This is a genomic window from Endozoicomonas sp. Z74 (assembly GCF_057680865.1).
Genome location: NZ_JBLYZI010000018.1, coordinates 1 through 57,671 on the forward strand (window position 1 = coordinate 1; position 57,671 = coordinate 57,671).

General features: G+C 52.1%; 47 protein-coding genes, 4 tRNA genes and 1 riboswitch (1 of these 52 running past the window's edge). Of the genes, 11 read left to right on the top strand and 40 right to left on the bottom strand.

Annotated elements, in window-relative coordinates:
- Positions 1–156 precede the first annotated feature (156 nt).
- The 7 genes from ACNRUY_RS07355 to rpsL form a co-directional block, all read right to left on the bottom strand.
- The gene (locus ACNRUY_RS07355) at positions 157–1,662 is read right to left on the bottom strand and encodes a hypothetical protein (protein WP_488111005.1); all 1,506 of its coding nucleotides are present in this window, start codon (positions 1,660–1,662) and stop codon (positions 157–159) included.
- Between the two features lie 330 nt (positions 1,663–1,992).
- A complete protein-coding gene (locus ACNRUY_RS07360; protein ID WP_488111006.1) occupies positions 1,993–2,847 on the bottom strand; it encodes a dienelactone hydrolase family protein in 855 nt (284 codons plus the stop codon).
- Between the two features lie 244 nt (positions 2,848–3,091).
- On the bottom strand, positions 3,092–3,796 hold the full coding sequence (locus ACNRUY_RS07365; protein ID WP_488111007.1) for a SapC family protein: 705 nt from the start codon (positions 3,794–3,796) through the stop codon (positions 3,092–3,094).
- 797 nt (positions 3,797–4,593) lie between these two features.
- Entirely contained in the window at positions 4,594–5,787 is a 1,194-nt protein-coding gene (gene tuf / locus ACNRUY_RS07370) for an elongation factor Tu (RefSeq protein WP_488111008.1), read from the bottom strand.
- A gap of 95 nt (positions 5,788–5,882) precedes the next feature.
- A complete protein-coding gene (gene fusA / locus ACNRUY_RS07375) occupies positions 5,883–7,985 on the bottom strand; it encodes an elongation factor G (RefSeq protein WP_488111009.1) in 2,103 nt (700 codons plus the stop codon).
- A 15-nt stretch (positions 7,986–8,000) separates the two neighbouring features.
- Positions 8,001–8,471 (bottom strand): 30S ribosomal protein S7, encoded by a 471-nt coding sequence (gene rpsG, locus ACNRUY_RS07380; protein ID WP_488111010.1) that lies wholly within the window; start codon positions 8,469–8,471, stop codon positions 8,001–8,003.
- 186 nt (positions 8,472–8,657) lie between these two features.
- A complete protein-coding gene (gene rpsL / locus ACNRUY_RS07385; protein WP_034841716.1) occupies positions 8,658–9,032 on the bottom strand; it encodes a 30S ribosomal protein S12 in 375 nt (124 codons plus the stop codon).
- A 387-nt stretch (positions 9,033–9,419) separates the two neighbouring features.
- On the opposite strand from rpsL, the gene fusA (ACNRUY_RS07390) reads away from it, so the two are divergent.
- Positions 9,420–11,510: an elongation factor G gene (fusA, locus tag ACNRUY_RS07390; protein ID WP_488111011.1), complete on the top strand. Its 2,091-nt coding sequence runs from the start codon at positions 9,420–9,422 to the stop codon at positions 11,508–11,510.
- Positions 11,511–11,690: 180 nt separating this feature from the next.
- On the opposite strand, the gene ACNRUY_RS07395 is transcribed toward fusA (ACNRUY_RS07390), so the two are convergent.
- Positions 11,691–14,066 carry a hypothetical protein gene (locus ACNRUY_RS07395; protein WP_488111012.1) on the bottom strand — a complete coding sequence of 792 codons (2,376 nt, stop codon included), beginning with the start codon at positions 14,064–14,066 and terminating at the stop codon, positions 11,691–11,693.
- A 314-nt stretch (positions 14,067–14,380) separates the two neighbouring features.
- Between ACNRUY_RS07395 and glpX the strand changes: the two genes are divergently transcribed.
- The 3 genes from glpX (at position 14,381) to ACNRUY_RS07410 (ending at position 16,194) form a co-directional block, all read left to right on the top strand.
- On the top strand, positions 14,381–15,391 hold the full coding sequence (gene glpX / locus ACNRUY_RS07400) for a class II fructose-bisphosphatase (protein WP_488111013.1): 1,011 nt from the start codon (positions 14,381–14,383) through the stop codon (positions 15,389–15,391).
- Between the two features lie 77 nt (positions 15,392–15,468).
- The gene (locus ACNRUY_RS07405) at positions 15,469–15,732 is read left to right on the top strand and encodes a YihD family protein (protein ID WP_488111014.1); all 264 of its coding nucleotides are present in this window, start codon (positions 15,469–15,471) and stop codon (positions 15,730–15,732) included.
- Positions 15,733–15,933: 201 nt separating this feature from the next.
- Complete coding sequence (locus ACNRUY_RS07410; protein ID WP_488111015.1) at positions 15,934–16,194, top strand: hypothetical protein; 261 nt, start codon at positions 15,934–15,936, stop codon at positions 16,192–16,194.
- A 9-nt stretch (positions 16,195–16,203) separates the two neighbouring features.
- Here ACNRUY_RS07410 and ACNRUY_RS07415 read toward each other — a convergent pair whose 3' ends face one another.
- The 17 genes from ACNRUY_RS07415 to ACNRUY_RS07495 all read right to left on the bottom strand — a co-directional run bounded on the left by ACNRUY_RS07415 (position 16,204) and on the right by ACNRUY_RS07495 (position 33,992).
- The gene (locus ACNRUY_RS07415; RefSeq protein ID WP_488111016.1) at positions 16,204–16,962 is read right to left on the bottom strand and encodes a TlyA family RNA methyltransferase; all 759 of its coding nucleotides are present in this window, start codon (positions 16,960–16,962) and stop codon (positions 16,204–16,206) included.
- A 193-nt stretch (positions 16,963–17,155) separates the two neighbouring features.
- Positions 17,156–21,367 (bottom strand): DNA-directed RNA polymerase subunit beta', encoded by a 4,212-nt coding sequence (rpoC, locus tag ACNRUY_RS07420; RefSeq protein ID WP_488111017.1) that lies wholly within the window; start codon positions 21,365–21,367, stop codon positions 17,156–17,158.
- Positions 21,368–21,450: 83 nt separating this feature from the next.
- Positions 21,451–25,527 (bottom strand): DNA-directed RNA polymerase subunit beta, encoded by a 4,077-nt coding sequence (gene rpoB / locus ACNRUY_RS07425; protein ID WP_488111018.1) that lies wholly within the window; start codon positions 25,525–25,527, stop codon positions 21,451–21,453.
- A gap of 964 nt (positions 25,528–26,491) precedes the next feature.
- The gene (rplL, locus tag ACNRUY_RS07430) at positions 26,492–26,866 is read right to left on the bottom strand and encodes a 50S ribosomal protein L7/L12 (protein ID WP_488111019.1); all 375 of its coding nucleotides are present in this window, start codon (positions 26,864–26,866) and stop codon (positions 26,492–26,494) included.
- A 70-nt stretch (positions 26,867–26,936) separates the two neighbouring features.
- A complete protein-coding gene (gene rplJ, locus ACNRUY_RS07435; protein ID WP_488111020.1) occupies positions 26,937–27,467 on the bottom strand; it encodes a 50S ribosomal protein L10 in 531 nt (176 codons plus the stop codon).
- 380 nt (positions 27,468–27,847) lie between these two features.
- Positions 27,848–28,543 (bottom strand): 50S ribosomal protein L1, encoded by a 696-nt coding sequence (gene rplA / locus ACNRUY_RS07440; protein WP_488111021.1) that lies wholly within the window; start codon positions 28,541–28,543, stop codon positions 27,848–27,850.
- Positions 28,543–28,977 (bottom strand): 50S ribosomal protein L11, encoded by a 435-nt coding sequence (gene rplK, locus ACNRUY_RS07445; protein WP_488111022.1) that lies wholly within the window; start codon positions 28,975–28,977, stop codon positions 28,543–28,545. Before rplK ends, rplA begins: the two co-directional genes overlap by 1 nt.
- Before the next feature lie 212 nt (positions 28,978–29,189).
- Positions 29,190–29,723 carry a transcription termination/antitermination protein NusG gene (nusG, locus tag ACNRUY_RS07450; RefSeq protein ID WP_488111023.1) on the bottom strand — a complete coding sequence of 178 codons (534 nt, stop codon included), beginning with the start codon at positions 29,721–29,723 and terminating at the stop codon, positions 29,190–29,192.
- Between the two features lie 12 nt (positions 29,724–29,735).
- Positions 29,736–30,104, bottom strand: a complete 369-nt coding sequence (gene secE / locus ACNRUY_RS07455; protein ID WP_488111024.1) for a preprotein translocase subunit SecE — start codon at positions 30,102–30,104, stop codon at positions 29,736–29,738.
- A gap of 87 nt (positions 30,105–30,191) precedes the next feature.
- Positions 30,192–30,267, bottom strand: a tRNA-Trp gene (locus ACNRUY_RS07460).
- A gap of 140 nt (positions 30,268–30,407) precedes the next feature.
- A tRNA-Thr gene (locus ACNRUY_RS07465) sits at positions 30,408–30,483 on the bottom strand.
- A gap of 13 nt (positions 30,484–30,496) precedes the next feature.
- Positions 30,497–30,570, bottom strand: a tRNA-Gly gene (locus tag ACNRUY_RS07470).
- Between the two features lie 98 nt (positions 30,571–30,668).
- Positions 30,669–30,752, bottom strand: a tRNA-Tyr gene (locus ACNRUY_RS07475).
- Between the two features lie 176 nt (positions 30,753–30,928).
- Positions 30,929–31,642 (bottom strand): SPOR domain-containing protein, encoded by a 714-nt coding sequence (locus ACNRUY_RS07480; RefSeq protein ID WP_488111025.1) that lies wholly within the window; start codon positions 31,640–31,642, stop codon positions 30,929–30,931.
- Entirely contained in the window at positions 31,623–32,396 is a 774-nt protein-coding gene (locus tag ACNRUY_RS07485; protein ID WP_488111026.1) for a type III pantothenate kinase, read from the bottom strand. Before ACNRUY_RS07485 ends, ACNRUY_RS07480 begins: the two co-directional genes overlap by 20 nt.
- The gene (locus ACNRUY_RS07490) at positions 32,377–33,444 is read right to left on the bottom strand and encodes a biotin--[acetyl-CoA-carboxylase] ligase (RefSeq protein ID WP_488111027.1); all 1,068 of its coding nucleotides are present in this window, start codon (positions 33,442–33,444) and stop codon (positions 32,377–32,379) included. Before ACNRUY_RS07490 ends, ACNRUY_RS07485 begins: the two co-directional genes overlap by 20 nt.
- Positions 33,445–33,497: 53 nt before the next feature.
- Positions 33,498–33,992 carry a hypothetical protein gene (locus ACNRUY_RS07495; RefSeq protein ID WP_488111028.1) on the bottom strand — a complete coding sequence of 165 codons (495 nt, stop codon included), beginning with the start codon at positions 33,990–33,992 and terminating at the stop codon, positions 33,498–33,500.
- Positions 33,993–34,175: 183 nt separating this feature from the next.
- On the opposite strand from ACNRUY_RS07495, the gene ACNRUY_RS07500 reads away from it, so the two are divergent.
- From ACNRUY_RS07500 to sigZ, 3 genes are all read left to right on the top strand, one after another.
- A complete protein-coding gene (locus ACNRUY_RS07500) occupies positions 34,176–35,228 on the top strand; it encodes a pyridoxal phosphate-dependent aminotransferase (protein WP_488111029.1) in 1,053 nt (350 codons plus the stop codon).
- A 278-nt stretch (positions 35,229–35,506) separates the two neighbouring features.
- The gene (locus ACNRUY_RS07505; protein ID WP_488111030.1) at positions 35,507–39,016 is read left to right on the top strand and encodes an autotransporter outer membrane beta-barrel domain-containing protein; all 3,510 of its coding nucleotides are present in this window, start codon (positions 35,507–35,509) and stop codon (positions 39,014–39,016) included.
- A 147-nt stretch (positions 39,017–39,163) separates the two neighbouring features.
- Positions 39,164–39,700: an RNA polymerase sigma factor SigZ gene (gene sigZ / locus ACNRUY_RS07510; RefSeq protein ID WP_488111031.1), complete on the top strand. Its 537-nt coding sequence runs from the start codon at positions 39,164–39,166 to the stop codon at positions 39,698–39,700.
- 16 nt (positions 39,701–39,716) lie between these two features.
- On the opposite strand, the gene thiC is transcribed toward sigZ, so the two are convergent.
- From thiC to ACNRUY_RS07535, 5 genes are all read right to left on the bottom strand, one after another.
- Positions 39,717–41,513 carry a phosphomethylpyrimidine synthase ThiC gene (gene thiC / locus ACNRUY_RS07515; RefSeq protein WP_488111032.1) on the bottom strand — a complete coding sequence of 599 codons (1,797 nt, stop codon included), beginning with the start codon at positions 41,511–41,513 and terminating at the stop codon, positions 39,717–39,719.
- Positions 41,514–41,632: 119 nt separating this feature from the next.
- Positions 41,633–41,760, bottom strand: a riboswitch (TPP riboswitch).
- Positions 41,761–41,853: 93 nt separating this feature from the next.
- On the bottom strand, positions 41,854–42,531 hold the full coding sequence (locus ACNRUY_RS07520) for a phosphohydrolase (protein ID WP_488111033.1): 678 nt from the start codon (positions 42,529–42,531) through the stop codon (positions 41,854–41,856).
- The gene (locus tag ACNRUY_RS07525) at positions 42,528–43,193 is read right to left on the bottom strand and encodes a glutathione S-transferase family protein (RefSeq protein ID WP_488111034.1); all 666 of its coding nucleotides are present in this window, start codon (positions 43,191–43,193) and stop codon (positions 42,528–42,530) included. The genes ACNRUY_RS07520 and ACNRUY_RS07525 overlap by 4 nt, the downstream gene beginning before the upstream one ends.
- A gap of 30 nt (positions 43,194–43,223) precedes the next feature.
- Positions 43,224–44,093, bottom strand: coding sequence for a phosphodiesterase (locus tag ACNRUY_RS07530; protein ID WP_488111035.1), 870 nt, complete (start codon positions 44,091–44,093; stop codon positions 43,224–43,226).
- Positions 44,094–44,126: 33 nt separating this feature from the next.
- Entirely contained in the window at positions 44,127–44,663 is a 537-nt protein-coding gene (locus tag ACNRUY_RS07535) for a GNAT family N-acetyltransferase (protein WP_488111036.1), read from the bottom strand.
- Between the two features lie 283 nt (positions 44,664–44,946).
- Here ACNRUY_RS07535 and ACNRUY_RS07540 point away from each other — a divergent pair, with 283 nt between their 5' ends.
- The 4 genes from ACNRUY_RS07540 (at position 44,947) to ACNRUY_RS07555 (ending at position 48,816) form a co-directional block, all read left to right on the top strand.
- Complete coding sequence (locus ACNRUY_RS07540; RefSeq protein ID WP_488111037.1) at positions 44,947–46,326, top strand: PhoPQ-activated protein PqaA family protein; 1,380 nt, start codon at positions 44,947–44,949, stop codon at positions 46,324–46,326.
- 102 nt (positions 46,327–46,428) lie between these two features.
- The gene (locus tag ACNRUY_RS07545; RefSeq protein WP_488111038.1) at positions 46,429–47,460 is read left to right on the top strand and encodes a YbgA family protein; all 1,032 of its coding nucleotides are present in this window, start codon (positions 46,429–46,431) and stop codon (positions 47,458–47,460) included.
- Positions 47,461–47,548: 88 nt separating this feature from the next.
- A complete protein-coding gene (locus ACNRUY_RS07550) occupies positions 47,549–47,965 on the top strand; it encodes a hotdog fold thioesterase (protein WP_488111039.1) in 417 nt (138 codons plus the stop codon).
- Positions 47,966–48,159: 194 nt separating this feature from the next.
- Entirely contained in the window at positions 48,160–48,816 is a 657-nt protein-coding gene (locus tag ACNRUY_RS07555; RefSeq protein ID WP_488111040.1) for a hypothetical protein, read from the top strand.
- A gap of 90 nt (positions 48,817–48,906) precedes the next feature.
- On the opposite strand, the gene tal is transcribed toward ACNRUY_RS07555, so the two are convergent.
- From tal to ACNRUY_RS07605, 10 genes are all read right to left on the bottom strand, one after another.
- Positions 48,907–49,869, bottom strand: coding sequence for a transaldolase (gene tal, locus ACNRUY_RS07560; protein WP_488111041.1), 963 nt, complete (start codon positions 49,867–49,869; stop codon positions 48,907–48,909).
- Positions 49,845–50,936, bottom strand: coding sequence for a LacI family DNA-binding transcriptional regulator (locus ACNRUY_RS07565; RefSeq protein WP_488111042.1), 1,092 nt, complete (start codon positions 50,934–50,936; stop codon positions 49,845–49,847). The genes tal and ACNRUY_RS07565 overlap by 25 nt, the downstream gene beginning before the upstream one ends.
- A 5-nt stretch (positions 50,937–50,941) precedes the next feature.
- On the bottom strand, positions 50,942–51,928 hold the full coding sequence (gene rbsK, locus ACNRUY_RS07570) for a ribokinase (RefSeq protein ID WP_488111043.1): 987 nt from the start codon (positions 51,926–51,928) through the stop codon (positions 50,942–50,944).
- A 156-nt stretch (positions 51,929–52,084) separates the two neighbouring features.
- Complete coding sequence (gene rbsB / locus ACNRUY_RS07575; protein WP_488111044.1) at positions 52,085–53,059, bottom strand: ribose ABC transporter substrate-binding protein RbsB; 975 nt, start codon at positions 53,057–53,059, stop codon at positions 52,085–52,087.
- A 58-nt stretch (positions 53,060–53,117) separates the two neighbouring features.
- Entirely contained in the window at positions 53,118–54,164 is a 1,047-nt protein-coding gene (gene rbsC / locus ACNRUY_RS07580; RefSeq protein ID WP_488111045.1) for a ribose ABC transporter permease, read from the bottom strand.
- An 18-nt stretch (positions 54,165–54,182) separates the two neighbouring features.
- Positions 54,183–55,682 (bottom strand): ribose ABC transporter ATP-binding protein RbsA, encoded by a 1,500-nt coding sequence (gene rbsA / locus ACNRUY_RS07585; protein ID WP_488111046.1) that lies wholly within the window; start codon positions 55,680–55,682, stop codon positions 54,183–54,185.
- Between the two features lie 34 nt (positions 55,683–55,716).
- On the bottom strand, positions 55,717–56,136 hold the full coding sequence (rbsD, locus tag ACNRUY_RS07590) for a D-ribose pyranase (protein ID WP_488111047.1): 420 nt from the start codon (positions 56,134–56,136) through the stop codon (positions 55,717–55,719).
- Positions 56,137–56,433: 297 nt separating this feature from the next.
- Positions 56,434–57,018, bottom strand: a complete 585-nt coding sequence (locus ACNRUY_RS07595) for a hypothetical protein (RefSeq protein WP_488111048.1) — start codon at positions 57,016–57,018, stop codon at positions 56,434–56,436.
- Positions 57,019–57,221: 203 nt separating this feature from the next.
- Entirely contained in the window at positions 57,222–57,425 is a 204-nt protein-coding gene (locus tag ACNRUY_RS07600) for a 2-hydroxymuconate tautomerase family protein (protein WP_488111049.1), read from the bottom strand.
- On the bottom strand, positions 57,394–57,671 hold the 3' portion of the coding sequence (locus ACNRUY_RS07605) for a YbaN family protein (protein ID WP_488111050.1). The gene runs 202 nt beyond the window's last position; only the last 278 of its 480 coding nucleotides appear in the window; its start codon lies beyond the right edge, outside the window — the gene reads right to left on this strand; its stop codon occupies positions 57,394–57,396. Before ACNRUY_RS07605 ends, ACNRUY_RS07600 begins: the two co-directional genes overlap by 32 nt.

Below are 57,671 nucleotides of genomic sequence, written 5' to 3' on the forward strand. Positions count from 1 at the left end.
AAGAACGCCAATGGAAACTCTGATAGATGGCAAAGAGATCTGGAAGGAAAAATTTGTAGCCTGAATTTGACCTGACAGACACCCTCTGAAAAATCGGTGACTGTCAGATCAGGTCTGAACTACTACACCTGACACTTTCAGCTATTGGAAGCCAGCTCATGGCTGGACAGTGTCTTCCGTTGAGTCATTTTTACTTTCAGCACCCTTCTGTATATGCTCCGGCGGCACCTGTAGAGTTTGTATCTGTACATAACGACGAACCAACACCCTCAGAGTATTGGCCATCTGACCGTTGAGCATCACACATCTATCGGTTTCTGAACTCTGCTGTCCAGTCTGGCAGTACGTCGACTGTACCCCACAAGCAACGACAATTGGACAAGCAACTGGCTCACCCCATTGAGCCGGTTGCTCACAGTCACCATCTCTGCTTTCAGCCAAGCTATAGTTCGAAGGCTTAACATCGTCACTCTTTTCTAGAAGTGCTCGGAGAAGGCGATACCTGTCCTTTGGTGGTTTCTCCTCTTCCACTGGAACTTCTGCTTTTTCTACATCCTTAGCTTGGCCTGTTGCTTCCGGTTCATCCTCCTCTTGAGCCAAATTGCCTGAATCAGATACATTGACCATCCCCCCAAAAGCAGTCAGGCCAAGACATGTTTCAGATACCGTTAAAGGCCGATCAGGATCTCCACCTTCATTATTTGTCAAAACAATTCCAGCTTGAACTTCCTTTTGCATCAAGCTGGATAAATCAGAACAGTCCATATCTTCCCCCCAAACTAATTCATCTTGCTCAGGTAACAAAGACAACTCATCTCCATTTTCAAATATCGAAAAATCGGCCTGAACATTATTTTCATTGAATGAGGGCTCTATATTGTTTGTAACCACTTGATCTTCACCCAGACTATCTAATATTTGTGTCATCCGAATATTTCTGACAGCCACATAATTGTGGTTGTAACTCCATAGCCCTGCATTTGAATGCAGCTCAGTTTTTTGGTGGAAAACCTCTCCTCGGTTTCTCGCACGAACTAAATTACGCCTTACAATATCCTTGTCCTTACCAACAAGAATATCTGAACTAAGCTCCCTCAGCTTCGCATAAATTGTACCTAAAGAAGCTGGACCAACTTCTTTTAACGCTGCCAGAACCCGGTTCATTGACACAGGCCCTTCACCTTTCTTGCGTCTTTTGGGAGGAGGTTCGCCAACATAATCATCCGGAATCTTTCCTTTGTTATTTTGGTTTGAATCATCACCACCTCCACCGTCATCCCCACCCCCAGAGCCACCGAGTAACAAACTACTGCCAGGTAGTCCTGAAATACCACTCACACCATCATCCTCTCTGACTTGACTACAGCTTGCCAAAACAGGGTCTGACGCCAATCCTGACAATGGAAAACAAACCAATATTAATTTTCTATCACGCTGGTGACCCACCGTATTTTCAGAAAGTGAAAAATCATGCAAATACTGTTCACCCTGAGCAGAATAGAAGCTATCAAAGGATTCCTCGCTCAATCGATCATTTTTTATTCCATAGAAAAACAAAAAAGCCATAGAAAAATAAGGACAGTTAGCCTCTGTTGACCACAAATCACCTGCTAAAGCACTATGAACAAGAAAGATAGAAATAAAAAAATGCAAAAATCTCATAAAATACAGCCAATGAAAATTCCTCCCTGATGGTTGAAAAACTTTCAACAAAATTAGACAAAGAACTGGATATTGGCAACTCAAACAAAGGACAGACAGCCCTATATCTCAAATTTCTCAAATATGAATACCGTATTCATAAATAACAAAAACCCTAAACAAAAAATTTTCTATTTTCCACAGAAGTGACTAAATTCCATATCCTCGGTTAAAAAACCGCCTTAATCACAAATATTGAATAAAACAGTAGATCAATACGCTTCCCATCAATAACACAGCAAAATACAACTTACTTGCCCCCCTGTTTCAGGGTTGAATGGACTTACCCGGTCATGGCTGTGGCGTTGCAAAAACCGTACTCAAAAATAAAGCCACCGCGCCCAGGGCCTGTTGATGGAGGGCTGGAGCATGGTTTTTGTGCCCCTCGACATCGAAAGCGTGCCCTGCACTGGGAAGCGTAATACTGGTAACCGGAAGTTGTTTAGCCTGCCATGACTGCATCAGGCTCTCACAGCTCCGGGGATTCAACAAGGTATCCTGCCCTGCATTGATGGCCAGTAGCGGTATCCTGCTGTTGAACTGGTAGCGGGCTCTGACCGGAAAATCGCAGTAAGGATAGTAAACCACAGCCGCTTTTACGCTGGCCATAATGTGGGGAGGGGTTGAAGCCAGGGCGTAGGGCGGCTTGCCATTGTATGAAAGGGCATCCAGGATAGCCCATCCGCCATGGGAGTAACCCAGCAGAGCGATGTTGTTCTTGTCCGCTTCAGGCTGCTTGCGGATATGGCCAATGGCAACATAGATATCTCCGGCTCTTTCTGAACCCCACAGGGCATAGCCACCACAGACCGTATCTTCCGTGAGCCCCCGCCCTTTATGGCTGTCCACCATTACCGCCATATACCCCCGGCTGACCAGCCACTCCATCCTTGGCACGGTTCTTTCCGGCTTGTCCCCTTCACAGCCGGGTATCAATATCACCACAGGGAATGGCCCCTTTCCGCTGGGAAGCCTGATAGAAATATGGGGGATAATGAGCTGGCCAAGCTGCTGCCAGTTTCGAGTGCCCACCAGCAATGCATCTCTGTACGGCCAGAAGTAGTTTAAAACCATCAGCATCCCCAATAGCGGAAGCAGAACAATCGACAGCTTCAAAGCTCTTTTACGGGGAAAAGATCGTTTCATAGACGCTCTCAATCAAACGAAAAGCCTACTGCAGTTGGCTTTCATTTCTGATGTTGTTGTTATTGAATCAGAGCACTGCCTATCGTTCTGATTTTCTCAGGCCACCACTTACTAAGCCCATTGGAGTAGCGGCTGACATCAACAATCGTTGAACCAGGGAGTTTGCCCCCTCATTGAACATGAAAGCCCAGCCCTTTCGCCTCATGGGTATAAGAAAAAGCACCGGGCACACAGGTACAGAGAGTCAATCCTCTTTCTGACGTTTCACCAGACGGTTCAATGCACCCAGAGAATGAAGGTGCGCATAAGTCCAGGCCAGCCATCCAGCATCAAACCACTTCTTGACCTTATCTTCCGGGATATCCGCCAGTTTTTTCTCGTCTATGGCAAACAACCCTTCCAGCCTTAATGGATTGTCTTTGTCCAGGAGAATCTGGAGGTTGAACGGCGTAAACAGATCAAGGTCTTTTAATTCCCCACAGTATTCAAGGGTATTCTTGTACTGCTGGTCATAGTTATTAAGAAACTCAATAATATTGTTCAGGGTTTCAGAGTTTTCTCCCTCTTCATTAAAGAGCTCCTCACCTTCCTCCCCTTTAAACTGGCTCGCTTTCTGGTCAAAACAGACCGTACCCTCATCGGTCAGGGCAAAGGGGTAGCGGCGGATAAACGCCGGAATATAACTGTCACTCCAACTGCCCGCTTCCCCCAGGTGCCTATGCCCTGCTTCCATCAGGGACAACAGGGCCAGAGGAAAGTAATCCCCCTGTTCATCCTTGCTGAACAGAACTGGCATATCCCGGCTGGCCTCGAAAAACTCAATGCCAGTCAGGGGGACGGAGTTCACGTCCTGGGTAAAGGAGTAATCCGAGGAGGCCTTGAACCGCAGCGTCTTGTGCGCCTCACGATTAAGGAATGTGGGATCATCATAAAACAGTAATGCTGCCATAGTACTAAGTCCGCTTTATTTTATAGACTGTTTATTGAGCTGACCTGAGTCTCAAATTCTCACACAGCCCAATCAAGGGTTCAATGAATATACAGTTATATGGTTGTGAAAAAGGGAAGCATAGTTGCTTTGATGAACCCTGCCAGTTGAGCAAGCTATTTTTCTTATTCCGGTTTATTCAAACCAGCGTGTATTAAATGACAGAAGTGTTACAGTTTTGTTTCAAGAGGACTAATTTATCGCCAGGCCCCCCCTGGCTAGGCCTGGGTAACTCGCATAGGTTATACCGAGGCTTCAGTAGCTGGTTTTGTGTCTTCGCCATGACCCCTACACCGTTTTCCCTCACCCCAGCCCTCTCCCAAAGGGAGAGGGGGTTTGACGGTGCAAATATCTAAAGCATCTCCCAGAGGGAGAGGGGGGGATGGTGCAAATATTTAAAGCCCTCTCTCAGACAGAGGGAGTTTGGCGGTGCAAACGTTTAAAGCCCTCTCTCAGACAGAGGGAGTTTGGCGGTGCAAACGTTTAAAGCCCTTTCTCAGGCAGAGGGAGTTTGCGGTGCAAACGTTTAAAGCCCTTTCTCAGGCAGAGGGAGTTTGCGGTGCAAACGTTTAAAGCCCTCTCCCTCTGGGAGAGGGTTTGGGTGAGGGCAAAAGCCAGCATACATTACCTCCCTGTAAATACCCCAAGATCCGCTCCAGGCGTTCTCGGGATACAGTACATCCCTGTACATAAAAAAACCCCGGCAGAGCCGGGGTTTTTCGGGGTTTCGAGATAAATTTTCGAGAAATGAAAATTTATTATTCGAAGATCTTGGCTACAACACCAGCACCTACGGTACGGCCACCTTCACGGATAGCGAAACGCAGGCCTTCTTCCATTGCTACTGGGTTGATCAGGGTAGCAACAAAGTTGATGTTGTCACCAGGCATTACCATTTCAACGCCTTCCTGCAGTTCTACAGCACCGGTCACGTCAGTGGTACGGAAGTAGAACTGTGGACGGTAGCCCTTGAAGAATGGAGTGTGACGACCACCTTCGTCCTTGGACAGAATGTAAACTTCTGCTTCGAACTTGGAGTGAGGAGTTACAGTTCCTGGCTTGATCAGACACTGACCACGCTCAACTTCTTCACGCTTGGTACCACGCAGCAGGGCACCGATGTTCTCACCAGCGCGGCCTTCGTCCAGCAGCTTGCGGAACATTTCAACGCCGGTAACAGTGGTCTTGGTGGTGTCTTTGATACCAACAATTTCCACTTCTTCACCAACAGTGATGATACCACGCTCAACACGGCCAGTTACTACGGTACCACGACCAGCGATGGAGAATACGTCCTCGATAGGCATCAGGAACGGCTGATCAATAGCACGCTCTGGCTCAGGGATGTACTCGTCCAGGGTTTCAACCAGCTTCTTAACAGCGGTAGTACCCATTTCGTTGTCGTCTTTACCTTCCAGAGCCATCAGGGCAGAACCGATGATGATTGGAGTGTCGTCGCCTGGGAACTCGTAAGTGTCCAGCAGCTCACGAACTTCCATTTCAACCAGTTCCAGCAGCTCTTCGTCGTCAACCATGTCGGCCTTGTTCAGGAATACGACGATGTAAGGAACGCCAACCTGACGGGACAGCAGGATGTGCTCACGAGTCTGAGGCATGGGGCCATCAGCAGCGGAACATACCAGGATAGCACCGTCCATCTGGGCAGCACCGGTGATCATGTTCTTAACGTAGTCAGCGTGTCCTGGGCAGTCTACGTGAGCGTAGTGACGGTTTGGAGAATCGTACTCTACGTGAGCAGTAGAGATGGTGATACCGCGCTCACGCTCTTCAGGAGCGTTGTCGATCTGAGAGAAGTCTTTAGCTTCGCCACCCCAGACTTCGGAGCATACACGAGTCAGTGCAGCAGTCAGAGTAGTTTTACCGTGGTCAACGTGACCGATGGTGCCGACGTTTACGTGCGGCTTCGAGCGTTCAAATTTTTCCTTAGCCATGTCTCTTGACCTTTGATATCAATGGTTCGGGGGTAGTCATACTAAACGCCGCATTCTAACAGCCCTTTCAGGCAGTTAGAACACGGTATTTGGTATTAACCCATGTTTTTAATGACCGCCTCAGCAATGCTGGCGGGCGCTTCGGCATACTCATGGAACTCCATGGAGTATGTAGCACGCCCCTGAGTTGCTGAACGCAGATCGGTAGCGTAGCCGAACATTTCACCCAGCGGCACCTGAGCGTTAATTACTTTGCCAGAAGGCGTGTCTTCCATGCCCTGAACAATGCCGCGACGACGGTTCAGGTCACCCATAACGTCCCCCATGTAGTCTTCCGGTGTGACCACCTCGACCTTCATCATGGGCTCCATCAGTACCGGGTTCGCCTGAGGCGCGTACTTCTTCAGTGCCTGGGATGCTGCGATTTTAAACGCCATTTCGTTGGAGTCAACATCGTGGAAAGATCCGTCGTACAGACGGGCCTTCAGACCCAGCAGAGGGTAGCCAGCGATGACACCGTTCTGCATCTGTTCTTCGATGCCTTTCTGGATTGCCGGGATGTATTCCTTCGGAATAACACCACCCACAATCTCGTTGATGAACTCCAGGCCTTCTTCTCCTGCTTCCGCAGGAGTGAATTCAATTACAACGTGGCCGTATTGACCCCGACCACCGGACTGCTTGGCAAACTTGTGGTTGGCATCGACGCCGCCCTTGAGCTTCTCACGGTAGGCCACCTGAGGCTTACCGATATTGGCTTCCACCTTGAACTCGCGACGCATACGGTCAACGATGATGTCCAGGTGCAGTTCACCCATACCGGAGATAATGGTCTGGCCACTCTCTTCGTCGGTGTGAACGCGGAAAGAGGGATCTTCCTGGGCCAACTTGCCCAGAGCGATGCCCATCTTTTCCTGATCAGCCTTGGTCTTCGGCTCAACCGCAACAGAGATAACCGGATCAGGAAACTCCATGCGCTCCAGAGTGATGACGCTGTCCATGGCACAAAGGGTGTCACCCGTAGTAACGTCCTTCATACCGATCAAGGCAACGATGTCACCGGCCAGACACTCTTTGAGCTCTTCACGGTTATTGGAGTGCATCTGCACCATCCGGCCAACACGCTCTTTCTTGTGTTTGACTGGATTATAAACCGTATCACCGGAGTTCAGGGTACCGGAGTAGTTCCGAACGAAGGTCAGAGTACCAACAAACGGATCAGTCGCGATTTTGAACGCCAGCGCAGAGAACGGAGCATTGTCGTCCGCTTCACGGGTTTCAACCGTGCCGTCCTTATCGTCCAGAACACCTTCGATCGCTTTTACTTCCTTCGGAGAAGGCATGTATTCGATCACTGCGTCCAGTACCGCCTGGACACCCTTGTTCTTGAACGCAGAACCACCGAAGACCGGGATGATTTCATTCGCCAGGGTACGGGCACGGATGCCGACCTTGATGTCTTCCTCGGACAGTTCACCTTCTTCCAGGTACTTGTCCATCAGTTCTTCGTTGGCTTCAGCGGCGGCTTCAACCAGGTACTCGCGCATTTCAGCGCAGGCGTCCGCCATATCGGCCGGGATGTCTTCATAAGTGAAGGACATACCCTGATCAGCTTCGCTCCAGATGATGGCCTTCATCTTGACCAGGTCAACCACACCCTTGAACTCGTCTTCAGCGCCAATGGTCATCTGCATTGGAACAGCATTGGCCTTCAAACGGTCACGGAGCTGGTCAATAACCATCTGGTAATCCGCACCGGTACGGTCCATCTTGTTAACGAAGACCATACGGGGGACTTCGTACTTGTCGGCCTGGCGCCAGACGGTTTCCGTCTGGGGCTGTACACCGGAAGAGCCACACAGAACCACAACAGCACCATCGAGTACCCGCAGGGAACGCTCTACTTCAATAGTGAAGTCAACGTGTCCGGGAGTGTCGATGATGTTGACACGATGCTCCTCAAACTGGGCATCCATACCACGCCAGAAACAGGTGGTCGCAGCAGAGGTGATGGTGATACCACGTTCCTGCTCCTGCTCCATCCAGTCCATGGTAGCAGCGCCGTCGTGAACTTCACCGATCTTATGGCTCAGACCGGTGTAGAACAGGACGCGCTCGGTAGTTGTTGTCTTACCCGCGTCAACATGGGCACAAATGCCAATGTTGCGATAGCGGTTAATCGGGGTTTTACGGGCCACGTCTCAATCCTCTGATTAGAAACGATAGTGAGAGAACGCCTTGTTGGCTTCAGCCATACGATGCACGTCTTCCCGCTTCTTGACAGCAGCACCCTTGCTCTCGGCAGCATCCATCAATTCTCCAGCCAGGCGGAGCTTCATGGACTTCTCACCACGCTTACGCGCAGCGTCTACCAGCCAGCGCATAGCCAGAGCAGTACGACGAGCCGGACGAACTTCAACTGGCACCTGGTAGGTCGCACCACCAACACGGCGGGACTTGACTTCTACCATAGGAGCGATGGTTTCCAGAGCCTTCTCGAACAGTTCCAGAGGCTCTTTATTGGTGCGTTCCTGAACTGCATCCAGAGCACCGTATACAATTTTCTCAGCGACGGATTTCTTGCCGCTGACCATCACATGGTTGATGAATTTGGTGAGTGTTTTGTTGCCAAACTTTGGATCTGGCAGCACGTCGCGCTTAGCGACTACGCGTCTTCTTGGCATGATAAGCCCTCTACGTCGGTCTTCAGGTAATCCAGGATGCTCTTTTGATTCACTCAAAAGGACCCGGCCTTACTCTCATCAACCTGATCTTCAATTCTGGCTCTTGCGAGCAGTCTTGCGAGCAACACTGTATTAAATGTTGCCTTGCCTGTGTTTTACAGGCAGAAACTCAAGTCAGATCCGGGATCAGGACTTAGGCTTCTTGGTACCGTACTTGGAACGGCCCTGCTTACGGTCGTTAACACCCTGGGTATCCAGGCTACCGCGAACGGTGTGGTAACGAACACCTGGCAAATCCTTTACACGACCGCCACGGATCAGCACTACGCTGTGCTCCTGGAGGTTGTGGCCTTCACCACCGATGTAAGAAGTCACCTCAAAGCCATTGGTCAGACGCACACGACAAACTTTACGCAGCGCAGAGTTAGGCTTCTTGGGGGTGGTTGTGTATACACGGGTGCAAACCCCGCGACGTTGTGGGCAGGCCTGCAGCGCAGGCACGTCGGTCTTTTTGACCTTGCGCTTACGGGGCTTGCGCACCAGCTGGTTAATAGTTGCCATTCAGCGAACTCCAATCGTTTCTATTTCTTCGGATTCAACCCGTCAGAGGATTACCGGATGTAAATCCGCGCTTTAAACAGCAAAAGTCGGCGCAAACCGACTTCCACCACCTTGGACTGCCAATAGACCAAGGGCAAAATAAAGCGGACAGATTTTACGGAGGAAGCAAACGGCCGTCAAGGATTATCCTTCTTTTGGCGTACAAGCGCTCCCCGGCAGGATATCCCTAGGGGCGGGGTGTTTCCCACAAAGCACCGGGAGCGCAACTGGGAACGAGAGGCATTAAAATAGATATTTTCCACTTCTTTGTTTACTTTTGGTTCTCTATCTGGCTGAAAGCCTTTAAACTATGCCGCTGATTTTTTTCCATGAACAATCGAGCATCTCATGTCAGATCTCTCTAAATATAGAAATATTGGTATCTTCGCACACGTCGATGCCGGTAAAACAACCACCACCGAGCGTATCCTGAAGCTGACCGGTAAAATCCACAAAACCGGTGAAGTCCATGATGGTGAATCCACCACTGACTTCATGGAACAGGAAGCTGAGCGCGGCATTACTATCCAGTCTGCTGCGATCACCACATTCTGGAATGATCACCGCCTGAACGTTATCGATACTCCAGGACACGTAGACTTCACCGTAGAAGTGTACCGCTCCCTGAAAGTACTGGATGGCGGTATCGGTGTATTCTGTGGTTCCGGTGGGGTTGAGCCTCAGTCCGAAACCAACTGGCGCTACGCGGATGAATCCGGTGTATCCCGTATCATCTTCGTTAACAAGCTGGATCGTCTGGGGGCTGATTTCTATCGAGTCACCGATCAGGTCAAGAAAGTTCTGGGCGCTAACCCGCTGATCATGACCCTGCCCATCGGCACTGAAGACGATTTTGTAGGTGTTGTCGATGTCCTGAGCCAGAAAGCTTACGTATGGGACGACACCGGTCTGCCAGAAAACTTCTCCATTCAGGACATCCCTGCGGACATGGTTGATGATGCTCAGATGTACCGCGAGCAACTGATCGAAACCGCTGTTGAAATGGACGACGACCTGATGATGGCGTACATGGAAGGTGAAGAGCCCTCCATCGACCAGATCAAGGCCTGCATCCGCAAGGGTACCCGTGAGCTGGCATTCTTCCCCACTTACTGTGGTTCCGCCTTCAAGAACAAGGGTATCCAGCTGGTTCTGGACGCGGTTGTTGACTACCTGCCCTCCCCTACGGAAGTTGAGCCTCAGCCTCTGACGGACGAAATGGGTGAACCTACTGGCGAAGTCGCTACTGTTGCCATTGAAGAGCCTTTCCGCGCACTGGCCTTCAAGATCATGGACGACCGTTTCGGAGCCCTGACCTTTATCCGTGTCTACTCCGGTGTCCTGAACAAGGGCGACACCATACTGAACTCCTTCACCGGCAAGACCGAGCGTATCGGCCGGATGTGTGAGATGGAGGCGGATGAGCGTAAGGAACTGACCTCTGCACAGGCCGGTGACATCATCGCGGTTGTGGGTATGAAGAACGTACAGACCGGTCACACCCTGTGTTCTCCAAATAACCCATGCACACTGGAAGCCATGGTATTCCCTGATCCGGTCATCTCCATCGCCGTTGCTCCCAAGGACAAGGGCGGTTCCGAGAAGATGGGTATCGCCATCGGCAAGATGGTGGCTGAAGATCCGACCTTCCTGGTTCACACCGACGAAGACAGCGGTCAGACCATCCTGCGCGGCATGGGCGAACTGCACCTGGATATCAAGATCGACATCCTGAAGCGTACTTACGGTGTTGATCTGGAAGTGGGTGAGCCTCAGGTGGCTTACCGTGAAACCATCACTGCTGAAGTGGAAGATTCTTACACTCACAAGAAGCAGTCTGGTGGTTCCGGCCAATACGGTAAGATCGACTACCGCATCAAGCCCGGCGAGAAGAACTCTGGCCTTACCTTCACTTCTACGGTTGTGGGCGGTAACGTACCCAAGGAATTCTTCCCAGCCATTGAGAAGGGCTTCGCCAGCATGATGGACAACGGCGTTCTGGCCGGCTTCCCGGTTCTGGACGTTGAAATTGAGCTGTTCGACGGTGCCTACCACGCCGTTGACTCCTCTGCCATCGCGTTCGAACTGGCAGCCCGTGGCGCCTTCCGTCAATCCATCCCCAAGGCACAGCCCAAGCTGCTCGAGCCGATCATGAAGGTTGACGTGTTCACTCCAGACGATCACGTGGGTGACGTTATTGGTGACCTGAACCGCCGTCGTGGCATGATCGAAGGTCAGGAAGCAGGCGGTACCGGCGTTCGCATCAAGGCTAACGTACCTCTGTCTGAAATGTTCGGTTACATCGGTTCCCTGCGTACCATGACTTCCGGTCGTGGCCAGTTCTCCATGGAATTCGATCACTACGCTCAGTGCCCACAGAATGTCGCTGACAAGGTTATCGAAGAAGAGAAAGCACGCCAGGCTGAGAAGAAGAAGTAATTCTTTTACCGATGCCTGAAGCCTGTCGGACTTATGCGTTCGAACACAAGTCCGATAGGCACCCGGATAGCAGATAAACCGACGGGATCTTTTATCGTGGTTTATCTGCTATCCGGGGCTTTGCCAGTACGGGCCTATTTCTTAAACCCCTAAACGCCCGTATAGCAACAAAACAAAGTTCTACTCCTCTAATGACCGCTCACTCTCATAAGGGTCGTTTGGCAGCGAATCTCCGGCAATGGTATCGGTATCGGTCATAGACATGAAGCTACTGTCCATACCCGCATTGGCAAAAGACATAAGGCTATCCACTCCCGCGCCGTCATCCAGATTCCTCCGTAAAACAGTCTCATTCACCCTGTTCTCACGAATCATCCTAGCGTCCTCCCGACCCTGCTGATCCATATTCCGCTTCAAGTGAATCTCTTCAAGAAACGGAGTCCTCTCCCGAGGAGCATAACCAAAAGTGGTGAACCGCGGCGGCGGGCAAGGACCGATTTTCGGACGAACATCGCTCTTATTTGCCCGAACCAATTGCCCATCCTCAGCGCCAGGCACCATTGAGGGCAGATCCAAACTGCCAAATCCCTCTGAACCATCATTCTCCCACTCATAACCGGTCTGTCCCTGCTGCTCAGCAGCATGAACGCCGCCCTCTTCTTCATCAAACTGATAATTACGGACACTCCACAGCGCTTTCAATGCACGCTCCTCTTCCTCTGAGGGTGACAGCCACAACCTCTTTGTCCAGTCAGATTCTTCCGACATCAATAAACAGTGGGCACCTTTTTCTCTGTTTTCTTCATCATTATCATCAGATCGGTTGTCTTCAGTCCTCTCCAAATCACCATAAAACGGCTTAAGGGATACAAACTCATCCTCGTCAAATGAGGAGTCTGAAGACTGGCTGACAACTTCCTGTTCACCCCCCCCCCCTACAGCTTCCAGTTCGCCTGCACCACTTCGAAAAATATGAGGGTAATCACGCTTAACCACATCCATCCGCTTTAATCGAAGCAATCCTCTCACTTCTAAAGCCTCACAGTCCTCCTCTACCACTACTCCGGAGTCCTGTCTTTCCGCCAACAGGACAACACCATTAACGGCTCTGACAACATCTTCTTTGAAAGTTACTGTCTTTTCCCCTCTTAACCAACCACCCCAGCTAACATCAGGGGATTGAAAACGCGGTGTGACACCAGCACGAGTAGGCCGATGACTTTCCTTAATCTGCTCTTCTATCTTTGTTTCAGAAGGCTTCAGCGCAAACAGATCGGGCCGTTGAATAATCTTTTCGGTAAGCTCTTTTATGCCCTCCAACACCTCAGGCTTGTTCTTAATCTCTTCAGCAAGCCGGAACACCTTATGCCATTTATTGCCAATTTCCTGCAACTGGTGAACGACCTCAAGGGTCATATCTGGAGAAACAAGCTCAACCAATGCCATTCCTGACTTAATACACCTTAACCGCTCAGTAGCTGCCGTGCTCGTCTCAACGGGCGAAAGCTCAAGCATATTCTTGATAGCCCCCTCAAAAGTATCATCCAATACTGTTTTTCTCACCTCGGCAAAGTCAATCACGGCCTGATCAAATTCATCTACTTCGAGCGGCTCTCGCTCGGATTCCTTGCAGAGGCTGGCCAGCGCCACGCAATAATCAGCCCTATTCTCAGGAGTCTTTCTTTCCAATTGCACCGTTTCCGATTGAAAAAGCTCCATCAAAATTTCTAAATAAGAAGAATGCTCTATTTCATCCTGAAAAAAATGATTAAGAACCTTGCAGACATCTGAAGCACTCAATCCCGACCGCAACATATCACAGAACAAATTACTAAATCGATCTTCAGAAAACCCATTCAACCAAATCCGACTGAATTGATTCACGATATCAACAGGCACTTCACCAGGTTTAATATTTTTACTGTAAAAATCCAATAACTCCTCATGATTCCCAAGAAATTCCTGGAGCGCCCCCCAATTTTCACGAACACTTTTCTCACCAGCCATTTCAGCTTTATCCTTTGCATTCCTGTGCATTGCCGAAACGTACTCAAGCTTTCTATCTAAAGGCTGATTAGCCAAGTTTCCTGCAAATTGCTTGGCTGCCTTTTGCCAGCCCAGCCCCTTTTCCAAAGCGATTTCCAGCTCCTGAAACTCCTTAAAATAAGAACTTCCCCAATCTGAAGCGACCTTTTCCTCCAAATCAATACATTGATCTCTACTACCAAAAGGAAGCTCCTTAATTCCATCCACAACCTTTACATGCCGTTCACACAGAGGCTTCCCTTTGAAACCAGCCACCTCACGAAAATGCTCAGATCCCCTGAAATAATCTACAATCACCCTCCTAATAAAATTTTGCCCCTCTGCAAGCGGAACATCAATCCGACCAAATCGATAACCCCATGGTCTCTTTGCAATATCTCTTAATTTGGGTTTCTCATCCTCTAAAACAACATCCTTTTCCATCAACTCTTTCGAAGAAGGTTGCTTCTCTCCATTATCACGGGCAATCTGCGCACTCAATGCCAAAAAATGGTCATGCAATGAATCCATTGTATTAATACCTCGAGGTTTATATAAGTTATTAACGGGTGACAACTCTTCAAAAGCCATCAAACAAGTTAATCAAGCAGCCTTTTAAAAGGCAATTATCATCCATTGCCCCTAATGACCATCAAATTCAACATTAGTTCCATTGCCATCTTTGATTGAGATAAAAAACAAATAAATCTCCCTTAAAGCACTGTTACAAAAATAAATTCATTGCTACTTCTCCTGACAAGAGAGGGGAGCAAAATGTTTTTCTTTCACTATGGGCATTTGTGATACAGTACCGACCAATCTTCACCTGCAACGATACAAGGTCTATGAAACGCGAACTGGCAATTGAATTCTCCCGAGTCACCGAAGCAGCCGCCCTGGCCGGCTACAAATGGCTGGGCCGAGGCGACAAAAACGCAGCAGACGGCGCTGCGGTTGAAGCCATGCGTGCCATGTTGAACAAAGTCGACATGGAAGGAGAGATCGTTATTGGCGAAGGCGAGATCGATGAAGCCCCCATGCTCTACATTGGCGAAAAGGTAGGCACCGGCTCCGGCGAGAGTGTGGACATTGCCGTGGACCCCATTGAAGGCACCCGCATGACCGCCATGGGGCAAAATAACGCTATTGCTGTGCTGGCCGCCGGGGAGAAAGGCTCTTTCCTGAAAGCTCCGGATATGTACATGGAAAAGCTGGTGTGCGGCCCGGGAGCCAAAGGCATTATTGACCTCACCCTGGGGTTGAAAGAAAACATCCAGAACGTGGCCAAGGCTCTCCACAAACCCGTGGAAAGCCTGGTGGTCATCACCCTGGCCAAACCCCGCCACGATTCAGCCATTGCCATGATGCAGGCCATGGGGGTCAAGGTCTTTGCCATTCCCGACGGCGATGTGGCAGCTTCTATTCTGACCTGTATGCCCGATAGCGAAGTTGACCTGATGTACTGCGTAGGGGGGGCACCGGAGGGTGTGGTGTCTGCTGCTGTGATTCGTGCACTGGGCGGAGATATGCAGGGTCGGCTGGTCACTCGGGATCAAGCCAAGGGAGAGACACCGGAAAATATTGAAGCGGGTCGCGAGGAAAGACGAAGGTGCCAGGAGATGGGCGTTGAGCCGGGGGTGGTACTGCGCATGGACGATATGGCCAGCTCTGACAACGTGGTTTTCTCAGCCACGGGCATCACCAAAGGCGACCTGTTGCAGGGCATTACCCGTAATGGCAATATCGCCACCTCCGAAACCCTGGTGGTCCGAGGCAAGTCCAGAACCATTCGCCGAATCCAGTCCAGCCATTACCTGGATCGCAAAGACGACGAAATCAAAAAGATCATTCTTTAATTTCTCCACCCCACCCTCACAACCGCTCCCGTCACTGAACGGGAGCTTCATCCCGAATAGGTAAAGAGAGCCGGATCATGAGCTGCCATCGAATCAACGAGTTGATTGAGCTGCTGACCCCCGAATGGCAAAAGCAGGGCCACTTGAACCTGGTTGAAATCCTGGAAACCCTGGCCAGTGAAGCAGGCCATAAAGGCTCTCTGAGCCAGGTTACGGACGATCAGCTGATCTATCACCTGAAAATGAAGAGCGAAGCCCCGGATGCCATGATTCCGGGTATCGCCAAAGATGTGGAAGTGGACTTCAAAGCGGCTCTGCTGAAAGCCCGGGGCTTGAAATAACCCAGACAAAAGACGCTGGCTCCAACCTCACAGCAGCCGATACAAGGGGCTCTAACAACGACTTTGAGGATAGCCATGCCCCTTGGCCGGTCGGGTTTCATCAAACTCACCCAAAGAACAGTCTGCCTTCTGGCCATTTATTCCATGGGCGGCCAAGGCGCCCCGGTGGAATCCTGGTATCAGAAGGTATGGTGCCGCGGAATGGGTGGAAAAGTTGAGTTTCGACTGGACGATGGCCGACGCATTGATTGCCTGACGAAAAGCCATGCCATTGAAGTGGAGTTTGCCCATAACTGGCCGGAAGCAGTTGGACAGTCTCTCGATTACAGCATGCTCACGGACAGGGAGGCCGGCATCGTGCTGATCCTGACTCGACCCACTGACGATCAGCATTGGCAACGCCTCAACAAGCTAGTCCAGCATTATCAGCTGCCGATCAGGCTCTGGAAACTAGGACCATAGAACCGTTTATTAAGTGCGCTCAGCCCAGACAAAGAACTCCCGATTCCCATCCCCGCCCTGAATAGGACTTTCAAAATACCCCTGCACCTTCAGGCCCAGCTGCTGACACAGGCCGGTTATTTTGCTCTTCACTTCCGGGTAAAGAGCCGCATCCCGAACAATTCCTCCCTTGCCCAGGCCCGATGGGCCTACTTCAAACTGGGGCTTAACCAGGCTCAGAAGCTGACCACCCGGTTTCAGCAGTGGTGCCAGCGATGGCAGGATTTTGGTCTGGGAAATAAACGACACATCCATCACCGCCAAATCAAAACCACCCCCACCGGTCGTGTATTCCAGGAGAGACAAAGGCAATTCCCGGGCGTTCATCCCTTCCAGACAAACCACCCGGCCATCCCCTCGAAGAGAGTCCACCAGCTGGTCATGGCCCACTTCAATCCCCACCACCTTGGCGGCACCGGACTGCAGAGCACAATCAGTGAAACCACCGGTAGACTGCCCAACATCAATCACTTCATGGTTCGTGATATCCAGACTGGAAACCGAAAGTGCACCAGCAAGTTTCATCCCACCTCTTGAGACAAAGCGATCTGCTGCGTCCAGCTCCACTTTAATCTCTACCCCATCCGGATATTTCTGCCCGGCTTTTTTCGGCGCTTCCCAACCACCGCCCATTTGAACCTGCACACGGCCTTCTGCAATCAAACGCTGGGCCCTGCTGCGGGACGACACCTTTCCCTGGCTCACCAGTAACTGGTCAATTCGCTGCATTGTTCCTACACCTTTTGTTCAACAAATGCCCATAGCGAAAGAAAAACAGTGTGCACCAACATCAGCTGCGATAAATGAAGAAGCACACTGTTTTTCATGGAAAAAAGGCTACAAAAAAAGCTGCCCGAAGGCAGCTTTCATCGAACTCACAATGAATGGGGCATGTGAAAAACATACCCCATTAAAGTCTGAATCAGACTTCACCAAAGTTAAGAGCGTCGGACAGAGCCTGCTCGACTTCAGAAGCAGACACTTTGGCCGGTGCTTCAAACTCAACTTCTTCACGACCCTTACGGCGCTCGGCATGGTAAGTCAGACCGGTACCCGCAGGGATCAGACGACCCACAACCACGTTTTCCTTCAAGCCGCGCAGGTAGTCCCGCTTGCCGGTCACCGCCGCTTCGGTCAGGACACGGGTGGTCTCCTGGAAGGAAGCCGCAGAGATGAAGGACTCAGTGGCCAGGGATGCCTTGGTGATACCCAGCAGTACCCGCTCAAACTTGGCCGGGAACTTGTCTTCACGGTCAGCGCGATCGTTCTCTTCCAGCAGGCGGTTGTACTCAACCTGATCACCACGGATAAAGGTAGTGTCACCGGTATCGGTGATCTCAACCTTCCGCAGCATCTGACGCAGAATAGTCTCAATGTGCTTATCGTTAATCTTTACACCCTGGAGGCGGTATACATCCTGGATTTCGTTAACGATATAGCGAGCCAGCTCACTGACACCCAGCAGACGCAGCACGTCATGGGGGTTAGTAGGACCGTCAGAGATAACTTCACCCTGAGTCACCTGCTCACCCTCAAACACGTTGAGGTGACGCCACTTCGGAATCAGCTCTTCATAAGGATCGCCACCGTCGGTCGGGGTGATCACCAGACGCTTCTTACCCTTGGTTTCCTTACCAAAGCCGATGGTTCCGGAAATCTCCGCCAGGATAGAGTGCTCTTTCGGCTTACGGGCTTCAAAGAGATCCGCCACCCTGGGCAGACCACCGGTGATGTCCCGGTTACCGGAAGACTGCTGAGGAATACGGGCCAATACATCACCCACCTCAACACTGGCACCGTCCACCAGGTTCACCAGCGCGTTAGCCGGCAGGAAGTACTGGGCAGGTACATCGGTACCCGGCAGCTTCAGTTCCTTGCCATTGGCATCCAGCAACTGAATAGCAGGACGTACGTCTTTGCCCGCAGAAGGACGGTCTTTTGGATCCATCACTTCGGTGTTGGACAGGCCGGTCAGCTCATCGGTCTGGGTCTTGACGGTAATGCCTTCTTCCATTCCCAGGAACTTAACCGTACCGGAGGTCTCGGTCACAATCGGGTGAGTGTGCGGATCCCACTTGGCAACGGTCTGGCCTGCCTCAATCTGGTCATCGTCCTTAACGGACAGTACAGCACCGTAAGGCAGCTTGTAACGCTCGCGCTCACGACCGAATTCATCGGCCACCGCCAGCTGACCGGAACGGCTTACCGCCACCAGAGTATTGTCGTTACGTTCAACGAACTTCAGGTTCAGCAGACGGACAGAGCCCTTGTTCTTCACAGTAACACTGTCAGCTGCAGCGTTTCTGGAAGCCGCACCACCGATGTGGAAGGTACGCATGGTCAACTGGGTGCCCGGTTCACCGATGGACTGGGCCGCAATAACACCCACAGCCTCACCCTTGTTCACCAGGTGTCCGCGACCGAGGTCACGACCATAACACTTGGAGCAGATACCGTGACGGGTTTCACAGCTGATGGGGGAGCGTACACGCATCTCATCAACATTGAGGGTCTCCAGGCGCTTGACCCACATTTCGTCGATCAGGGTGCCTGCAGGCACTGCAATTTCACTGTCGCTGCCTGGCTTGAGAACGTCTTCAGCCACCACACGGCCGAGAATACGCTCGCCCAGAGGCTCAACCACGTCACCGCCTTCAATGTGCGGTGTCATCAGCAGGCCTTCGGTAGTGCCACAGTCGTCTTCAGTGACCACCAGATCCTGGGCCACGTCAACCAGACGACGGGTCAGGTAACCGGAGTTCGCTGTCTTCAGAGCGGTATCCGCCAGACCCTTACGGGCACCGTGGGTAGAGATGAAGTACTGCAGTACGTTCAGACCCTCACGGAAGTTCGCCGTAATGGGGGTTTCGATAATGGAACCGTCCGGCTTGGCCATCAGACCACGCATACCGGCCAGCTGACGAATCTGGGCAGCACTACCCCGTGCGCCGGAGTCCGCCATCATGTAAACACTGTTGAAGGACTCCTGCTCTTCCTTATCACCCTCACGGTTGATCACGGTGTCGGACTTCAGGTTGTCCATCATGCGCTTGGCCAGCATTTCGTTGGCCCGGGACCAGATGTCGATGACCTTGTTGTACTTCTCGCCTTGGGTAACCAGACCGGAAGCAAACTGGTTTTCAATCTCACGCACTTCTTCGTTGGCGTCATCAATGATACGGCCCTTGTCATCCGGGATAACAAAATCGTTTACACCGATGGAGGTACCGGAGATGGTGGCGTAACTGAAGCCCATGTACATCATCTGGTCCGCAAAGATAACGGTTTCTTTCAGACCCACATTCCGGTAACAGGCATTGAGCAGGCCGGAAATCGCCTTCTTCTTCATGGCCTGGTTGACCAGCGAGAATGGCAGGCCTTCAGGCACGATATCCCAGAGCATCATCCGGCCAACAGTGGTGTCTGCCAGGAACTTGTTGTCATGCTCTACGCCGTCGTTGTCACGGTACTTCTCGTGAACTCGTACCTTCACCCGGGCATGGAGATCCACAGCCTTGGTGCGGTAGGCACGCATGACTTCGTCGATATCAACGAATGCCATACCTTCACCCTTGGCATTGATGCGCTCACGGGTGATGTAGTACAGACCCAGTACCACGTCCTGGGAAGGTACGATAATGGGCTCACCGTTGGCCGGTGCCAGGATGTTGTTGGTGGACATCATCAAGGCACGGGCTTCCAGCTGGGCTTCCAGGGTCAGCGGTACGTGCACCGCCATCTGGTCACCGTCAAAGTCAGCGTTGTAAGCCGCACAAACCAGAGGGTGCAGCTGGATGGCCTTACCTTCAATCAGTACCGGCTCAAAAGCCTGGATACCGAGACGGTGAAGGGTTGGCGCCCGGTTCAGCATAACCGGGTGTTCGCGGATCACATCCGCCAGAACGTCCCAGACCTCCGGAGTTTCACGCTCAACCATCTTCTTGGCGGCTTTGATGGTAGTGGCCAGGCCCTTACCTTCCAGCTTGCCAAAAATAAACGGCTTGAACAGTTCCAGCGCCATCTTCTTGGGCAGGCCGCACTGATGCAGACGCAGGGTAGGACCTACGGTGATTACGGAACGACCGGAGTAGTCTACCCGCTTACCCAGCAGGTTCTGACGGAAACGACCCTGCTTACCCTTGATCATGTCAGCCAGGGATTTCAGAGGACGCTTGTTGGAGCCGGTAATGGCACGTCCACGACGGCCGTTGTCCAGCAGCGCGTCCACGGACTCCTGCAGCATCCGCTTTTCGTTACGGACAATGATATCCGGCGCGTTCAGGTCAAGCAGACGCTTCAGACGGTTGTTACGGTTAATCACCCGGCGGTACAGGTCGTTCAGGTCAGACGTGGCGAAACGGCCACCGTCCAGAGGAACCAGCGGACGCAGATCCGGCGGCAGAACCGGCAGCACGGTGAGAATCATCCACTCAGGGTTGTTGCCTGAATTATGGAAAGCTTCTACCAGCTTGAGTCGCTTGCTCAGCTTCTTCAGTTTGGTTTCGGAGTTGGTCTGGGGAATCTCTTCCCGCAGGGTATTCACCTCGTCTTCCAGGTCAATATCCGCCAGCAACGCCTTGACCGCCTCGGCACCCATGCGGGCGTCGAAGTCATCACCAAATTCTTCCAGCGCTTCGTAGTACTGTTCATCAGACAGCAGCTGGTTCTTTTCCAGCGTGGTCATGCCTGGGTCAACCACTACGTAAGACTCAAAGTACAGTACCCGCTCGATATCACGCAGGGTCATATCCAGCAGCAGGCCGATACGGGACGGCAGGGACTTCAGGAACCAGATGTGAGCCACCGGGCTGGCCAGCTCAATGTGCCCCATGCGATCACGACGCACCTTGGCCAGCGCTACTTCAACGCCACACTTTTCACAAATGACACCACGGTGCTTAAGGCGCTTGTACTTACCACACAGGCACTCGTAGTCTTTGACCGGACCAAAGATTTTGGCGCAGAACAGTCCGTCACGCTCAGGCTTGAACGTACGGTAGTTAATGGTTTCCGGCTTTTTTACTTCGCCGTAAGACCAGGACCGGATCATCTCCGGCGATGCCAGGCCAATCCGAATAGCGTCGAATTCGTCCGTCTGGCCCTGGGTCTTGAGCAGATTCAATAAGTCTTTCAAGATCGTATCTCCTCGCGGTGCAAGGCGTGGTGCCTGTGTCAAAAGACAATCAAGACATCACACGCCCTGGCCACACGTCGTCGTTATTCGGTATCCAGTTCGATGTCGATGCCCAGAGAGCGGATTTCCTTCAACAGTACGTTAAAGGATTCCGGCATTCCGGCTTCCATTCTGTGGTCGCCATCCACGATGTTCTTGTACATCTTGGTACGACCAGCCACGTCATCGGACTTGACGGTCAGCATTTCCTGCAAGGTGTAGGCAGCACCGTAAGCTTCCAGTGCCCAGACCTCCATCTCCCCGAAACGCTGGCCACCGAATTGGGCCTTACCACCCAGAGGCTGCTGGGTGACCAGAGAGTAGGAACCAGTAGAACGAGCATGCATCTTGTCGTCTACCAGGTGGTTCAGCTTCAGCATGTACATATAGCCTACGGTTACCGGGCGCTCAAAAGCATCGCCGGTACGACCGTCGTACAGAGTCACCTGACCACTGTCATCCATATCCGCCAGGCGCAGCAGGCGCTTGATTTCCGCCTCCTTGGCACCATCGAATACAGAAGTGGCCATGGGCACACCACCGCGCAGGTTGCGGGCCAGCTCCATCACTTCAGCATCGCTGAAGGAATCCAGCTCAACCGGACGGTGTCCTGGTACGCCGTTGTAGACTTCATCCAGGAACTTGCGCAGCTCAGCCATGCTCTTCTGAGCTTCCAGCATCCGGTTGATCTTGGTGCCCAGGCCACGAGCCGCGGCACCCAGGTGAGTTTCCAGCACCTGACCAACGTTCATCCGCGAAGGTACACCCAGAGGGTTCAGTACCACATCCACCGGATTACCCTCATCATCGTGAGGCATGTCTTCCACCGGCATGATGATGGAGATAACACCCTTGTTACCGTGACGACCCGCCATCTTGTCACCAGGCTGGATACGACGCTTGATGGCCAAGTAGACCTTGACGATCTTCAGAACGCCAGGCGCCATGTCATCACCGGTCTGGAGCTTCTTCTTCTTGTCCTCGAAGCGCTCATCCAGCTGGGCACGACGCTCTTTCAGCTGTTCACGGGACAGGTCCAGCATCTCATTCAGGCTTTCTTCTGCCATGGAGAGCTTGAACCACTGTTCGTGCTCAAGGCCATCCAGGAAGGCGTCGGAAACCAGATCACCCTTGGACAGACCCGGGCCACGGGCAACCGGCTGATCACGCAGGGCTTCACGCAGACGGGCGAAGGTATCCTGCTCAACTACACGGAACTCTTCATTCAAGTCCTTGCGGTACTCGTCCAGCTGGGCTTTCTCAATGGACAGGGCACGGGAGTCCTTGTCGACACCGTCGCGGGTGAACACCTGTACATCAATAACCGTACCCTTGACGCTGGTCGGTACACGCAGGGAGGTGTCTTTTACGTCAGAAGCCTTTTCACCAAAGATGGCGCGCAGCAGCTTCTCTTCAGGAGTCAGCTGGGTTTCACCTTTTGGAGTAACCTTACCCACCAGGATATCGCCAGCACCTACTTCGGCACCCACGTAAACGATACCGGCTTCGTCCAGCTTGTTCAGGGCAGACTCACCCACGTTGGGAATATCAGAAGTAATTTCTTCTGAACCCAGCTTGGTGTCACGGGCCACACAGGTCAGTTCCTGAATGTGGATCGTAGTGAATCGGTCTTCCTGAACCACCCGCTCGGAAATAAGGATGGAATCCTCAAAGTTGTAGCCGTTCCAGGGCATGAAGGCCACACGCATGTTCTGACCCAGAGCCAGTTCACCCATGTCTACAGAAGGACCGTCCGCCATGATATCGCCACGAGCGATCGGGTCACCGGCCTGCACCAGAGCGCGCTGGTTAATACAGGTGTTCTGGTTGGAACGGGTGTATTTGGTCAGGTTGTAGATATCCACACCGGCTTCACCTGGCTGGACTTCATCGTCATTGACCCGGACCACAATACGGGCAGCGTCGACCATATCGACCATACCACCGCGCTTGGCAACCACACAGACACCGGAGTCAGAAGCCACGTTCCGCTCCATGCCGGTACCGACCAGAGGCTTGTCAGCCCGCAGGGTGGGTACTGCCTGACGTTGCATGTTCGATCCCATGAGAGCCCGGTTCGCGTCATCGTGCTCCAGGAAGGGGATCAGGGACGCCGCAACAGAGACCACCTGTTTGGTGGAAACGTCCATGTACTGGACTTTTTCCGGCCCCATCAGGGTAAATTCATTGCGATGACGAACGTTAACCAGTTCTTCAGACAGGTTGTTGTTCTCATCCATGGCGGCTGACGCCTGGGCGATTACAAACTCGCCTTCCTCAATAGCAGAGAGGTAGTCGATTTCATCGGTGACCTTGCCATCCACTACTTTACGGTAGGGAGACTCCAGGAAGCCGTAGGGGTTTGTCCGCGCATAGGTGGCCAGGGAGTTAATCAGACCGATGTTTGGACCTTCCGGCGTTTCAATGGGGCAGACACGGCCGTAGTGGGTCGGGTGTACGTCCCGCACTTCGAAGCCTGCACGCTCACGGGTAAGACCACCCGGGCCAAGTGCAGACACACGACGCTTGTGGGTTACCTCGGACAGCGGGTTGTTCTGGTCCATAAACTGGGACAGCTGGCTGGAACCGAAGAATTCCTTGATGGCCGCAGCAACCGGCTTGGCATTGATCAGATCCTGGGGCATCAGGCCTTCGGACTCTGCCAGACTCAAACGCTCCTTGACGGCACGCTCAACCCGGACCAGACCGACGCGGAACTGGTTTTCAGCCATTTCACCCACGGAGCGCACACGACGGTTACCCAGGTGATCGATGTCGTCACAGACGCCTTTACCGTTACGGATATCCACCAGAATTCTGAGGACATCAATAATGTCGTCGTTGTCCAGCACACCGGAGCCAGTGTCTTCTTCACGGCCCAGACGACGGTTGAACTTCATACGGCCAACCGCAGACAGGTCGTAACGCTCTGTTGAGAAGAACAGGTTCTGGAACAGCGCTTCCGCGGCGTCCTGTGTCGGTGGCTCACCGGGACGCATCATCCGGTAAATTTCAACCAGGGCTTCCAGACGGTTGGTGGTGGTATCTGTGCGCAGGGTATCGGAAATGTAGGAACCACAATCCAGCTCATTAACATAGAGTGTTTCGACACTCTTGATGCCTGCGGACAGCAGCTTTTCATAAACTTCCGGGGTGATTTCAGTGTTGCAGTCAACAATGATCTCGCCAGTGCTCTTGTGCACAACGGTCTTGGCCAGAACCCGGCCGTAGATATAGTCAACCGGTGCTTCCAGACGATCAATGTTGGCTTTCTGCAGCTGGCGGATATGACGGGCAGTCACTCGGCGCCCCTGCTCAACTACTACATTGCCCTGGTTGTCATGGATATCAAAGCCGGCAGCCTCACCCCGCAGGCGATCTGCAACCAGTTCGGTGCTGACTTTCTCAGCACCCACCTTGAATTCAACGAAGTCGAAGAATTTTTCCAGAATTTCTTCATTGGACAGACCCAGTGCACGCAGCAGAATGGTGGCGGGCAGTTTACGGCGACGGTCAATCCGGACAAACAGCAGATCCTTTGGATCGTATTCGAAATCCAGCCAGGAGCCACGGTAAGGGATTACCCGGGCAGAGTAGAGCAGCTTACCGGAAGAGTGTGTTTTACCGCGGTCGTTATCGAAGAATACACCGGGTGAACGGTGCAGCTGGGAAACGATAACCCGTTCAGTACCATTAATAACAAAGGTACCGTTATCGGTCATGAGCGGAATCTCGCCCATGTACACTTCCTGTTCCTTGATGTCCTTGATTGCCTTGTTGGCAGAATCTTTATCGTAGATAATCAGGCGTACCTTGACCCGCAGCGGTACTGCGTAGGTCACGCCCCTGAGCTGACACTCCTTGACATCAAAAGCAGGAGTGCCCAGCCTGTAGCTAACATATTCAAGCGCCGCATTGCCGGAATAACTTACGATAGGAAAGACGGACTTGAAGGCTGCGTGCAGCCCGATGTCTTCCCTGGCGGCCGGTTCTTTACCTGACTGCAACAGCTTGTGATACGAATCAAGCTGAATCGCCAGCAGGTACGGCACATTCATGACATGCGGCAACTTGCCGAAGTCCTTGCGGATGCGTTTTTTCTCTGTATACGAGTATGCCATCAGCGTTCCCCAGCTTGGTTACCTGTTTACTGGCCTCAGGCTGCATAGCCTGGCCATTTAAGGTCTGTTTGAGAGCGGGTGGCTCCCTATTTCCAACCAATAGTTTTCGACAATTAAAGGGTCGTTGCAGACACCCTATAGTCGTTGTAGACACTTGAGGGTCACTTCAACCCTCTGAAACCGTTGCATGAGCTTTAGCGCCTGGCCTGGTCAGCACACTTCCAGCACTCTGGACAGACATCCATACCCATTTTTTTGTTACCACACACTCACAGCAATACCGCTCTCATTACCTGCTGTAATGGAAGCGGTTTGTAATCTGGAAATGCCGTTATTTCATGCCCTTGAAAAGACTTGATAAACCGTATCTCCAGCGCTCAGCTGTTGTTGTTCCGGCTGATTGATTCCCACCGGCTCTGCAAACAGAACCCGTCATTTCTGGGAATGTCAGACGACTGCGACCCTCTGACTAGAGATGGATCTCCGCAGTTCACCCACAGTAATCAACCATCATCTCACAGCTCTCTGCGAAGTGGTACCAAAAACAACCTCCTTAAACAGGAAGCCATCCTCCAGATCGCTTTTATGGAACCTTGATTCCACTTGAAAACCCGACCAGCACCACAATTTCCTGTCGCCGCCACAACCCAGGCTCTGATCACACAGGCAAACCTCCCTTAGCCCCGTAATATCTTCAACGTCTCTCAAGACTAAAGCGGGGAAAAGCAGAACCTGCCAACAGACACTCAGGGGATAAACATAGCGGTCAGACGATATAGCTCATACAACGGAAAAAAGGCCGGCGCCTTCTCAGGCACCAGCCACCTGAATCTATTATGCAACAGACTCGGGATTATGCAATGCTTTTGCAGTGAAAAACTTTTCGCTCTCAGAGCACTCTCCTCCTGAGTCAGCAGGAGAGTAAGACAGAGCGTTTTCCACGCGTCAGCTGCATCGGTAGAAATTACTTGATTTCTACGGAAGCGCCAGCTTCTTCCAGCTGCTTCTTCAGCTCTTCAGCTTCTTCCTTGGTAGCGCCTTCCTTCAGAGGAGCTGGGGCACCGTCAACAACAGCCTTGGCTTCTTTCAGACCCAGGCCAGTAGCAGCACGGACAACCTTGATTACGTTAACCTTCTTGTCACCAGCGGCAGTCAGGATAACGTCAAACTCAGTCTTCTCTTCAGCAGCAGCAGCTTCGCCAGCAGCAGCAGGAGCAGCAGCAACGGCAGCAGCAGCAGAAACGCCGAACTTCTCTTCCATCGCTTCAACCAGTTCAACAACGTCCATTACAGACATTTCAGCGATAGCATTCAGGATATCTTCTTTGGACAGAGCCATGTCTATATCTCCAAAAATCTTGTGCGGGGTAACCCCGGAATTCGTTTAAACAAGAAAGCCAGATAAAAAATCAGGCGGCTTTCTTTTTCTCGTCGGCAACAGCTGCCATCACACGGGTAATGCTTGCAGGGAACTCGTTCAGAGTTCTCGCCAGCTTGGTTACAGGTGCGATCATTACGCTCATCAGCATCGCGCGAGCCTGGTCCAGAGTCGGCATCTTGGCCAGAACATCAATCTGTTCAGCACCAAGCAGCTGTCCGGAAATGGACAGAGCCTTGACTTCCAGCTCCTTATTCTCTTTGGCAAAATCCTTCATCAGGCGCGCAGCGGCACCCGGATCTTCCTGGGAGAAGGCCAGCACAGTTGGGCCTACCAGAGCTTCCTGCAGGCACTCAAATTCAGTGCCTTCAACTGCACGCCTGGCCAGTGTGTTACGTACAACCTTGAGGTATACGCCACCATCACGAGCCTGCTTGCGCAGAGCGGTCATTTGACCAACAGTCAGACCACGGTAGTCCGCGATTACAGCCGACAGAGCGCTTTGTGCAGCCTCGCTGACTTCGGCGACAATCGCCTTCTTGTCTTCGAGTCCTAACGCCATGGGCTTTACTCCAAAAATATGAAGTTACATCCGACGCCTTACCAAAGCTTCCGCTTCAGAAAAAAAGCGCCGAACACTTACAATACGGTGAAGGGTCCATGTGGCAGACTGTTACTAATAACAGCTGCTTGAATCTCACCGTCTACGCAGGAAATTAAGCCATCCGTTTTTTGTCCGCCTTCCTCAATCACCTTTTAATAAAGGTATAAGGAGTACAAACGAACCCTGTCGAAACAGGAACAACCTCAGACACCTGCGATCTTTGACGACCCCCGCCACAAGCAGGGACCCCAAAGTTCCTGGTGACCAGGATAAACACCCCGGTCATGGGCCCGAATGATTCGCACTCAGACCCAGATCATCTCTTTATCAAGCTCTGCTTAAGCAGAGAGAGAAGCCATGTCGATGGTCAGGCCCGGTCCCATTGTGGAGGACAGGGTAACCTTCTTCATGTAGACACCCTTGCTGGAAGAAGGCTTCAGCTTCTTCAGATCAGCCAGCAGAGCTTCAATGTTCTGCTTCAGGGAGTCCGCTTCAAAATCAATTTTGCCGACACCTGCATGAACGATACCGTTCTTGTCAGTACGGAAACGTACCTGACCCGCCTTGGCGTTTTTAACCGCATCAGCAACATTCGGGGTTACAGTACCCACTTTAGGGTTAGGCATCAGGCCACGAGGACCCAGGATCTGACCCAGCTGACCCACTACACGCATGGCATCAGGAGAAGCGATAACCACGTCAAAGTTCAGATCACCCGCCTTAACCTGAGCAGCCAGATCATCCATACCGACAATCTCAGCGCCTGCCTCTTTGGCAGCTTCAGCATTGGCGCCCTGAGTAAAGACAGCCACACGCACGTCTTTACCAGTACCATTTGGCAGAACAGTAGAACCACGCACTACCTGGTCTGATTTACGAGGATCCACACCCAGGTTCACGGCAACTTCAACAGTTTCCTTGAACTTGACGCTGGACACTTCCTTCAGGAGCTTGGCAGCCTCTTCAAAAGAGTACGCCTTGGCAGAGTCTACTTTTTCGGCAATCAGTTTTGCACGTTTGGACAGCTTAGCCATTATTCTACGCCCTCCACATTGAGACCCATGGAGCGAGCGGAACCAGCAATCGTACGGATAGCTGCATCTTCGTCAGCAGCCGTCAGATCAGGTTCTTTTACCTTGGCAACTTCCAGCAGCTGCTCACGGGTAACCGTACCGACCTTTTCAGTGTTCGGACGCCCAGATCCTTTCTTCAGCTTCAGCGTCTTCTTCAGAAGAACGGATGCTGGCGGAGTCTTGGTTTCGAAGGTAAAGCTGCGATCACTGTAAACAGTGATAATGACAGGAATCGGCATACCGGCATCCATTTTCTGGGTGCTGGCGTTGAATGCCTTACAGAATTCCATGATGTTCACACCGTGCTGACCCAGAGCCGGGCCTACGGGTGGTGAAGGGTTCGCCTGACCGGCAGGCACTTGCAGCTTAATATAAGCTTCAACTTTCTTAGCCATTTTCAACCTCTATAGGGTCACAGCCTCATCCAAGCCCGACAATTTCAGACTCAAAATCCACGGCTACCCGCAAACAAAGCGCGACAGTCTACCGAATTCATTCAGAAACCGCCAGCACCGATACACTCTTTTTTTGAAACCCAAATAAAAACCCCGGCGACCAGATCAAAACACCATCCAGCACCACGGGGCTTTCTTTCAAGCCTTCAAATTCAGACTTTTTCGACCTGACCAAACTCAAGCTCAACGGGCGTTGAGCGACCAAAGATCATCACCGCAACCTGAAGACGGCTTTTCTCGTAATTCACACCTTCGACCACGCCATTGAAGTCAGCAAACGGCCCTTCAATAACCCGAACCATCTCACCTGGCTCAAACAGAGTCTTAGGCTTCGGAGCTTCTGCACCTTCATGCACGCGACGAAGGATGGCATCCGCTTCTTTTTCGGTGATGGGTGCCGGCTTATCCGCCGTACCACCAATGAAGCCCATCACCCTGGGCGTATCTTTAATAAGATGCCAGGAGTCTTCATTCATTTCCATCTGGACTAACACGTAGCCAGGGAAGAATTTGCGCTCACTTTTGCGCTTCTGGCCATTTTTAATCTCTACCACTTCCTCGGTAGGCACCAGAATCTCGCCAAAATACTCTTCCATACCGAGACGCTGAACACGCTCATTCAGCGAACGCATCACCTGCTTCTCGTATCCAGAGTAGGCATGAACCACATACCAACGTTTCGCCATGTCCTGTCCCTATCAAATCAGGCTACTGATCATCCAGCCTAGCAGAGAATCTAGCCCCCACAAAATGAGCCCCATCAACAGTACTACCGCCACTACAATAAGCGTGGTCTGCACCGTTTCCTGACGAGTCGGCCAGACAACCTTGCGAATCTCAGTCTTGGCTTCTTTCAGCAGCGTCCAGAAGGCACCACCCTTGACTGTCTGCAGAGCAATAAAACCAGCTACCGCAGCAACAGCAAGCAGGATAACCACCCTGAGCAAAAGGGATTCAGCAGAAAAATAAGAATTCCCGTAAACACCGGCAGCGACCAGAATCGCCACGAAGGCCCATTTCAGACCATCCAGACGACCCGAAGCCGCACTATCAGAATTTCCACTCATCAGCTTGAATATCTCTATTTAAACTCTCATCTAAGAGCAAACCTCCCAAGAGCCAGGCTCTCGAGAGGAAGGACTTAATCTTCGGAATGGCAGGCCAGGAGGGAATCGAACCCCCAACCCCCGGTTTTGGAGACCGGTGCTCTACCAATTGAACTACTGGCCTGTAACTTGCTGCTTTTCCAAGCTCTGATACAGGGCAGACCGATTATAATCTGCTTCAGCCCGCCTGAAAAGTCTTGTTATTCACTTTAACCCCGCCCGAGAGCAGAGTTAAAAAAAGAGACAAAAGCCTCTTTGAAATAATGGAGCTCTTAACCGGATTTGAACCGGTGACCTCATCCTTACCAAGGATGCGCTCTACCAACTGAGCTATAAGAGCAAAACACTGGAACTGGAGCGGGTAGCGGGAATCGAACCCGCATCATCAGCTTGGAAGGCTGAGGTTCTACCGTTGAACTATACCCGCAAAAGCAAATCGACTCGCGCCAGCAAACCACCTGACCGCAGAGCGAGCAACTTTCACTCATAACCCCCATTCAACATCTGGAGATTTACGACAAAATCTGGTGGTGGGGGCTGGATTCGAACCAGCGAAGCTTTCGCGTCAGATTTACAGTCTGATCCCTTTGGCCGCTCGGGAACCCCACCAGGTGCTGCGCTATTGTATTCAGGAAGCATTTAATGTCAAGTCAGCCTTTTCCGACCGGAAACCTTCACTCCAAACACCCTCAAAACAAACCCGATTAACTGGACTTGCCTGACCGGCATCTCGCTAGACTTTCGTCTGGTTTCGTTGACTGACTCCCTGAGCAGCGAGGCGTATACTAGAGAAACTCCTCGGCTGATGCAATGCTTTTGCAGCTCTTTTTTAGTTTTTTCAGACCCGGATGCTGATGAGCCACTTCTCCCCAGAAACGCTCATTCAGTTTTCCTTCTTCCTTATCACTCAGTTCAAGCCACCACTTTTCAGGGGCTTTTGGCAGCGACTTAATGGCCACCGGATAACCCGCTTCCATTAAACGACGGCTTACGGTTGTCGCCGACTCTTTGCGGCTAAACAACCCAAGAGAAATGCCGTTAGCCAGCTCTCCCTGGGTAATGACAAAACTGTCAATTTTCTGCGCCTGCAACTCCCGCAGCTGCCGGATAGCCGCATCCCGGCTTGGCAGTGGCGGAATGTGTACCCAATAGTCAGACTGCTGGTCATTTTCGTCTGCCCTCTCCCGGCTACTGACTCCAATGGCAAACAGTCTCTGTTGCAGCTGGTCCGCTTGGTCGGCACTGGCGAAGGGCCCCAGAAAAAGGCACTGAGCGTCCTCATCTGAAACCGGCGCTGGAGGTGATGATTCTGCAATAACGGCTTGATGGGAGGGTTGAGCCTGCTGACGCTCAGAAAAAAGCTCCAGGCGCCTGCCTGCCTCCTCACGGGGCACACCGCTATCCACCTGGGTGTGGTAACTCATCCGGGACTGCTGAAACATGCCCCAGGCAAAATACCCCACATTGAGCAAAACCAGACTAAGAGCAACCCAGCGCATTGGCTCTCCCCAAATGGCTCTCTTCAAAGCCTTCAAAAGCCAGCGCCAGCCCATCCATCACCAGCTCCGGGATTAGCCGGCATTGAGCATCAACAAAAGGTTCCAGCAGGCAACCATCTCCTCCTGTGACATAAACGACAGAATCTGAATAGTGATTCAACTGAGCATTGATCATGGCCACCACCATCGCCAGAACCCCCTGGTTTATACATTCTGAGCGGTTCCTCCCGGGTCCTGTGGATTCAGGCAATTGCTGGACCAGATCCAGATTGGCAGTATTGGCTTTCAGGGCCGTTTTCATCAGGGTGATCCCTGGAATGATATAACCGCCATGATGCACTCCCTGCTGATCCACTAAATCAATGGTAATCGCGGTGCCGCAGTCAACAATGACCTTGTTCCTGCCAGGCTCCTGATGGTGAGCCCCCAGCATGGCCAGCCATCGGTCAACCCCAAGCAGGGACGGGTCCTCATAGGCCACCTTCACCCCCTGCCAGCAAGGCTGTACCTTTGCCTGCAACAAGTCCATCCCCCGGCACTGGTGAATCACTGTGCTAAGCACATCATAACGCTCGCTGCCGGAAACCACGGACGCCCTTGCCCCATCGATTTCCCCCAGCTGATCCAACAGCAGCGGCAACTGTCTCAGCCAGCTGTCGCTGTTAACCAGGTGCCCCCTGGCCATGACCTGTTTTTCACTGACCAAACGCCACTTTAACCGACTGTTCCCTGCATCAAATTCCAGGATTTTCATGTTCTCTCTGACCACTGCCTTCGATCTTTCTACCCGCCCTTAACGACACCTCTCCGCCGTTAAAAGTCATCATACCCTCTGGGGTTTCCAGCAACAGCCCCCCCTGAGAATTTACCCCGCAGGCACGCCCTGATACTTTCCGCCCCGAAGCATCCAGCGCTACCTCCTGCCCCAAAAAGGCATCATGGCGAATCCACTCATCACGAAACAGGGCAAATCCCCCCTCGCTGAAGCGATTCAGGGTATAACAGAGGGTATTCACCAATGAACTGACGACCGCATTCCGCCCTGCAGCCTGCCCGCAGACACGTAACATATCCGTGGCAGGCTGACCAATGGCGGCCAGTTGCTGTTGGCTAAGGGCAATATTGACCCCGACCCCAATCACCACCTCACAGTCACCCGTAGGGTCTCCGTAAACCTCAAGTAGGATACCACTGAGCTTTCGAAAACCATCAGGGGCTTCCCAGAGCACATCATTGGGCCACTTCAGTTTCAAACCATCCGCTCCACATGCCTCCAGGGCCTGAAGCACCGCCAGGCCAACGGCCAGGCTCAGCCCCTCCAGTGAAGCCATGCCTTCACTGAATGGCCAGCGCAGCGAAAGACAGATGGTGGACCCAAAAGGGTTACTCCAGGTTCTGCCCCGGCGACCACGTCCGCAGGACTGATACTCGGTCACACAGAACACTTTTTTATCGCTCAACATATGCCCGGACTGGGGAGAAGCGGCGGAAAGCTGTTTATACCTGCCCGCTGAAAGCTCTCTGACCCTGTCCATTGTCGAAGCGGTCTGCAGGCAGGTATCCACTTCAACCTGGTCTTTAACGGCCGGTTCAAGACCGTCAAGAATGACTTGCCGGTCAAGCAGCTCAATCCCCGGGTGCAGGCGATAACCCTTTCCACGCACTGAATCCAGCTGAAGCCCAAGTTCTTCAAGCGCTTTCAGTTTTTTCCAGACCGCCGCCCGGGATACACCAAGGGCATTACCCAGCGCCTCTCCGGAATGAAAACCTCCATCCGCCAGCAGTTTCAGTAATTGTTCCATGAAGCATTCACCTTGCATTGAGCGGGGTACTATATCTTGCTTTCATCCTGCTTTCAGTGAAGCCCGGAATCACCTCCACGGGAATCACTGTTGATCGGGCTTTCGGGGCGGTCGCGCACAGACCCAAGAAACGCTTTTCCCTGACGATCCAGTGCTGATGACCTGCCCCGGTAAAGCAGCATCAAACGGGAACGCCCATCGAAGTATGAGTGAACCCAATAGTGGGAACACGCCACTCCCGGGCACCGGTGACTGGCTTTCAGCCTGACTACGGAATACCCCTTCACCTGGCTTTGTTCAATATCCAGAAGGGTAATCTGCAGCGCTCGCTGAACCCTTTGTATCCAACGCTTATCGGTTTCTTTATGACCGCCTTTTTTCCATAGCGTACAGGATGCCCGGAAAATGCGGTTGTCAGAGGACAGACTGGCCCTTTGCTTTCGCACCACCCTGCCATCCAGAAGAAGTTCGACAGAAGGCGCGCCTGGAAAGCCAACCGTCCATGGACAGTCATCCAGAACTGGCTGGCGCTGCTCAAAATCTGACATACAGGCAGTCAGTAACAATGTGAGCAGAAGAGCCTGAAGGAAAACCCGAATATTCAGAAGACTCGCCTTTCAAAAAGTAGTGCTTCAAACAGGCTAGACCAACTGTATCCCTCTGTGGATTCCCGCAAACACAGTGCATATACTGGCGTATCCCAGATAACAGAACCAGAACAGGGTTGCATCATGAGTATCTTCAAATCCCACATTGTTCAGATGGGAGCCTACCAGCCCCCCTTGGAAGGGCGGGATCCTCATAAGCACCTTCTGCTGGATTTCAATGAGCGCACCCTCCCGGTCAGCGGGAAAGTAAAGCAGGCCCTGATCGACTATATCAACAGTGACCGGCTGCAGACTTACCCCTGCTATGGCAACCTGACAGAGAAAATTGCCGGATACTGTCAGGTTAACGAGCCCCAGGTAATGATCACCAACGGCTCAGACCAGGGCATTGATCTGATTGTCCGGGCAGCCTGTACAGAAGGGGACGAAGCGATTATTCCCGGCCCCACCTTTGCCATGTACCACCAGTGTGCCCAGGTAGAAAACCTGAACGTCATTGAGCCGCAGTACTCCCAGTCCACGGGATTTCCAATAAATAAAGTACTTGAAGCCATCAACCCGGCAACCCGACTGATTGTGATTGCCAACCCCAACAACCCCAGCGGAACCACTGTTCATCGTAAGGATATTCTTGCCATAGCGAAGTCGGCACCCGGGGCTGTGGTACTGGTCGATGAATGTTATTTTGAATACACCCGCTCTACCGTCACCGATGCCGTCATGGAATACCCCAACCTGGTGATTACCCGCACCTTTTCAAAAACCTGGGGACTGCCGTCTATTCGCCTGGGCTACATTATCAGCCATCCGGACAATATTAAGGCTCTGTTGAACATTCGCGGGCCCTATGATGTCAATCAGTTCGCCGCAGTTGCCATCAGTGCCGCACTGGATGACCCACAATACACCCACCGGTACGTCAAAGAAGTCATGGAGCAATCCAAGCCCATTCTCGAGGCATTTTTAAAACAGAAAGCCATTGATTACTGGCCCAGTGTCGCCAACTTCCTATGGGTGTTTCCCAAAAATGCCGATACCGTTGAGCAGCATTTGAGACAGAACGGCATTCTGGTTCGCCCCAAGGCAGACAGCGATGGTCGCAAGGGGCTGAGAATCACTATCGGCGACGAACCCCAGACAAGACAGCTGATTAACTGCCTGGAACAGGTACTCTGAATTCTTTTCAAAACCATTTATCGGTTCTGACGGCTATCTTTATTGATAGCCGTCTGTTGTTCTGCAAAAGGATCCCGTTTTCATGAGCAGGCTTTATTTATTTTGCACAGCAACTCTTAACCTGTAAAAGCCACCTTTTCCTATCAAAGCTCAGCACAGTCCTTTTTATACAAAACTGGCCGTTTATCAAAGCCCGTCTACACTGACGTCTGTTCCTAATGTGGTTCAAGCCATTTCACTAAACCACTTCCACCTCATGGAAATCCGGAGTTGTATAAATGGTTTCCTTCAATCGTACACGACCAAATTCTGCTCTGTTTCCTCTATCAGCCCTGGCATTCTTCTGCCAGGCCATTAATGCAGCACCTTTAACGGTGGAGCCCCCACCCCTGAGAAAGGATGATCCGCCCCCATACCAACACACTTTTAATACTGCTAGCCCCACAACACTGACCCAGGATCAAATCATCAGCAAAACACCGGAAGAGCTGTCAAAAATGGTTTTTCAGCCCAAAGACGGGCAACCAAATCAACCGGATACCAGCAAACCTGTCCCTAACCTGAAGCTTGAGAGCTTGAACCTGGAAGCAGATATTAAAGGGGAGAAAGGGTTTCCCGCTCTTTTCAAACTAGTACCGTCTACCTCAATTGGGGATCATAATGGCCAGCATGTCCTGGATTTTAAAAACCCGATGCTGCAGCTCTCAGGCACCAATGGTCCAGCCTCGATTATTACCGGTGTACGCCCCAATTTTCCGGGCCCCAAAACACAAGCCAGTGGCGAATTTGTCTTAACAGGACAAAGTTCCAGCATGACGTTTAACCAATGGAGCATGGGCGGCACCACTCAGATCGGAAAAGTGCTGGTGACGGACGGTGCAAAAGCGTTTTTAACTACCGCTGGACCACAACTAACCGCTGTGTATATCACCATTGATAAAGGCGCGTCGGTTGCCCGGGAGGGCTCGGTTTTTGCTACAGATCCCAAATACGCCAAGGTGACCGGACATGTCCCGCCAGAAGACCCAGCCAATGCCATTTTTAAAAACGGTGTTTTATATTTTCAAAAGCCAACGCTGGTGATTGATGGCTCAAAAGAGTCCGCCCTCTATGCCATTAATTTTTACTACATCACAGTGAAGGACAGTAACCTGAAAATCGAACCTCAGGGAGGCCCATCCCTGGGAAGCGGTATTAGAACAGGCGTTCCTTCAGCTCAGCCTTCCGGGGGCAATGCCGGTACGATCAGGCTGGACATAAAGAATTCCTCCGTTACCGCCTTTAAAAATACAGTCACCTCAGAAGTAAAAGAACCTACCTACTTTCCTGGCTACAGCACCTATGGCGGCCTCAACGGGGAAACCATTGTCATTGACAACTCTCCGGTTCAATCAGTAGTGCGTTACAAGGCTGGCAATACGGTTTACGAACGCCCGGGAATGACCCATATCAAAGGCCTTCAGTTGAAAGACTATAATCCTCAGACAAAACTGAATGAAGTGGTGGGTAACCGGCTCTTTATTCATGGCAGCCAATCCAAAGTACTTGCCAGAATCGACAGTATTGAGGAAGTATTTGTCTCAGATGGTGCTCAGTGGTGGGGAACCAACGGCAACGTTCCTGTGAAATCAATGACCATGACTGGAGCCAACTCCCTGGTGTCCATGCTCTCAGAACCAGAGCCCACAACCACCACCGTCGACGGCAAGAAGGTACTTTCCTATCCTGATACCCTGAAAATGGCTGAAACCGCGCAACTGACGGTTTCCGAAGGCACACTGGTACATAACCTGGGTAACTTCCAGAGCTTCAAACTGGCTGGAGGCACCTTTCAGGGCATGTTAAAAGGTATTAAGAAAGACCCCAGAGTTTCAACCGTTACCCTGACCTCCGGCACCCACGAAGGAGGTATTATTACCGGGGTAGCGTCCATTACCATAGATGGGGCTGTTAACCTGAAGCCCTCACAACGGACACTGCCCCTATGGACCAGTAACACCCAGCAATCAACCCAAACCAAACTGAAACCGGTTCAGTTTGACAGCCCTGCCCGGATCACGGCCACGGGAAAACCGGTACTTCATAAAAACACCGGGCTGAAGACCTCACCGGTGGTGGCCAATCAGGGACTCACACTGGAGAGTGGTGCCGGTATTGAGCTGGCACCCCTGTCGAAAGACGATGTTAACAAAGAGGTCGCCTTTCTCCGGGTTGAAAAAGGCCTGACCCTGAAAGGAAATAATGCGATACATGGCCGCTTTGTCGACACCAAAAATATCGGACCCCAGGCGCTCCGAGCGGCCCTTGATAACAAGCCACTGCAATTCCGGGTGGTGAATGCTGATAAAATCACCGGAGAGTTCGGTACCCCTGTTTTTGACTCTCCGGTGTTGGGTGTTACCGGTGTTCTTGATAGAACCAGTATTCCGGACCGGGACATTTACTGCCTTAAATTCCATACCGGAGCCTCCGGGTCCGGAGGTACCAGCTGTGGAAGCAACCCCGACACACCTGACGTTCCAGATACCCCAGACGTTCCTGACAAACCTGATACTCCAGATAAACCCGACACAAGCGACGACAGCAGCGGCACACCGGACAAGCCCGACCAGGGCACTGATGACAGCACCTCCATCGACTCCTTGGCTGCCCTGAAAAAGACCCTGAAAGAGAGCGGGCTTTCAGACACTCAGGCCGACAGTATTACCCACCTTGCTGAAGCCGGACATAAAGCGGATGACAAGGATACCGGAGATAAACTGCTGGCCACCATCACCGGTAAAAATCAACAGCAACTCACCGTTCTGGCCAATGAAAACACACCAGGCCTGCTCCTAAATGGCGTCACCAGCGATGCCCGGGTCTTCCATCAGGATACCGTTAACGCCATTGATGACCGCCTTTACCGAATGGATTATCTGGACAAAAGCCTGGCAGGTGTCAGCACCGGCGACGCCATGATGCATGCCCCCACCATGTGGCTCCAATACATGCATAACCAAGGGGATCGTTACACCACCAGTGACGCCCTGGGATTTGACAGTAAAATCGATGGCGTGATCCTGGGCTTCGACACCACTCTTGATGACCAGTTCGTTCTGGGCATCACCGGTGCCTACGCCAAATCCCGGCTGAACAGCAAGGAAATCAGCCAGACCATCAAGTCCGATCGATATCAGGGTGGTCTCTACGCCCAGTGGAGCAAAGGCATCAGCTTTATTAATGCCACGGTCAACTACGGCGCAGGAAAAGGCGACCTGGAAAGAACGGCGGATGCCAAACACTATACGGCCAAAGACGTTAAACACACCACCTGGGGTGCCAAAGCCAGCGCCGGGGTGGATTGCCCGTTAAACAACTCTGTTTACATACGCCCCGAAGTCAAACTGAACTACACCCGATTCAAACAGGATGGTTACAGGGAGGACGGACCGGATATCCTGGCTCAGGAGGTCAAGGAGTTTGAACAGGATGTAGTTGAACTGGGAGCCGGCTTCAAGGCAGTGACGGAGATCCCCATTAATAAAGGCTCACTGCAACCCTTTGTACAGCTGGAGGGCTACCACAACTTCAAGGATGACCGCCCTGAAACTCAGTACCGCCTGGTCAATGTGGGTGACCTGTGGACCACCGTCAAAGGCGCAGAGATTGAGAAAAACCGAGTCCTGGCCGGTGTCGGAGCCTCTTACCGGTTGGATCAATTTACCGTCGGCGCCACCTATCGTTACAACTGGAACGGTGATTTCCGCTATCACAATGCCCGGATTCATGTGGAGTATGAATTCTAAAGAGGAGAGTGTGGGCACTCTTGAAGGAACAGCAGTGCCCTCTTATACCTGCCTTTATATTTGCCCATTCAATTATTTCATGCATTGCCAATGCTCATTCACTGACGTTTAAATGTCACTCTTTCTGTTTTTTCTTCTGAGACAACCATGGAAGCTCACTGGCAAGATCACAAGACCCGTTTAAAACACTACATCGCCCGGCAGGTTGATGATCAGGCACTGGTGGAAGATCTGTTACAGGATGTGTATATCAAGGCCCATACCCAGCTGAAACAACTGAAGTCTGAACAGAGCATCGGTGCCTGGCTTTACCGGATTGCCCATAACGTGATCATGGACCATTTCCGTAAACAGAAACCTGAGGATGAATTGCCTGAGTTCCTGGCCGCCCCAGAAACCGATGAAGCAGAAAAGGCGCATCAGTCATTGGCTCTCTGCCTGCAGCCTCTGATGGAAGAGCTGCCAGAAAAATACCGGCAGCCGTTACAGATGGCCGAACTGGAAGGGTTGAGCCAAAAACAGGTGGCGGAACAACTGGGCCTGTCCCTGTCCGGAGCCAAAAGCCGACTGCAACGGGGCCGGGCCCTATTACGGGATCACTTCACCCGCTGCTGTGACATTGAGACGGGCCGGGGTGGCGTTATTGACTTCCAGCCAAAACACCACCGTTGTAGCCAATGCTGATAATGCACCAATAGGCTCAGGAAGTGGCTTCAAGCTCCCGGACATCATGGGTCATGCGCATCGGGCAAAAGTCCGGACCACACATGGAGCAGAACCCGGCATCCTTGGCCCCGTCCTGGGGCAGGGTTTCATCGTGATAGGCTTTGGCGGTTTCCGGATCCAGGGCCAGGTTGAACTGGTCCTCCCAGCGGAACTCAAACCGGGCCCTGGACAATGCATCATCCCTTAACCGGGCTCCGGGATGGCATTTGGCCAGATCCGCTGCATGGGCGGCGATTTTGTAAGCGATCAGCCCCTGTTTGACATCTTCCCGGTTGGGCAGTCCCAGGTGTTCTTTGGGCGTTACATAGCAAAGCATTGCACAACCATACCAGCCGATCATGGCCGCCCCGATGCCTGATGTGATGTGGTCATAGCCCGGTGCAATATCGGTGGTCAATGGCCCAAGGGTATAGAAAGGCGCTTCATGGCAGTACTCCAGCTGTTTATCCATATTCTCTTTGATCAGGTGCATGGGAATATGGCCCGGCCCTTCAATAATCACCTGCACATCGTGCTGCCAGGCTTTAAGCGTCAATTCCCCAAGGGTTTCCAGCTCGGCAAACTGGGCCGCATCATTGGCATCGGCCACGGAACCCGGCCTCAGGCCATCCCCCAGGGACAGAGTGACATCATAGCGCTGGCAAATGTCACAAATCTCATCAAAATGCTCATAGAGAAAGTTTTCCCGGTTGTGAATCTCACACCACTGACCAAGGGTTCCTCCGCCCCGGGAAACAATACCCGTCACCCGGTCCCGGGTGAGTTTCACATGATTCCGGAGAGTGGCGGCATGGATGGTGAAGTAGTCCACCCCCTGCTCCGCCTGTTCAATCAGGGTATCTCTCATCACCTCCCAGCTCAGGTCTGCCACCTTACCCTGCACCTTTTCCAGAGCCTGATAAATAGGCACGGTGCCAATGGGCACGGGAGAGTTGCGGAGAATCCACTCCCGGGTTTCATGAATGTTCCGGCCTGTGGATAAATCCATCACGGTATCGGCCCCCCAGCGGGTAGCCCAAAGCAGCTTTTCCACTTCCTCTTCAATGGTAGACGTCACTGGCGAGTTACCGATATTGGCATTTACTTTCACCAGGAAGTTCCGGCCAATGATCATCGGTTCCGCTTCAGGATGGTTGATATTGGACGGAATCACCGCGCGCCCTTCTGCTACCTCCCGACGCACAAACTCCGCAGTGATCACCTCTCCTTCCGTCCGCCCCATGCTCTCACGAAGGGCAATGTATTCCATTTCCGGAGTAATAATGCCCTGACGGGCATAGTGCAACTGGGTTACATTTTTACCGGGCCGGGCCTGACGGACCGCCCGTGAATACTGGAAGCGAAAGGGTTCCAGCTGAATATCCCCTTTCCGTTTACAGGCATAACTGGAAGAGTGGGCCTTCAGCTGCTCGGTGTCGCTTCGTTCATTAATCCAGTCGGAACGTAAAGGCTCCAGACCTTTCAGCAAATCAGGCTGAAACTGCGGGTCGGTATAAGGGCCTGAGGTGTCATAAACCCGGATAGAGGTTTCCCCATCCGCTTTACTGTACTCCCCCCGGCGTTGCCCCAGGGTGATTTCCCGCATGCCCACATGAATCCCCCTTCCATTGCCGGATATATAAACCTTCCGGGAGGCAGGAAACGGGCGGCAGGCTTCCTCCAGCAGCTGATCCCGGGCAGGAATAGGCGCCTTGATCGAAGCTTCTGGTTCGCTGCTGCCCCTGGGCAGAGTACTGGTTCGAGGGGTGTTTTGATGATTATCGCAAGCCATTGGATCACCTTTTGGTCAGGTTGGCTTGCCGGTGTCGCTAGCAATAAGAGCGTCAGGACGAACCGTTAATCCCGGAGACGCTTCTTACCCCGTCCCATCTTATAAGGATCAACCGGTTGTTCAGGTATTCTCTTGTTCCCTTCGCAGGTATTACCCCGGGCAGGTTCTACGGATTTGCCAGCCTCTGGTTCTCTCAGTCAGGAACCAGAAACCGGCGATCTCAGCTATCGCACTCCGACAAGAGCTTGGGAGTATATTGCTGAATGAATGGATATTGAAGCCTGGCAGAACGTCTCAGGAAAAAAAGCCCCCCCTTTTGACGGCCATCACTTTTTTACGCTCAGGAATAATCCCCTTCAAGCTCCTTCTGCAGCTTGTGGATAAAATCCCGGAGGTAATCCGTATTCCGCTCTGCCATGGCACGACCCGCCGGCGTCTGCATGGTCCCGGCAAGCTTCAGCAATTTGAGCTGAAAATGGTCCAGGGAAAAATGGCGGTCATCCAGATCCCGGTCTTCGGCCATGGGGTCCTCCGGATCAAACAGTTTCTGCCGCAGCAGCCCGCCGGTGTAAAACACCCTGGCCAGGCCTATGGCGCCCAAAGCTTCCATTCGGTCAGCATCCTGCACAATTTTTGCCTCCAGGGTTTGCGGGGGAATTCCAGCGGAATAGCTGTGGCATTGAACCGCGTGGCAGACATCGTCAACCAGCTCTCCGGGAAAATTCATCTCCTGCAGGCAGCTTCGGGTTTTTTCTGCCGCCAGGGTAGAGGCTTCACAACGGCGGGGGTGGTCCTTGGGCAACACGACAATGTCATGAAAATAACAGGCAGTCAGCACCACCAACCAGTTAGCCTCTGGGGACTCCTGATCCAGAATCTGCCGGGCGGTCTTCCACACCCGCTGAAAGTGATGAAAATCATGGGAAGCATCATCGGTATGATGCTCCAGGGCCTGAAGATAGGAAACAATGCGGTTTTCCCACTGCTTCAATGTTTCCGGGGCATTATGGTCGTTCATAGATTCAGCAGGTGGCTCAGGTGACTGTCACTTTTTCTCAGGCTTTCGACGGATAAGTCCCGAAAGTTATCCACAACGGATTGTTGTACACTGCTTCTTGACAACAGGCTCTGGGACCAGGCTTTCACAGCCGGAAAGGCGCTCAACAGGGAGGGCATGCCCAACTGTTCCAGAAGATCGATGCGCATCAAAACCGGGGCCATGGCGGTATCCACAAGAGACATTCTCTCCCCGGCAAACAAAGGGCCTTCTACCTGAGATTCCAGCTTTTTCAGCTGAGAGCTCAAGTCCTCTCTTAACGCTTCATAAGCATCAGCCTGTTCAGCCATGGTCATTCGATAGTAAGTCATGATCACCGTGGACCCGAACTCAATCCAGGCCCGGTGCCGGGCTTTCACCAGAGGCTCTGTGGGATGCAACGAGGGGGGGGTGATCTCATCCAGAAACTCATTGATCACCGCCGATTCGAACAGCACCTCTTCACCCACCCTGAGTACTGGCACCTTGCCCAGGGGGGAGATGGCCAGAAACCAGTCGGGCTTATCCGCCAGGTCGATGAACGTCAATTTGAACTCAATGCCTTTTTCCAGCAGGGTGATCACGGATCGCTGAACAAAAGGACAGGTCTTGAAGCTGATCAGCTCAAGTCCGGGCAGACTCATGGCTTTTCTCCTGTCATGGGGTGATGCCTCTCAGGGGTGAGGGTAGCGGGTACATCGCTTGACATCGATAAGGGGGTCACTATGCAGAAAGTCCCTGGCATGTACAACCACCCGGTCATCATAGATCTGGACCCGGTGGTACTGGGGGGATTCGGGAGAGACTGCCCTAACTTTACGCTCGATAAAATCAAAAGGGGTCTGGTGCACCAGAGAAAGAGGGCATGAATAGCTGATGCCCTGCCAGCTGCCTGAAACGCTCCGATGAACGTGACCAAAGAACAGGTGGCGGACCCTGCCGGGAAACTGATTGACCACGTCAAGAAATTCATCACTGTTCAGGAGACCATCGTCATCCATGCTAGGCAGGCCCAACTTAAACGGCGGGTGATGCATAAACAGAAAAACCGGTTCTCCTTTCAATAGCTCCTGCTCCAGCCACTGCAATCGCCAGGGACAGAGATAGCCACCCCGTCGTCCCTCTTCCAGAGTATCCAGCCCCACCAGCCGCCCGGCGGGCGTTGACAGGCTGAACTGAACAAACCCTTTTTCATTCATGACCTCATGTCCGAACACCTGGCAGAAAGCTCTCCTGGAATCATGGTTCCCCATGAGCAGCCAGCAGGGAAAGGGAAGGCGCCCCAGCTCTTTTTTCAACAGCTGATAGGCAGCCTCCTCTCCCCAGTGAGCAAGGTCTCCGGTAATGATACAGGCCTGGGAATCAGGGCAGAATTTCACAATGTCATCAATACAGCGCCTGAGCCGGTCGCAGGGGTCAATGTCGTAGTTGATCTTCCCCTCAGGCACCAGCTGGGTGTCCGAAATATGTATGAAGTCGTAGAGCATCGGGTTACTGACATGAATGGCTTTGTTATTTATAGCGGCCTGCCAGCCAGTCGCCATACTATTTTTTATCCGGTTATGGAGAGCAGAGGATTATCGAGTGAGCACCGCTGGAGGCCTGGCTGGAGAGTACGCTGGAGCCTGCATGCTGTATCGGGCAACAGTACAGGTGCTCCACCCCTCAAAACAGTCCAGAGTCATCCCCAGCTGTTGCATAACACCCTGGGCAAAAGCATTGTCTGGCCGACTGAATGAAATAATACGTCTGATACCCAGCTGTTTAAAACCAAACTGAGTCACAGCCTCCGCCGCCTCATGAATCAGCCCCTGCCCACGAAACTCCGGTAGAAAACGCCACCCCATCTCAATATCCCGGCCGTAAGGGGAAAACCCGCAATAGCCAATCAGCTGATGGGTTTCCCTGAGCACCACCGCCCAGCGTGACCAACCCCACTTGTCCATTTCAGTCTGAAACCGCCATAGCTCATTCTCTGCCTGACTGCCTGGCTCTTCCGCCATCAGATCACATCCATCTTCCACTGACTCCCCCAACAGATTGGCAAGCGCGGGGAGATCCTGAATCTGCCAGGTTCGTAAAAGCAGGCGGGGGGTTTCACAGACAATCAGCACAATGGACTCCGGACATCTTTAACAACTACTGCTTGGACAGTGGGGTGAATGTAAAAGTTCTCCATGACAGCCATAAATTCCGATCAAAAACTTCAGCAAAAGCTGAACTACAGTCTGGTCTAGAATCGAAATTCAATGCCGATCAAAAAATATACCCTTCTTTCAATAGAAAACAAACTAAAACCTGTCTGACGGCAGGCATTCTGGCGCATCATGGCAGACAGGGTTTTCAGAAGCCGTTTATGAACATTGAAAAAACAAATACCCACAGCGAAAAAAACCTATGAACAAGAATGTATTGAAAGCGTTTCTTGCACAGCCTGAGCCGGACTTCCAATGGCAGTGCCTCCACCAGAGCACGTCTGACAATTATCCACAGGTCACCGTCTGCGAACTGTCAATGACTTCACAGCGCTGGCGTGAAAGCAGTAAAGCAGGATGCAAATTCCCCCTATGGCAACACCGGTTGGAACTCTACCTGCCAGAACAGCCAGGCAACGCTCAGAATAAACCCTGCCTGCTCATGGTGAACGGTGGTTACCGGCACGATCAGTCACTGGAAACCTCCCCTGTCGGCCAGGTAGATGGTGCACGGCTGTGCCATCTAACAAAGTCACCTGTCGCCTGTATAAGGGACATCCCCAACCAGCCGTTGACCCTGTCCGATGGCAAGCCCCGCACAGAAGATGACCTGGTGGCCTGGAGCTGGCAACAGTTTCTCCTGTCCCCCGACAATAATGCTTTTTTTCCTCTTCAATGGCCCATGGTCAAAGCCATTGTCAAAGCCATGGATGTGCTTGAAGCTTTCTGTCTGCAGAACCACCACCCTCTGTCATCTTTCGTGGTAACCGGCGGCTCAAAAAGGGGCTGGGTCACCTGGCTGGCGGCAAGTTGTGACACACGTATCAGCGCGATCATTCCTTTCGTAATTGATGTACTGAATGTGAAAGCCTGTATCCGGCACCACCTTCGGGTCTATAACGGCTGGGCCGAGGCCATTGCCGATTATGCAGACCCCGACCACGATGTGCTGTCCAGCCTGGAAAATCAGGCTATGGACGAACTGCTTAACCTGATTGATCCCATTCACTACCTGCCCAGTCTGACCCTGCCTGCATTCATAGTGAATGCCTCCAGTGATGAGTTCTTTCCCCCGGATTCTGCCCGGTTTTATTATCACCAGCTGGAGGGAATGAAAACCCTGCGTTACCTGCCAGGGGCCAGCCATTATCTGGGCAGGGACTCCTCGGTTAACCTGGACGACATCATGGCCTCCCTGTTCGGGCCACTGTCCGAAGCCAGAACCCTGCCAGGAATGACCTGGGAATATACTGACCAGGGCGGCATCACATTAACGGTGGATACCAAACCTTCGACCGCCAGAGTCTGGTTGTGCCACAACCCGGATGAACGGGATTTTCGAAAACCGGTTCTTCAGGCCAAGGGGTTGAATTACCTGCCTGTTGCTCTGGAGCCCGATTCAACGTCTGACCAGAAATCGTCCCGGTGGGTCTACCAATGGGAACCCAAAACACCGGAGCAGGGCTGGTTGTCCTTTTTTATCGAAGTGCAATTTGCAAATACCCCCTATCCGGACCTTTATTACACCAGTGGCGTCAGAGTCGTTCCGGATGTCTTTGAGGAAACCAGCACCGCTGATTGATCCAGCCTCACTGAGCAGTCGTATTGTCAAAAGCGCCAAAATACCTTTGTAAAACCCTTCCGGTTGATTAAGCTGTATTAAAACAAGAGTACGGAATAGATCATGGCCATAGTCCCTCTTCCCGAGCCTGAAAAAGCGATTACCCTGGGCATCAGTTCCTGCCTGCTAGGACACAAGGTTCGCTATAACGGAGGCCACAAGCGCTCCTCATTCTGTGTGAACACCCTGGACAAATACTTTTATTTTGAACCGGTCTGTCCTGAAGTGGCCATTGGGCTGGGCACCCCGAGAGAGCCAATCCGCCTTGTAGGAGAGCTGTCTGACTCTGCAACAGACACCCACTCAGACACCTCCACATCATCCACCGATAAGCATCTGAGCATCCGGGTGGTAGGCACCGAAGATGCCAACCTGGACGTCACCGAGCCACTGGCAAATTACGGTCGGGAAAAGGCCCGCGAGATGCCCCATATCAGCGGCTATATCCTGATGCAGAAATCCCCCAGCTGTGGCATGGAGAGGGTCAAGGTCTACCATGAAAACGGCCACCCTCTTGGGGAAAGCGCTCCTGGCGCCTACGCCCGGGCATTTATGGCCAGCCAACCGCTGCTTCCGGTTGAGGAGGAGGGACGACTCCATGACCCCGTCCTTCGAGACAACTTCTTCACCCGGGTGTATGCCTACCACCGCTGGCAGACACAGGTCATGAACAACCCTTCCTATGGGGCCCTGGGAGAATTCCACAGCTCTCATAAGTACACGATCATGGCCCACTACCCCCAGGGCTATGAACAATTGGGCCAGATCGTCGCCAAAGGCAGTCGCATTCCTCTTGAGACTTTACTTGAGGAATACATCCAGCAATTTATGGCCGCCCTGAAGCAACGGGCCACCCGAAAATCCCATACCAATGTCATGCTGCATATTCTTGGCTACGTGAAAAAAAGCGTCGACGGCGACCAGAGGCAACAGCTACTGAAATTGATTGAAGAATACCGCCAGAGCATTGTCCCCCTGGTGGCACCCATGGCCATGCTCCGGCACTTTATTGAACATCACGGCAGTGATTACATCCGCAAGCAGACTTACCTGGAACCTCACCCGGATCAGCTGGGGTTGAGAAACCAGATTTAACGGCGACTTCCTGTTAGACTCGTCTGGCCATAAGAGTGTCCACTGCCTGTATACAACTCAGCCAATAAACAGCCAGGTTATACCGATCATGTCCATCTGGAAAAAAGCCTTTAATCCGGACTCCCAGCCCTTTAAAGACAACATGTGCACCCACCTCGGAATCGAAATTACCGAAATAGGGGAAGACTTCATGCGCGGCACCATGCCCGTGGATCACCGCACCATTCAACCCATGGGGCTATTGCACGGAGGTGCCTCAGTGGTACTGGCGGAAACCCTTGGAAGCATTGCTGCCAATCTCTGCTGTGATGAAGGCAGCTACTGCGTGGGCCTGGAAATTAATGCCAACCACCTTCGCTCGGTGACCTCCGGAAAAGTGACCGGCACTACCCGCCCCATCCATATTGGTCGCAGCACCCAGGTCTGGGAAATCCGGATGGAGGACGATCAGGGCAAACCCACCTGTATCTCCCGGATTACCATGGCCACCAAAACCATGAAATAAGGCAGCCTCAGGCTGCCCATTCATTTCTTTCTTTTGGACAGTCAGCAATAACAGTGTCAGCCTGGAACTTTCTGGCCGTTCACAGGTCTATCTCTCAAGTCATGCCCATAAACCTGAGCATGTTGGTGGTTCGTTTGAAAATAGACCCACTCCAACTGATCTCATAACGGAAGTAATAACGCAAGGAGCTCATCATGAACAGTGCCATTACCCAAGGCTTTTTAACGCCACCACCATCGCCAACAGACACGACCTTAAAACCTGGTTTAATGCCAGAGTCGGCTGATCGCATAACAGTTTTACCTGAAAGCAGTACGCACCCTACCTGCAAAAAAAGAAAAACAGATGTATTTGATGACCAGCAAACCACTCCAGTCAAACAACACGCCATCAAAAAAAGAAAAATAAGGCAAAGATTCAAAAAACCAGAATGGAATCAATGCATAGAAAAAATTAACAACTCACAGAATCACTTAAAGCTATTGGATGATGCAAATACCACCAACACATTAAAGGATATTATTATTAGTGCTTCAATAATAAAAACCAACCAAGAAATATTGCTTAATTCATTGAACACACCAATCTATAAGGATCTTTTACAATGGCTCTTTTCATGCCAACAAGAACTATCAAACCAATACCAGGGTCAAGAAGTCCAACCCTCCTGGTTAAGTGACGATATAAGGCATGAGCGTGAACTGAGAATGTTTGTAGTATTGGAGGCTATTGAAGCATGGGCAGCAGGGGAAAAGGAATTAACCGTTAATCCTAAAGGACTAAAGACCTTACCACCCATTGAGCCCTATTTTGACAAAGTCATTTACGAAGAAACCCCTGACTCCATTTAACACATTCATTCAGTGACTTGTTGGGCCAACAGAAACAGAAACAGAAACAGGAAACAGGTGATACCCGAAACAGGGTATCACCCCATTCACTTACATCAGGCCCTCAACCAGCTGCTCCAGTTTAACCTGGTCTTTGGCAAAGTTACGAATACCTTCCGCCAGCTTCTCCGTGGCCATGGGATCGTCATTCATCGCCCAGCGGAAAGCCGCCTCATCCAGCACCACTTTTTGCTGATCCCGCGGATCACACACCGGCTGGTCAGCAAACAGTTTCTGACGCAAGGGCTCCTGTGATTTTTCCAGATCATCCAGAAGCCCCGGACCAATGGTCAGGCAGTCACAACCCGCCAGCTCGATAATTTCACCGGTATTTCGAAAGCTGGCGCCCATCACCACAGTTTTATAACCGTGCTGCTTGTAGTAGTTATAAATGCGGGTCACAGAAACCACCCCGGGATCTTCCTGGGCCGTAAAATCACGCCCCTCCGCTTTTTTATACCAGTCAAGAATACGGCCAACAAAGGGAGAAATCAGGTAGGCGCCTGCCTCAGCGCAGGCCTGGGCCTGGGCAAAACTGAACAGCAGGGTAAGGTTGCACCGGATGCCTTCTTTCTCCAGAATTTCCGCGGCCTTGATGCCTTCCCAGGTAGAGGCAATTTTGATCAGCAGACGATTGGCATCGGCTCCCTGCTGACGATACAGGTCAACCAGCTGGCGGGCCTTGTCCACCGTTGCCCGGGTATCAAACGACAGTCGAGCATCCACCTCAGTGGACACCACACCGGGCACCACCTGCTGAATTTCCTTGCCAATCCCGACGGTCAACCAGTCACAGGCATGGTGAACCTGGTCCTGCCGGTCTGGGGACTGCTGTTGACCATAGGCAACCGCTTGCTCAAGCAAGGTTTTATAAGCAGGAAGTTCTGCGGCTTTCAGAATCAGCGAAGGGTTGGTGGTGGCATCCACAGGCTGGTAACGACGAATGGCTTCAATATCACCGGTGTCGGCTACCACTTTGGTCATGGCCTTTAATTGATCGAGTTGATTTTGCATGGCACACCTTTTTCCTGATGGGTCACTGGCTCCCGGTCGTTCCCGGCATACTGCCCGGGTATAACGGATTGACGCTCAACCAGTGTGGATCTGAGGGTTTTGACAGCAGGCTCAATCCCGGGGTTCTCAATCCGGTCGATCAGCGTATTCGCTGCCAGCTGCCCAAGCTCTGCCTTGGGCTGGTGAATGGTGGTCAACGGCGGAGAAGTAAACGCCGCCAGCTCAATATCATCATAACCAATCACCGAAACATCATCGGGAACCCGCAGGCCGTGACTTTGCAGGGCGCACATGGCTCCCATGGCCATCAGGTCATTGCCCACAAACAGGGCTGAAGGACGCTCCTCCTGATTCAGAAACTGGCAGGCCGCCTGATAGCCACTGTCCGCCGTCAATCTGCCTTCAACTACCCAGTGGTTCCTGACAGGGATACCCGCCTCATCCAGGGCCCGATGATAACCGGCCAGTCGCTCACTGCTGGGAGAGAGTTCCCGGGGGCCACTGATGCAACCAATGTCAGTATGACCCTGGTCTATCAGGTAGCGGGTGGCTTCATACCCCCCCAGCTCCGGGTAATCCATAATCACATCGGCCCGGCCTGAGCCCGCATGACAGTCAAGGATCACCATGGGCCACTGACTCTGCTTCTCAAGCAACGTAAAAAACGCCGGATCACTGTGTGCGGACATGACCAGCAAACCGTCTATGCGTTTTTCTTCAAGGGTTTTCAGGTAGGAGGTTTGTTTTTTCAGGTCGGATGCCTGATCGTCACAACCGGAGTTACACAACACCAGATGATAGCCCCGTTTATAACAGGTTGCCTCGACCCCGTGAATCACTTCCGCAAAAAAAGGGTTGGCATTGGAGGCCGTCAGCATACCAATGGTGTGGGTTTTATTGGTTTTCAGGCTCCGGGCAACCGCACTGGGTTTATAACCAAGGGTCACCACCGCCTCCTGTACTTTTCTGGCGGTTTCTTCACTGACAAACCGGGTCTCATTAAGGACGTGGGAAACAGTGGAAATGGATACCTCAGCCAGCTTTGCCACGTCCTTGATGGTCGCCATGGTTATCAACTCTCCCTTCTCTTCTGGATCGACTTCTGGTTGAAATTGCCGAGCAGCTGATGACTCTGAATAAACTGCTCTGTTTCAGAACGCATGGGCACTGATGTCTGAGCCCCCTCACGCATCACTGATAATGCGGCACTGGCATTACCAAAATAAATCGCTTCTTCAAGGGATTTTCCCTCGGACAGGGCCACCAACATGCCACCATTGAACGTATCCCCGGCCGCAGTCGTATCCCGGGCCTTCACCCTGAAGCTGGCCACCATCTCTCCCGCTACCTGACCGTCACGATCTTTGCTGGAGGCATAAGCCCCCTGACTGCCCATGGTAATCACGACAGTCCTGATACCTTTATGGTGAAGCACCTTTGATGCCCTGGCGGCCGAGGGCAGATCATTCACGGCAATTCCCGTCAGGACTTCTGCCTCAGTCTGATTAGGGGTAATCATATCAATACAGGCCAATACCTCATCAGACAGTGGCTGGGCCGGTGCCGGATTTAACACGACAGTTGTTTTGGATGCCCTGCCTACTCTGGCGGCTTTCAGTATCGCTTCTATAGGTGTTTCCAGCTGCATCAGCAGGTAGTCAGCCTCTTCAATGGCCGTCCGGTGCCGTTCAACCCTATCCTCATTCAGGTAACCATTGGCTTCGGCAGAAATACCAATGCAATTCTCCGCCTGTTTATCCACAAAAATCAAGGCAACCCCGGTATTCACACCTTCAACCTGTTCAATCACCGAAGTATCAATACCGTCTGCAGAAAACTGCCGGATAATCTCGCTGCCAAATGCATCCTGTCCGACACAGGCCATAAAGCGTGTATTGCCACCCAGACGGGCACAGGCAACCGCCTGGTTGGCCCCCTTTCCTCCAGGAATAATGTCATAGCCAGAACCGGTCACCGTCTCTCCCGGACGGGGAAATGCATTCACCCGCAGTACATGGTCGGCATTAACACTGCCCAGCACAAGAATCTGTTTGCTCATGAATCACCCGGAGCGTCCATCAAAATGCCCATGGCGAAAGAAAAATAGGTTTCGCCATCCTCTCCCATGAAAGACAGGAAAGAACACTGTTTTTCACAGAAAGAATAAAAGGCATACCGGCTTGTCTGAAGTGAAACCGGTATGCGGATCGCAGGATTACTGCTGTTGAATCAATTGAAGTTCAACCGGTGTGTAAGGGGCAACGGTTTCACCCTTGAGCACCCGATCAGCCACTTCCACACCAATTGAGCCAATCTTGCCCGCCTGCTGGGCGATAGTGGCAGCCAACTCACCGTTTTTCACCGCGGCAATGCCTTCATCAGTGCCATCGAAGCCCACCACAATAATGTCTTTCTTCGCCGCTTTGACCGCTTTAATGGCACCCAGGGCCATTTCATCGTTCTGGGCAAAAATGGCTTTCACATCGGGATTGGCCTGGAGCATATTCTCAGCCACATTCAATGCCTTGGTTCGGTCGAAATCCGCAGGCTGGGTGGCCACCACCTTCACCTCGCTGGCACTGATCGCCTTGATGAAACCGGCCCCCCGCTCCCTGGCAGCAGAAGTTCCTGGTACACCTTCAAGCTGCATAACAGTTCCCGCATTATTCAGCTGTTCAACAATGAACTTCCCGGCCATTTCACCACCAGCCTCATTATCCGATGCAACATGAGACTTCACCGCACCGCCGCTCGCCCCTCTGTCCAGGGTAATCACAGGTATCTCAGCCCGGTTTGCCACGCGGACTGCATTTCCAGCGGCATCGGAATCCGTGGGATTCAAAAGAATGGCACTGACGCCTTTAACGGTCAGATCCTCTACGTTAGTCATCTCCCGGGCAGAATCATTCTGGGAGTCCAGCACCATCAGTTTATAGCCCAGCTCTTTGGCCCTGGCTTCAGCACCTTCTTTCAGGGTGACAAAAAACGGATTATTCAGGGTCGACACCACCAGTGCCATGGTTTTCTGACCACCGGCCGGTTCCGTGCTGCTCTTGTCCTTTGACTGGTCACAACCGGTCAATGCAAGGCCTGCAATAGCTGCCACAGCCAGAGTCTTATGAAGAGAGGAGCCGCCAGGGGACACCACTCTTTTCATACGGTTCATGAATTCGTTGATCAAAAGGGACATGGACAACCACCTCATGGTTCAGAGCCGGGCCGGCATGCCGGCCCACGAATAGGAAGGGTTACTTGCTGGAGCGGGTATCCACCAGCACAGCCAGGAGAATTACCAGTGCTTTGGCGATCAGCTGGTAATAGGAAGAAACGTTCAGAAGGTTCAGAGCATTGTTAAGGATACCAATAATCAGCACCCCCACCAGGGTTCCCATTATACGACCCTTGCCACCCGTCAGGCTGGTACCACCAAGCACCACTGCGGCAATGGCATCCAGTTCATAGCTGCTTCCAGCCGTTGGCTGGGCGGAAGCAAGCCGGCTGGTCACTATGATGCCTGCCAGCGCTGACAGGGCACCACTGATGCCGTAAACAGCCAGCTTGACACGATCTACGTTGATGCCAGACAAGCGGGTGGCTGACTCATTCCCACCCAGAGCATAGACATAACGCCCGAGTCGTGTGTGGTTGAGAATGTACCAGGCCAGGCCGAATACCATTGCCATCAGATAAATAGGGAACGGAATGCCAAAAAGATAGCCAGTACCCAGCATGGAAAAGGCTTCAGATGCACTGCCTCCAAAGGTTGAGACTGGACGACCATCGGTGAATACCATGGTAGCCCCCCGAAGCAGCGTCATGGTTGCCAGCGTAGCAATAAAGGGCTGAACTTTCCCACGGGAAATAATCACCCCGCTCAGACAGCCCAGCCCGGCACCGGCAGCAATGGTAAGAGTAAGCACCAGCATCAGATTAAAGTCGAGGCCAATCAGAGTAGCGGCCAGAGCGCCGGTCAGGGCCAGAATAGAACCCACGGCCAGATCAATTCCGCTGGTCAGAATGACAAACGTCATACCCACGGCAATAATGGCATTCACCGACGTCTGTCGCAGAATATTCAGAAGATTGTCCGTGCTGAAAAAGTTGGGGCTGATCATTGAAACAACCAGCATAAACACCAGCAATGCAATCACTGACTTATATTCAAACAATGCTTCTTTTGTGAAAAGAGAGCGGATGCCTGAACGGGGACGGCTGTCTTTTTGAAGCCGGTCTTGATACCCGCCTTGAGAATCCAGTCCGGCCTGAAGGGTATTCGGGGTCATATTTCTGGTCATAGGATTACCTCTAAGCGCTCAAGCCGCCTCAAACTGGCTGCCAACAGCACAACGCATCAATTTTTCCTGGGTGGCTTCGCGGTGGGTGAATTCACCCGTAATGCGACCTTCATGCATCACCATAACCCGGTCGCTCATTCCCAGAACCTCAGGCATATCAGAAGACACCAGAATGATGCTCATTCCCCTGGCCTTGAACTCGTTTATCAACTGATAAATTTCTTTCTTTGCACCCACATCAACGCCCCGGGTGGGCTCATCCAGAATCAGCACCATGGGAGAGGTCATTAAACCTTTGGCAATGGCTACCTTCTGCTGATTTCCCCCACTGAGGTTTTTGATCAACTGGTTCTCACCGGGGGTTTTGATGTTGAAACGGTGAATAAAATCCAGAACGGAGGCCCGCTCCTTCTGGCGATTAATGCGTCCTGCTCCGCAGAATTGTTCCAGGCTGGCAAGGCTCATGTTTTCCCGAACCCCCAGCTCGACCACCAGGCCATCGCCCTTTCGGTCTTCTGATATATAAACGATCCCTGACGCCAGCCCCTGCCTGGGGCTACGAACCAGCGTCCGCTCGCCGGCAATGTAAATATCGCCTCGGGTGGCAGGGTTGGCACCGAACAGGGCTTTCATCAGCTCTGTACGCCCAGCTCCCATTAATCCCGATACCCCGAGAATCTCCCCGGAACGAAGGTAGAAGCTGGCATCATGAACCCCTTCTGCTTCCAGGTTGTGCACTTCAAGAATCTTTTCACCAGGCAGTGAAACGGTGCGGGGGTATTGCTCTTCAAGGGAGCGCCCCACCATTTTTTCAATAATCCGGTCTTCCGTCAGCTCAGACACCGGAGACTCATCAATAAAGCGGCCATCTCGCATCACGGTAGCGTGGTCACAGATCTGGAAAATTTCCTGAAGCCGGTGGGAGATATAGACAATCCCGCGCCCTTCTTTGCGCAGCTGGCGGATAACCTTGAACAGACTGCGGGTTTCTTTTTCCGTAAGGGCATCGGTGGGCTCATCCATAACAATCACTTTGGATGAAAACGACAGCGCCTTGGCAATTTCCACCATCTGCTGAACGCCGATACTGAGTCGGCCAACAGGCGTTGAAGGATCAAAGTCCACTTCGAGCATATCCAGGAGCTTCTTCGCTTCTGCTCTCATGGCAGGCCAGTCAATACGCCCCAGTCTGCCCATGGGCTCACGTCCCAGAAAGATATTTTCGGCAATGGACAGTTCCGGAATCAGGTTCAACTCCTGATGAATGATGCTGACCCCCCGCTCCTGGGAATCCTTGGGGCCTTTGAAAGCAACCTCCTGTCCCTCATAAATCAGACTGCCTTCGTCTTTTTCGTAGATGCCTGTCATCACCTTCATCAGGGTGGACTTGCCCGCACCGTTTTCTCCCAGCAAGGCCATGACCTGGCCGGGGTATATATTAAGACTGGCCTGGTCAAGGGCCCTGACCCCCGGAAACGTCTTGACCACAGAGCTCATTTTCAGGATGGGTTCGATCATCAACGAATCCTCAGTTAGGTAGTCCAGGCTCTCTTCAAAACACCACGCCGGATTTCAGAATGACGTTGGCATAGGGGGTGCATTCTCCCGTCCTGACCACAGCCCTGGACTGGTCAGACTGAGCCTTGAACGCCTCGTGGGACACCATGACCGTCTCGATCGCCTTTCCCTGTTCCTGCGCAAGACGGGCAATTCTGGCGGTCAGCTGTTCATAGAGCTCAGGACTGACACGAGCCATTTCTTCCGCAATCACCACCTGTTCCACACAGACTTCCGATAACACGACCTCAAGTGTTTCCAGAAACCCGGGCACACCGTGGGTCAGTGCCAGGTCAATCCGTTCAGCCCTTTCTCCAATGGGCAACCCGCAATCGCAAACTGTCAGGGACTGGCCATGACCCAGGCTGGCAATAGCCCCGGAAATATGAGGGTTAAGGAGTTTGCCTTTCTTCATAAGCTGCTACCGGACAGAAAAAATCATGTAAAACGTTTGCGCAAACGTTTTTATGGGCGCAACTGTACCCTTTGGTTATTTTTTGTTAGTTGATCCAGATCAATAACAAAGACAATCAAACTCAACCGCCTGACTGGCATTTTTTGTGATCATTCGACGTTTGATCGCTGTGCTCAGAGCCCCGGTGGGGTTATCTGAAGAGGTGGAGGGGGGGGTAATAAAGGGGATTTCAAAATGCCAGGATGGCCATTAGCCGTCATTATTCGAGCTGTGGTGTTTACGCAGGAGAGTTGTCGGCTATTTCCCAGAAGCGTTCAGCTCCCGGTTCATCTTCAGTTCCTGAAGCAGCAGGTTGATCTGGAATTGCTCAACTTCAATCAGTGCCTTGTAGTGATTAACAATCGCGGTGACCTGGCTGGAAACCCCTTCCTTTCCAAGAGCATCGATGGAGTCCGCTATATTTTGAACTTGCTTCAACGGATCACTTTCCTGAACCGAATTCCGCCCGGTATAAGCCTCTCTGGATGATGATTTTGCAGCACTTCGGGAGCCCTTGCTTTTGGAATCTACGGACTTATAAAGGGTGGCCAGTTCATCTTGCATTTTCTGTCGCAGCCGGTTGATGGTTTTCTGCCGACGCTGTATCCGCTCCTGAAGAGAGCTCTCCCGAATCCGGGCATCCTGCCCCTCAATAGCCTTGGCATCCATGGTGCTCAGTGGAGCAGCGATCTCCTTGAGTTTGACCGGTGCCGCCTGATCATCACACTTCTCTTCAGAGTACCGAACAGAGCCATCCACCTTACATTTGTAGATATCTTTGCCCGCTGCCCCTTCTACCAGCCAAAGACTGCACAACGTCACCAACCAACCACTTAATTTCATAACACCACCCGAAAATCTTTTTCCTATATCCAATATAGTCGGGCTGAATAATGATGAGATCTGTACCAGAAAAGCCTGTCCGTGGGAGCAATCATTTGTGTCATTGAATGTTTGCTCCCATTTTTTTTGAATTAAGTGTCATTTCTTTGACTGAATCCAGAGATGGTCAGTTATTCACTGAGGCATGTTCTATTGATTAAACCTCATTCTCCCCGTTGCCGCCTACGGGTAACCAATTCCCCTCCAATACCCCAGTTATCCGTATCCACCTCATCAATCACCACCACCGTCGTCGCCGGATTTTTCCCCAGAACATCCTGCAACAGCCGGGTGGTGCCTTCAATTAACTGTTCTTTCTGTTCTCGTGTCACATTTTCACGGGTAATCTTGATATTGACGTAGGGCATTCCCAGCTCCTCTTTCTCGCTGTTTTTCTTTTCTTGTCAAACGGGCCAGGTAAAGAGTAACACTGAAAGCAATCACCAGCAGTACCCCCTTCAGAAGAACCGGTTTCACCAGCCAGATACTCAGAGCCATACTCAACCAGAGCAGGATCATTGCCCGCCAGAAAACCCTTCGGGAAATGCTTCGATGATAAAGGTAATTCTGAAGTGGAGGCCCAAATACTCTGTGGTTCACCAGCCACTGATAAA

Bases quoted from the DNA above. Each gene is read 5' to 3' on its own strand.
- ACNRUY_RS07550 (WP_488111039.1), top strand. From the start codon at position 47,549: ATGTCCATCTGGAAAAAAGCCTTTAATCCGGACTCCCAGCCCTTTAAA.
- ACNRUY_RS07500 (WP_488111029.1), top strand. From the start codon at position 34,176: ATGAGTATCTTCAAATCCCACATTGTTCAGATGGGAGCCTACCAGCCC.
- ACNRUY_RS07520 (WP_488111033.1), bottom strand. From the start codon at position 42,531: ATGAACGACCATAATGCCCCGGAAACATTGAAGCAGTGGGAAAACCGC.
- ACNRUY_RS07405 (WP_488111014.1), top strand. From the start codon at position 15,469: ATGAGCTGCCATCGAATCAACGAGTTGATTGAGCTGCTGACCCCCGAA.
- rbsD (WP_488111047.1), bottom strand. From the start codon at position 56,136: ATGAAGAAAGGCAAACTCCTTAACCCTCATATTTCCGGGGCTATTGCC.
- sigZ (WP_488111031.1), top strand. From the start codon at position 39,164: ATGGAAGCTCACTGGCAAGATCACAAGACCCGTTTAAAACACTACATC.
- ACNRUY_RS07355 (WP_488111005.1), bottom strand. From the start codon at position 1,662: ATGAGATTTTTGCATTTTTTTATTTCTATCTTTCTTGTTCATAGTGCT.
- ACNRUY_RS07595 (WP_488111048.1), bottom strand. From the start codon at position 57,018: ATGAAATTAAGTGGTTGGTTGGTGACGTTGTGCAGTCTTTGGCTGGTA.
- rpsG (WP_488111010.1), bottom strand. From the start codon at position 8,471: ATGCCAAGAAGACGCGTAGTCGCTAAGCGCGACGTGCTGCCAGATCCA.
- rplA (WP_488111021.1), bottom strand. From the start codon at position 28,543: ATGGCTAAGCTGTCCAAACGTGCAAAACTGATTGCCGAAAAAGTAGAC.
- glpX (WP_488111013.1), top strand. From the start codon at position 14,381: ATGAAACGCGAACTGGCAATTGAATTCTCCCGAGTCACCGAAGCAGCC.
- ACNRUY_RS07600 (WP_488111049.1), bottom strand. From the start codon at position 57,425: ATGCCCTACGTCAATATCAAGATTACCCGTGAAAATGTGACACGAGAA.
- ACNRUY_RS07495 (WP_488111028.1), bottom strand. From the start codon at position 33,992: ATGTCAGATTTTGAGCAGCGCCAGCCAGTTCTGGATGACTGTCCATGG.
- fusA (WP_488111011.1), top strand. From the start codon at position 9,420: ATGTCAGATCTCTCTAAATATAGAAATATTGGTATCTTCGCACACGTC.
- rplK (WP_488111022.1), bottom strand. From the start codon at position 28,977: ATGGCTAAGAAAGTTGAAGCTTATATTAAGCTGCAAGTGCCTGCCGGT.
- rbsK (WP_488111043.1), bottom strand. From the start codon at position 51,928: ATGAGCAAACAGATTCTTGTGCTGGGCAGTGTTAATGCCGACCATGTA.
- ACNRUY_RS07530 (WP_488111035.1), bottom strand. From the start codon at position 44,093: ATGGCGACTGGCTGGCAGGCCGCTATAAATAACAAAGCCATTCATGTC.
- ACNRUY_RS07415 (WP_488111016.1), bottom strand. From the start codon at position 16,962: ATGCAGCGAATTGACCAGTTACTGGTGAGCCAGGGAAAGGTGTCGTCC.
- ACNRUY_RS07485 (WP_488111026.1), bottom strand. From the start codon at position 32,396: ATGAAAATCCTGGAATTTGATGCAGGGAACAGTCGGTTAAAGTGGCGT.
- ACNRUY_RS07540 (WP_488111037.1), top strand. From the start codon at position 44,947: ATGAACAAGAATGTATTGAAAGCGTTTCTTGCACAGCCTGAGCCGGAC.
- nusG (WP_488111023.1), bottom strand. From the start codon at position 29,723: ATGGCGAAACGTTGGTATGTGGTTCATGCCTACTCTGGATACGAGAAG.
- rbsC (WP_488111045.1), bottom strand. From the start codon at position 54,164: ATGACCAGAAATATGACCCCGAATACCCTTCAGGCCGGACTGGATTCT.
- ACNRUY_RS07490 (WP_488111027.1), bottom strand. From the start codon at position 33,444: ATGGAACAATTACTGAAACTGCTGGCGGATGGAGGTTTTCATTCCGGA.
- ACNRUY_RS07395 (WP_488111012.1), bottom strand. From the start codon at position 14,066: ATGGATTCATTGCATGACCATTTTTTGGCATTGAGTGCGCAGATTGCC.
- ACNRUY_RS07555 (WP_488111040.1), top strand. From the start codon at position 48,160: ATGAACAGTGCCATTACCCAAGGCTTTTTAACGCCACCACCATCGCCA.
- ACNRUY_RS07365 (WP_488111007.1), bottom strand. From the start codon at position 3,796: ATGGCAGCATTACTGTTTTATGATGATCCCACATTCCTTAATCGTGAG.
- rbsA (WP_488111046.1), bottom strand. From the start codon at position 55,682: ATGATCGAACCCATCCTGAAAATGAGCTCTGTGGTCAAGACGTTTCCG.
- ACNRUY_RS07505 (WP_488111030.1), top strand. From the start codon at position 35,507: ATGGTTTCCTTCAATCGTACACGACCAAATTCTGCTCTGTTTCCTCTA.
- thiC (WP_488111032.1), bottom strand. From the start codon at position 41,513: ATGGCTTGCGATAATCATCAAAACACCCCTCGAACCAGTACTCTGCCC.
- ACNRUY_RS07480 (WP_488111025.1), bottom strand. From the start codon at position 31,642: ATGCGCTGGGTTGCTCTTAGTCTGGTTTTGCTCAATGTGGGGTATTTT.
- ACNRUY_RS07410 (WP_488111015.1), top strand. From the start codon at position 15,934: ATGGGTGGAAAAGTTGAGTTTCGACTGGACGATGGCCGACGCATTGAT.
- rpsL (WP_034841716.1), bottom strand. From the start codon at position 9,032: ATGGCAACTATTAACCAGCTGGTGCGCAAGCCCCGTAAGCGCAAGGTC.
- ACNRUY_RS07545 (WP_488111038.1), top strand. From the start codon at position 46,429: ATGGCCATAGTCCCTCTTCCCGAGCCTGAAAAAGCGATTACCCTGGGC.
- tal (WP_488111041.1), bottom strand. From the start codon at position 49,869: ATGCAAAATCAACTCGATCAATTAAAGGCCATGACCAAAGTGGTAGCC.
- ACNRUY_RS07360 (WP_488111006.1), bottom strand. From the start codon at position 2,847: ATGAAACGATCTTTTCCCCGTAAAAGAGCTTTGAAGCTGTCGATTGTT.
- rpoB (WP_488111018.1), bottom strand. From the start codon at position 25,527: ATGGCATACTCGTATACAGAGAAAAAACGCATCCGCAAGGACTTCGGC.
- rbsB (WP_488111044.1), bottom strand. From the start codon at position 53,059: ATGTCCCTTTTGATCAACGAATTCATGAACCGTATGAAAAGAGTGGTG.
- secE (WP_488111024.1), bottom strand. From the start codon at position 30,104: ATGAGTGGAAATTCTGATAGTGCGGCTTCGGGTCGTCTGGATGGTCTG.
- tuf (WP_488111008.1), bottom strand. From the start codon at position 5,787: ATGGCTAAGGAAAAATTTGAACGCTCGAAGCCGCACGTAAACGTCGGC.
- rplJ (WP_488111020.1), bottom strand. From the start codon at position 27,467: ATGGCGTTAGGACTCGAAGACAAGAAGGCGATTGTCGCCGAAGTCAGC.
- ACNRUY_RS07525 (WP_488111034.1), bottom strand. From the start codon at position 43,193: ATGAGTCTGCCCGGACTTGAGCTGATCAGCTTCAAGACCTGTCCTTTT.
- rplL (WP_488111019.1), bottom strand. From the start codon at position 26,866: ATGGCTCTGTCCAAAGAAGATATCCTGAATGCTATCGCTGAAATGTCT.
- ACNRUY_RS07565 (WP_488111042.1), bottom strand. From the start codon at position 50,936: ATGGCGACCATCAAGGACGTGGCAAAGCTGGCTGAGGTATCCATTTCC.